50 protein-coding genes (1 of these 50 running past the window's edge) are annotated in these 57,671 nt (G+C 70.9%); 35 read left to right on the forward strand and 15 right to left on the reverse strand.

Annotated features, from left to right (window positions below):
* Positions 1-32: 32 nt before the first annotated feature.
* The 4 genes from ABZ471_RS14320 to ABZ471_RS14335 all read right to left on the reverse strand — a co-directional run bounded on the left by ABZ471_RS14320 (position 33) and on the right by ABZ471_RS14335 (position 5,718).
* Positions 33-2,423 (reverse strand): DUF3488 and transglutaminase-like domain-containing protein, encoded by a 2,391-nt coding sequence (locus ABZ471_RS14320; protein ID WP_359066098.1) that lies wholly within the window; start codon positions 2,421-2,423, stop codon positions 33-35.
* Positions 2,420-3,781, reverse strand: a complete 1,362-nt coding sequence (locus ABZ471_RS14325) for a DUF58 domain-containing protein (RefSeq protein ID WP_359066100.1) — start codon at positions 3,779-3,781, stop codon at positions 2,420-2,422. The genes ABZ471_RS14320 and ABZ471_RS14325 overlap by 4 nt, the downstream gene beginning before the upstream one ends.
* Entirely contained in the window at positions 3,781-4,821 is a 1,041-nt protein-coding gene (locus ABZ471_RS14330) for a MoxR family ATPase (RefSeq protein ID WP_359066102.1), read from the reverse strand. Before ABZ471_RS14330 ends, ABZ471_RS14325 begins: the two co-directional genes overlap by 1 nt.
* 285 nt (positions 4,822-5,106) lie before the next feature.
* On the reverse strand, positions 5,107-5,718 hold the full coding sequence (locus ABZ471_RS14335; protein ID WP_359066104.1) for a carbonic anhydrase: 612 nt from the start codon (positions 5,716-5,718) through the stop codon (positions 5,107-5,109).
* A gap of 355 nt (positions 5,719-6,073) precedes the next feature.
* Here ABZ471_RS14335 and rsmH point away from each other — a divergent pair, with 355 nt between their 5' ends.
* The 16 genes from rsmH to ABZ471_RS14415 all read left to right on the forward strand — a co-directional run bounded on the left by rsmH (position 6,074) and on the right by ABZ471_RS14415 (position 23,898).
* Positions 6,074-7,030 (forward strand): 16S rRNA (cytosine(1402)-N(4))-methyltransferase RsmH, encoded by a 957-nt coding sequence (gene rsmH / locus ABZ471_RS14340; protein ID WP_359066106.1) that lies wholly within the window; start codon positions 6,074-6,076, stop codon positions 7,028-7,030.
* A gap of 63 nt (positions 7,031-7,093) precedes the next feature.
* The gene (locus ABZ471_RS14345; RefSeq protein WP_359066109.1) at positions 7,094-7,693 is read left to right on the forward strand and encodes a septum formation initiator family protein; all 600 of its coding nucleotides are present in this window, start codon (positions 7,094-7,096) and stop codon (positions 7,691-7,693) included.
* Between the two features lie 5 nt (positions 7,694-7,698).
* On the forward strand, positions 7,699-9,663 hold the full coding sequence (locus tag ABZ471_RS14350) for a penicillin-binding protein 2 (protein WP_359066110.1): 1,965 nt from the start codon (positions 7,699-7,701) through the stop codon (positions 9,661-9,663).
* A gap of 179 nt (positions 9,664-9,842) precedes the next feature.
* Positions 9,843-11,363, forward strand: coding sequence for a UDP-N-acetylmuramoyl-L-alanyl-D-glutamate--2,6-diaminopimelate ligase (locus ABZ471_RS14355; protein WP_359066112.1), 1,521 nt, complete (start codon positions 9,843-9,845; stop codon positions 11,361-11,363).
* 4 nt (positions 11,364-11,367) lie between these two features.
* Positions 11,368-12,783 carry a UDP-N-acetylmuramoyl-tripeptide--D-alanyl-D-alanine ligase gene (gene murF, locus ABZ471_RS14360; RefSeq protein WP_359066114.1) on the forward strand — a complete coding sequence of 472 codons (1,416 nt, stop codon included), beginning with the start codon at positions 11,368-11,370 and terminating at the stop codon, positions 12,781-12,783.
* On the forward strand, positions 12,780-13,853 hold the full coding sequence (gene mraY, locus ABZ471_RS14365) for a phospho-N-acetylmuramoyl-pentapeptide-transferase (RefSeq protein ID WP_359066116.1): 1,074 nt from the start codon (positions 12,780-12,782) through the stop codon (positions 13,851-13,853). Before murF ends, mraY begins: the two co-directional genes overlap by 4 nt.
* Positions 13,835-15,277, forward strand: a complete 1,443-nt coding sequence (murD, locus tag ABZ471_RS14370) for a UDP-N-acetylmuramoyl-L-alanine--D-glutamate ligase (protein WP_359066118.1) — start codon at positions 13,835-13,837, stop codon at positions 15,275-15,277. The genes mraY and murD overlap by 19 nt, the downstream gene beginning before the upstream one ends.
* Positions 15,278-15,345: 68 nt before the next feature.
* On the forward strand, positions 15,346-16,707 hold the full coding sequence (gene ftsW, locus ABZ471_RS14375) for a putative lipid II flippase FtsW (protein WP_359066120.1): 1,362 nt from the start codon (positions 15,346-15,348) through the stop codon (positions 16,705-16,707).
* A 6-nt stretch (positions 16,708-16,713) separates the two neighbouring features.
* Positions 16,714-17,802 carry an undecaprenyldiphospho-muramoylpentapeptide beta-N-acetylglucosaminyltransferase gene (murG, locus tag ABZ471_RS14380; protein ID WP_359066122.1) on the forward strand — a complete coding sequence of 363 codons (1,089 nt, stop codon included), beginning with the start codon at positions 16,714-16,716 and terminating at the stop codon, positions 17,800-17,802.
* A gap of 26 nt (positions 17,803-17,828) precedes the next feature.
* Entirely contained in the window at positions 17,829-18,623 is a 795-nt protein-coding gene (locus ABZ471_RS14385; protein ID WP_359066124.1) for an FtsQ-type POTRA domain-containing protein, read from the forward strand.
* Between the two features lie 278 nt (positions 18,624-18,901).
* Positions 18,902-20,104, forward strand: coding sequence for a cell division protein FtsZ (gene ftsZ / locus ABZ471_RS14390; protein WP_359066126.1), 1,203 nt, complete (start codon positions 18,902-18,904; stop codon positions 20,102-20,104).
* Entirely contained in the window at positions 20,101-20,829 is a 729-nt protein-coding gene (gene pgeF / locus ABZ471_RS14395; RefSeq protein WP_359066128.1) for a peptidoglycan editing factor PgeF, read from the forward strand. Before ftsZ ends, pgeF begins: the two co-directional genes overlap by 4 nt.
* 6 nt (positions 20,830-20,835) lie before the next feature.
* A complete protein-coding gene (locus ABZ471_RS14400) occupies positions 20,836-21,555 on the forward strand; it encodes a YggS family pyridoxal phosphate-dependent enzyme (RefSeq protein WP_359066130.1) in 720 nt (239 codons plus the stop codon).
* A gap of 129 nt (positions 21,556-21,684) precedes the next feature.
* Positions 21,685-22,326, forward strand: a complete 642-nt coding sequence (gene sepF / locus ABZ471_RS14405) for a cell division protein SepF (RefSeq protein ID WP_359066132.1) — start codon at positions 21,685-21,687, stop codon at positions 22,324-22,326.
* A gap of 50 nt (positions 22,327-22,376) precedes the next feature.
* Complete coding sequence (locus ABZ471_RS14410; protein WP_359066134.1) at positions 22,377-22,664, forward strand: YggT family protein; 288 nt, start codon at positions 22,377-22,379, stop codon at positions 22,662-22,664.
* A gap of 55 nt (positions 22,665-22,719) precedes the next feature.
* Positions 22,720-23,898 carry a DivIVA domain-containing protein gene (locus ABZ471_RS14415; RefSeq protein ID WP_359066136.1) on the forward strand — a complete coding sequence of 393 codons (1,179 nt, stop codon included), beginning with the start codon at positions 22,720-22,722 and terminating at the stop codon, positions 23,896-23,898.
* A gap of 227 nt (positions 23,899-24,125) precedes the next feature.
* Here ABZ471_RS14415 and ileS read toward each other — a convergent pair whose 3' ends face one another.
* A complete protein-coding gene (gene ileS / locus ABZ471_RS14420; RefSeq protein ID WP_359066138.1) occupies positions 24,126-27,269 on the reverse strand; it encodes an isoleucine--tRNA ligase in 3,144 nt (1,047 codons plus the stop codon).
* Between the two features lie 603 nt (positions 27,270-27,872).
* Between ileS and ABZ471_RS14425 the strand changes: the two genes are divergently transcribed.
* The 6 genes from ABZ471_RS14425 to ABZ471_RS14450 all read left to right on the forward strand — a co-directional run bounded on the left by ABZ471_RS14425 (position 27,873) and on the right by ABZ471_RS14450 (position 33,816).
* Positions 27,873-29,132, forward strand: a complete 1,260-nt coding sequence (locus ABZ471_RS14425) for a TraR/DksA C4-type zinc finger protein (RefSeq protein WP_359066140.1) — start codon at positions 27,873-27,875, stop codon at positions 29,130-29,132.
* 67 nt (positions 29,133-29,199) lie between these two features.
* Entirely contained in the window at positions 29,200-29,799 is a 600-nt protein-coding gene (lspA, locus tag ABZ471_RS14430) for a signal peptidase II (protein WP_359066142.1), read from the forward strand.
* A gap of 73 nt (positions 29,800-29,872) precedes the next feature.
* Complete coding sequence (locus ABZ471_RS14435) at positions 29,873-30,817, forward strand: RluA family pseudouridine synthase (protein WP_359066144.1); 945 nt, start codon at positions 29,873-29,875, stop codon at positions 30,815-30,817.
* On the forward strand, positions 30,814-31,281 hold the full coding sequence (locus ABZ471_RS14440) for a GNAT family N-acetyltransferase (RefSeq protein ID WP_359066146.1): 468 nt from the start codon (positions 30,814-30,816) through the stop codon (positions 31,279-31,281). Before ABZ471_RS14435 ends, ABZ471_RS14440 begins: the two co-directional genes overlap by 4 nt.
* Before the next feature lie 86 nt (positions 31,282-31,367).
* Positions 31,368-32,954 (forward strand): Na+/H+ antiporter, encoded by a 1,587-nt coding sequence (locus ABZ471_RS14445; protein ID WP_359066148.1) that lies wholly within the window; start codon positions 31,368-31,370, stop codon positions 32,952-32,954.
* A 121-nt stretch (positions 32,955-33,075) separates the two neighbouring features.
* Positions 33,076-33,816: an SDR family oxidoreductase gene (locus tag ABZ471_RS14450; protein ID WP_359066150.1), complete on the forward strand. Its 741-nt coding sequence runs from the start codon at positions 33,076-33,078 to the stop codon at positions 33,814-33,816.
* Here the strand turns inward: ABZ471_RS14450 and ABZ471_RS14455 are convergent.
* Positions 33,788-34,870, reverse strand: a complete 1,083-nt coding sequence (locus ABZ471_RS14455) for a mechanosensitive ion channel domain-containing protein (protein WP_359066152.1) — start codon at positions 34,868-34,870, stop codon at positions 33,788-33,790. The genes ABZ471_RS14450 and ABZ471_RS14455 overlap by 29 nt on opposite strands.
* 104 nt (positions 34,871-34,974) lie before the next feature.
* On the opposite strand from ABZ471_RS14455, the gene ABZ471_RS14460 reads away from it, so the two are divergent.
* The gene (locus ABZ471_RS14460) at positions 34,975-35,544 is read left to right on the forward strand and encodes a dienelactone hydrolase family protein (RefSeq protein ID WP_359066154.1); all 570 of its coding nucleotides are present in this window, start codon (positions 34,975-34,977) and stop codon (positions 35,542-35,544) included.
* 6 nt (positions 35,545-35,550) lie between these two features.
* Here ABZ471_RS14460 and ABZ471_RS14465 read toward each other — a convergent pair whose 3' ends face one another.
* From ABZ471_RS14465 to ABZ471_RS14480, 4 genes are all read right to left on the reverse strand, one after another.
* The gene (locus ABZ471_RS14465) at positions 35,551-37,221 is read right to left on the reverse strand and encodes an alkaline phosphatase D family protein (RefSeq protein ID WP_359066156.1); all 1,671 of its coding nucleotides are present in this window, start codon (positions 37,219-37,221) and stop codon (positions 35,551-35,553) included.
* 105 nt (positions 37,222-37,326) lie between these two features.
* The gene (locus ABZ471_RS14470) at positions 37,327-38,169 is read right to left on the reverse strand and encodes a thioredoxin domain-containing protein (protein ID WP_359066158.1); all 843 of its coding nucleotides are present in this window, start codon (positions 38,167-38,169) and stop codon (positions 37,327-37,329) included.
* 127 nt (positions 38,170-38,296) lie between these two features.
* Positions 38,297-38,983, reverse strand: coding sequence for a hypothetical protein (locus ABZ471_RS14475; RefSeq protein WP_359066160.1), 687 nt, complete (start codon positions 38,981-38,983; stop codon positions 38,297-38,299).
* A gap of 67 nt (positions 38,984-39,050) precedes the next feature.
* Positions 39,051-40,376: a DUF2252 domain-containing protein gene (locus tag ABZ471_RS14480; RefSeq protein ID WP_359066162.1), complete on the reverse strand. Its 1,326-nt coding sequence runs from the start codon at positions 40,374-40,376 to the stop codon at positions 39,051-39,053.
* A 247-nt stretch (positions 40,377-40,623) separates the two neighbouring features.
* On the opposite strand from ABZ471_RS14480, the gene dnaE reads away from it, so the two are divergent.
* Positions 40,624-44,163 (forward strand): DNA polymerase III subunit alpha, encoded by a 3,540-nt coding sequence (dnaE, locus tag ABZ471_RS14485; RefSeq protein WP_359066164.1) that lies wholly within the window; start codon positions 40,624-40,626, stop codon positions 44,161-44,163.
* Between the two features lie 82 nt (positions 44,164-44,245).
* Here dnaE and ABZ471_RS14490 read toward each other — a convergent pair whose 3' ends face one another.
* Positions 44,246-44,419 carry a hypothetical protein gene (locus ABZ471_RS14490; RefSeq protein WP_359066166.1) on the reverse strand — a complete coding sequence of 58 codons (174 nt, stop codon included), beginning with the start codon at positions 44,417-44,419 and terminating at the stop codon, positions 44,246-44,248.
* Between the two features lie 224 nt (positions 44,420-44,643).
* Between ABZ471_RS14490 and ABZ471_RS14495 the strand changes: the two genes are divergently transcribed.
* The 4 genes from ABZ471_RS14495 to ABZ471_RS14510 all read left to right on the forward strand — a co-directional run bounded on the left by ABZ471_RS14495 (position 44,644) and on the right by ABZ471_RS14510 (position 48,563).
* Positions 44,644-45,864 (forward strand): NYN domain-containing protein, encoded by a 1,221-nt coding sequence (locus ABZ471_RS14495; protein WP_359066168.1) that lies wholly within the window; start codon positions 44,644-44,646, stop codon positions 45,862-45,864.
* Positions 45,865-45,957: 93 nt separating this feature from the next.
* Positions 45,958-46,971, forward strand: coding sequence for an ABC transporter ATP-binding protein (locus ABZ471_RS14500; RefSeq protein ID WP_359066170.1), 1,014 nt, complete (start codon positions 45,958-45,960; stop codon positions 46,969-46,971).
* Positions 46,972-47,080: 109 nt separating this feature from the next.
* Positions 47,081-47,902, forward strand: coding sequence for an ABC transporter permease (locus tag ABZ471_RS14505; protein WP_359066172.1), 822 nt, complete (start codon positions 47,081-47,083; stop codon positions 47,900-47,902).
* A 34-nt stretch (positions 47,903-47,936) separates the two neighbouring features.
* On the forward strand, positions 47,937-48,563 hold the full coding sequence (locus ABZ471_RS14510) for an AAA family ATPase (RefSeq protein WP_359066174.1): 627 nt from the start codon (positions 47,937-47,939) through the stop codon (positions 48,561-48,563).
* A 15-nt stretch (positions 48,564-48,578) separates the two neighbouring features.
* Here the strand turns inward: ABZ471_RS14510 and ybaK are convergent, their stop codons facing one another.
* The 4 genes from ybaK to ABZ471_RS14530 form a co-directional block, all read right to left on the reverse strand.
* Positions 48,579-49,085, reverse strand: a complete 507-nt coding sequence (gene ybaK, locus ABZ471_RS14515; RefSeq protein ID WP_359066176.1) for a Cys-tRNA(Pro) deacylase — start codon at positions 49,083-49,085, stop codon at positions 48,579-48,581.
* Positions 49,086-49,107: 22 nt separating this feature from the next.
* Complete coding sequence (locus ABZ471_RS14520; protein WP_359066178.1) at positions 49,108-49,848, reverse strand: LON peptidase substrate-binding domain-containing protein; 741 nt, start codon at positions 49,846-49,848, stop codon at positions 49,108-49,110.
* An 11-nt stretch (positions 49,849-49,859) separates the two neighbouring features.
* Positions 49,860-50,912, reverse strand: a complete 1,053-nt coding sequence (locus tag ABZ471_RS14525; RefSeq protein ID WP_359066180.1) for a hypothetical protein — start codon at positions 50,910-50,912, stop codon at positions 49,860-49,862.
* Positions 50,913-51,126: 214 nt separating this feature from the next.
* Positions 51,127-52,704 carry an oxidoreductase gene (locus tag ABZ471_RS14530; protein ID WP_359066182.1) on the reverse strand — a complete coding sequence of 526 codons (1,578 nt, stop codon included), beginning with the start codon at positions 52,702-52,704 and terminating at the stop codon, positions 51,127-51,129.
* A gap of 221 nt (positions 52,705-52,925) precedes the next feature.
* On the opposite strand from ABZ471_RS14530, the gene hisD reads away from it, so the two are divergent.
* The 7 genes in view from hisD to ABZ471_RS14565 are tightly spaced (at most 4 nt apart) and all read left to right on the forward strand, a layout consistent with a single transcriptional unit that may run on beyond the window.
* The gene (hisD, locus tag ABZ471_RS14535) at positions 52,926-54,251 is read left to right on the forward strand and encodes a histidinol dehydrogenase (RefSeq protein ID WP_359066184.1); all 1,326 of its coding nucleotides are present in this window, start codon (positions 52,926-52,928) and stop codon (positions 54,249-54,251) included.
* Positions 54,248-55,357: a histidinol-phosphate transaminase gene (locus ABZ471_RS14540; RefSeq protein ID WP_359066186.1), complete on the forward strand. Its 1,110-nt coding sequence runs from the start codon at positions 54,248-54,250 to the stop codon at positions 55,355-55,357. The genes hisD and ABZ471_RS14540 overlap by 4 nt, the downstream gene beginning before the upstream one ends.
* Positions 55,354-55,947, forward strand: a complete 594-nt coding sequence (gene hisB / locus ABZ471_RS14545) for an imidazoleglycerol-phosphate dehydratase HisB (protein WP_359066188.1) — start codon at positions 55,354-55,356, stop codon at positions 55,945-55,947. The genes ABZ471_RS14540 and hisB overlap by 4 nt, the downstream gene beginning before the upstream one ends.
* Before the next feature lie 4 nt (positions 55,948-55,951).
* Positions 55,952-56,116 (forward strand): hypothetical protein, encoded by a 165-nt coding sequence (locus tag ABZ471_RS14550; protein ID WP_359066190.1) that lies wholly within the window; start codon positions 55,952-55,954, stop codon positions 56,114-56,116.
* On the forward strand, positions 56,113-56,754 hold the full coding sequence (gene hisH, locus ABZ471_RS14555; RefSeq protein WP_359066192.1) for an imidazole glycerol phosphate synthase subunit HisH: 642 nt from the start codon (positions 56,113-56,115) through the stop codon (positions 56,752-56,754). Before ABZ471_RS14550 ends, hisH begins: the two co-directional genes overlap by 4 nt.
* Before the next feature lie 3 nt (positions 56,755-56,757).
* Positions 56,758-57,483: a bifunctional 1-(5-phosphoribosyl)-5-((5-phosphoribosylamino)methylideneamino)imidazole-4-carboxamide isomerase/phosphoribosylanthranilate isomerase PriA gene (priA, locus tag ABZ471_RS14560; RefSeq protein ID WP_359066194.1), complete on the forward strand. Its 726-nt coding sequence runs from the start codon at positions 56,758-56,760 to the stop codon at positions 57,481-57,483.
* On the forward strand, positions 57,480-57,671 hold the beginning of the coding sequence (locus tag ABZ471_RS14565) for a RidA family protein (RefSeq protein WP_359066196.1). 219 nt of this gene lie beyond the right edge of the window; only the first 192 of its 411 coding nucleotides appear in the window; its start codon is at positions 57,480-57,482; its stop codon lies beyond the right edge, outside the window. Before priA ends, ABZ471_RS14565 begins: the two co-directional genes overlap by 4 nt.

Genomic DNA, 57,671 nt, shown 5'->3' on the forward strand with positions numbered 1-57,671 from the left:
CCCACCGGGTGGCCGCCCCTCACTCATGTCCGTCAGCCCTGCTGCCCCGAAGGCCTGCGCAGCGTCGGCCGGGCCGCCACCGCGCGCGCCCTGAGCGCCGCCCATCGGGCCGACACCGCCCACAGCACCTGCACGGCCGACCGTGGCGCGAACAGCGCCCGCAGCCGCGTTCGCCTGCGCACCGTGCCGTTCAGCGCGGCGATCACCCGGCGCACATCCTCGGCCAGGCCCGCCACCGGGCGCGGCCGGGGCGCGTACAGCACCTGCTCCAGCGCGTCCGCCACCCGGTGCACCGCGGTCCCGGCGGCCGGGTCGAGATGCCCCAGCCGGACGATCCGGGCGGCCGCCTTGCGCGGAGTCTGCGACTCGTCCGGCAGGATGCCGACGTCCCAGGCACTGTCGGTCAGCTCCTGCCAGACCGCCAGCGTGTGCGCCGCCGCGCCCTCCTCGGTCCGCGGGTGCCCGCCGAGCCGCACGGACCGCAGGCGGGTCCGCCACAGCATCGGCGCCAGCGGGATCGCCAGGACGGCCAGGGCGCCGAGCCCGATCAGCGGGAACCACAGCAGGCGCCACAGGTCGCCCCCACCGCCGGGGGCCGCCACCGCGGCCGACGGGCTGTCGCACGCCTCGAGCTTGCGCAGCTGGGCCGTGCAGCTCTCGCTCGGCGAGGCCGTCGGCGAGGGCGCCGTGGACGACCCGCGGGACGGCAGGGCCTCGTCCGGCCGGGAGCTGCCGGGCGTGTCCGACTGGGTGTACGACGGCGTGGTGCCCCGGGTCGGGGTCGGCTCGAAGCGGGTCCAGCCCACGCCCTCGAAGTACAGCTCGGGCCAGGCGTGCGCGTCCTTCAGGCTCACCGAGACCGTGCCGTCCGCCTGCGGGGTGCCGGGGGCGAAGCCGACCGCCACCCGGGCCGGGATGCCCAGCGTGCGGGCCATCGCCGCCATCGCGAAGGAGAAGTGGACGCAGAAGCCCTGTTTCTTCTCCAGGAAGGTCGCGATCGCGCCCGGACCGCGGCCGACCTCCACCTGGGTGTCGTACTGGAAGCCGCCGGACACCGCGAAGTAGTCCTGGAGCTTGACCGCCTCCTCGTAGTGGCTCGACGAGCCCGCGGTGATCTCCTTGGCGGTCCGGGTCACCACCTTCGGCAGCTTGGCCGGCACCTTGGTGTACTCGCGCTTCAGGGCCGCCGGCGGCTGGGGAGCCGCCGCCAGCTGCTCGGCCGTCGGCTGCACGTCCAGGCTGTTCACCTGGTAGGTCGCGCCGCGCGTGTTCTGCCCGTGGTCGCCGACGAGCGTCATGCCGACGGGCTCGTACCGCCAGTTGCCGCTGACGCGCACTCCGCTCGGCGGGTACGGCATCGGCAGCCAGTCCTGGGCGTACCAGTCCGCCGCCGTGATCGTCGTCTTCACGGTGGTGCGCTTGATGTCCGTCCCCAGGCCGACAGGCGTCGGGAAGACGTCCGGAAGGCCGACGATGTGGCGCTGGGACGGCTTCCAGGTCGTGCCGTCGAAGTCGTCCAGGGAGACGATCCGCAGGTACATGTCGGAGAGGTTGCCGGCGCTGGTCTTCAGGGACAGCACCCGGCGGTCGTTCTCCACGTTCAGGCTGTCGCGCAGCGACACCAGGGGGTTGACCGCGGAGATCGTGCCGCCGTTCCCGTTGCCCACGCCGACGCCCGCGCCCGCTGTGTCCAGCAGCCCGCCCTGGATCGTGAACAAGGGGAGGGCCGGCACCAGCACGGCGACACCGAGCGCCACCACGCCGATCCGGCGTCCGGTGCGCACCGGGGCCACCGCGCCGCCCTCAGGGCCGCCCGGGTTGCGGGGCGCGCCGCCGAAGACCCGGCCCCACTGGGCCAGCCGGTCCCGGCTCTCGGCGAGCAGCAGCATCAGATAGCCGGCCGCCGCGAACAGGAACCACACCCAGTCGGTGCCGTCGTCGGACAGCCCCGCGGCCACCGAGTACAGCGCGAGCAGCGGGAGTCCGGCCGGGGCCGCGCTGCGGAAGGTCACCGCGAGGGTGTCCACCAGCAGGCCGATCACCAGCACACCGCCGATCAGCATCAGCTTGATGCCGTCGGTGAGCGGTGCCGGTATCGCGTACCGGCTGACGTCGTCCGAACCCTGCTGGAACAGCTCGGCGAAGTGCTGGAAGGTGTCCGGACCGGGGATGATCCCGACGATCGCCTGCTGCCGGGCGAAGACCAGGGTCAGCAGCATCAGGGTGACCAGGGCCTGCGCCGCGACGGTCAGCGGCCGCGCCAGCGGCACCCGCCGGGCCGCCGCGCCCACCCCGGTCTGCACGGCGACCAGCAGCACCGTCTGAAACAGCCACGTGGGCTGCTCGACCAGGGGCAACAGCGCACACGCGGCCATCAGCGTGGCCGCGGCGGCGCACAGGGCCAGTCGTGCCCGCCCGCTCATCCCAGTGCCTCCCCGCTCACGGTGGTCAGGCCCGAGCGTTCCCGGTCCGCCTGCCGCCACAGATCGTTCAGCGAGGCGCCGCGCGGCACGCTCAGCGCCGTCCAGCCTGCCTCGCGCAGCATGCGCAGCCGCTCCGCGTGCCGGTCGCCCGGGCCCGGCACGTCGGTCGCCTCGCGCACCCACGTGTCCGGGTCGAGCACGAAGGCGACCGCGGCGCCGCTGCGCTGGCGCATCCTGGCGACCACGGCCGCCTGCCCCTCGTCGAGATCGCCGAGGAAGGCGACCAGCAGCCCCTCGTTGCCGCCGCGCAGCACGTCGTACGCCCGGGACAGGCCCGTGCCGTCGGAGTGGTCGATCACCGCGAGGGTGTCCATCATCAGCCCGGCCGCGTCCGCGCCCTCCTGGCCGGTGCCCGCGAACCCGTCGGCGCCCTCGCCGGGCACGGAGCTGCCGCCGTCCGTCAGCAGGCGCACCGTGTAGCCCCGTTCGAGCATGTGGACCAGGACCGATGCGGTGCCGGAGACGGCCCACTCGAAGGCCGAGTCGGGGCCCGCGCCCTCGTAGCCGATGGCCCGGGTGTCCAGCAGGACCGTGCAGCGCGAGCGCCGCGGCTGCTCCTCCCGGCGCACCATCAGCTCGCCGTAGCGCGCGGTGGAGCGCCAGTGCACGCGGCGCAGGTCGTCGCCGTAGCGGTATCCGCGCGGGATCACGTCGTCCTCGCCGGCCAGGGCCAGCGAGCGCTGCTGTCCGTCGCCGTACCCCTTGGCCTCGCCGCTGAGCCGGCCCGGCGCCAACGGCTCCACGCGCGGGATGACGGTCAGGGTGTCGAACGTCGAGAAGGACCGGGTCAGTTCGCACATCCCGAACGGGTCGGTCAGGCGCAGCTGGAGCGGGCCGAGCGGATAGCGGCCGCGCAGGTCGGAGCGGACCCGGTAGGACACCTCGCGGCGGCCGCCCGGCTCCACCCGGTCCAGGACGAAGCGCGGCCGGGGACCGAGGACGTAGGGCACCCGGTCCTGGAGCATCAGCAGGCCGGTGGGCAGCCGGGAGACGTTGTCCATCCGCAGATGCACCCGGGCCTCGCTGCCGGCGGGCACGCGCGCGGGGGAGAGCCGGCGGTTGGCGGCCACCCGGTAGCGCGTGCGATAGAGCACGGCCGTGCAGAGCAGCGGCAGCACGGCCAGCAGCAGGCCGACCCGCAGCAGGTCGCTCTGGCCCAGCACATACGCGCAGATCGCGGCCGCGATCCCGGCTGCCAGGAAGGACCGTCCGCGGGTGGTGAGTCCCGCGAGGGCTGTGCGGACCCCGCCCGCCTCCCCGCGGTCGGCCTCCGCCTGCCCCGTCCCCCCGGCGCTCATCACAGACCCCGCGGGGGCTGCGGGGGATAGGCCGGCATGCCCCGGCCCAGACCGCCGAAGCCGCTCTGCTGCTGGGGCGCCGCGGGCACGGGAGTGTGCTGCAGGATCTCCAGCACCACCTGTTCGGCCGTACGACGGTTGAGCTGCGCCTGGGCGTTGGGCAGCAGCCGGTGGGCGAGGACGGCGACGGCGAGCGCCTGGACGTCGTCCGGCAGCGCGTACTCCCGGCCGCTGAGGGCGGCGGACGCCTTGGCCGCGCGCAGCAGGTGCAGCGTCGCGCGCGGGGAGGCGCCGAGTCTGAGGTCGGGGTGGGTGCGCGTGGCCGAGACCAGCTCGACCGCGTACCGCCGCACCGCTTCGGAGACGTGCACCCCGCGCACCGCCTCGATGAGCTTCACGATCTCGTGCGCGTGCGCCACCGGCTGGAGGTCCTCCAGCGGGGAGACCCCGCCGTGCACGTCCAGCATCTGCAGCTCGGCCTCGACGCTCGGGTAGCCGACGGAGACCCGGGCCATGAAGCGGTCACGCTGCGCCTCGGGCAGCGGATAGGTGCCCTCCATCTCGACCGGGTTCTGCGTGGCCACCACCATGAAGGGGCTGGGCAGTTCGTAGGTCTGCCCGTCGATGGTGACCTGCCGCTCCTCCATGGACTCCAGCAGCGCCGACTGGGTCTTGGGCGAGGCACGGTTGATCTCGTCGCCGATCACGATCTGCGCGAAGATGGCGCCCGGCTTGAACTCGAAGTCCCGGCGCTGCTGGTCCCAGATGGACACGCCGGTGATGTCCGACGGCAGCAGGTCGGGCGTGAATTGGATGCGCCGCACGGAGCAGTCGATCGACCGCGCCAGCGTCTTGGCGAGCATGGTCTTGCCCACCCCGGGGACATCCTCGATCAACAGGTGTCCCTCGGCGAGCAGTACGGTCAATGAAAGCCGTACGACCTCGGGCTTGCCCTCGATCACACTCTCCACCGAACTGCGGACACGCTCCACAGTGGCGGTCAGATCAGTGAGGCTCGCTCGATCGTCATAGGTCGTCACCCGGCCCTCCTCGGCCCGTTCTTACTCGGGCCGACGCTCTGCGATGCGAAACCGGCCCACCCCGAAAACACGGACACCGCGTGGAAAAGGTTCCACGCGACGCCCACACCCCGCATTCTTGCTGCCGTTACCGATTCGTGTCACTCGCCTGTGGACAACTGCCCGCACGATGTCGGTCTTGCGGCCTTTTCGACCACCTTTTCGATGCCGTGCGGCGGAATGGTTGCGCAGGGCGGGGTGTTCGTGGCGGGCCGGTGACCCGGTCGAGCCGAGGCCGGGCTCCGTTCAGGCCGGGTCGATCTCGCGCAGCAGGCCCGTGCGCACGTCGAAGACGAAGCCCCGCACCTCGTCGGTGTGCAGCAGGAACGGCGAGGTGCGCACCCGCTGCATGGACTGGCGTACGTCCTGGTCGACGTCCCGGAAGGACTCCACCGCCCATGCCGGGCGCTGGCCGACCTCCATCTCCAGCTCGGTGCGGAAGTCCTCGGTGAGGGCTTCCAGACCGCAGCCGGTGTGGTGGATCAGGACGATGCTGCGGGTGCCGAGCTTGCGCTGGCTGATGGTGAGGGAGCGGATGACGTCGTCGGTGACCACACCGCCCGCGTTGCGGATGGTGTGGCAGTCGCCGAGCTCCAGGCCGAGCGCGGCGTGCAGGTCGAGACGGGCGTCCATGCAGGCCACCACGGCCACGTGCAGGACGGGACGCGCGTCCATGCCGGGATCGGTGAAGGCGGTGGCGTACCGCTCGTTGGCCTCCACCAAGCGGTCTGTCACGGTGCCGCCGCTGGTTATGGCGCCTTCGGATCCAGTGGGAACTGCTGCGGAAGTCGTCATAGCCAAGACGTTACTGGTCACCTCTGATCCCGGCCTGCTGTGAGAGGGGACAAAGAACGTCATCGTGGCTTGTTGTGAGCTAACCCACACGGAGGGCAAACAGGGTCTGGGCGGGTGAATCCGCTCGAATTGCGGCTCCGGCCGGGAAGCGGTACGCGACGCGCAGGCCGGTTGATTGACCGCGAGACACGGTGGACTAAAGTGACGCGAAGCGGGAGGCGCGGCTCTCCCTGCTGGTGAAACTCCCGGAGACCCCGGCACACACCCGGACCGTCTCCCCACGTGCGCGGCGCGTACGTACGGCTCGGCCTCCTCCCGCTCCCGGTCGGCTGACGCTTTCGGCGCCGGCAGGCCTCCCCTTCACCGAGCGGGCGGGGACCCGGCGGTGCGTGCGGCCCGCCGGAACTGAGAGGCCCCCTTGAGCCAGAGTCGACACGTCCCGGTGATGCTCCAGCGGTGCCTGGACCTGCTGGCACCCGCCCTGGAGCGGCCGGGAGCGGTGGTCGTCGACTGCACCCTCGGCCTCGGCGGCCACAGCGAGGCGCTGCTGACGCGGTTCCCCGAGGTCCGGCTCGTCGCCCTCGACCGGGACAAGGAGGCGCTGCGCCTGTCCGGTGAGCGGCTCGCGCCCTTCGGCGAGCGGGCCACCCTGGTGCACGCCGTCTACGACGAGCTGCCCGACGTACTGAAGCGGCTCGGCCTCCCGCGCGTCGAAGGCGTCCTGTTCGACCTCGGCGTCTCCTCCATGCAGCTCGACGAGGCGGACCGCGGCTTCGCCTACGCCCAGGACGCCCCCCTCGACATGCGTATGGACCAGACGACCGGCATCAGCGCCGCCGAGGTCCTCAACACCTATCCGGCGGGCGAGCTGGTGCGGATCCTGCGCGCGTACGGCGAGGAGAAGCAGGCCAAGCGGATCGTCTCGGCGATCGTGCGCGAGCGCGAGAAGGAGCCGTTCAGCAACAGTGCACGGCTCGTCGAGCTGATCCGGGACTCGCTGCCGCAGGCCGCCAAGCGCACCGGGGGCAATCCGGCCAAGCGCACCTTCCAGGCGCTGCGCATCGAGGTCAACGGCGAGCTGTCCGTCCTGGAGCGGGCGATTCCGGCCGCGGTGAAGGCCCTCGGCGTCGGCGGACGCATCGCCGTGCTGTCGTACCACTCGCTCGAGGACCGGCTGGTGAAGCAGGTGTTCGCGGCCGGGGCCGCGAACACGGCGCCGCCCGGGCTGCCGGTCGTGCCCGAGCGCTACCAGCCGCGGCTCAAGCTGCTCACGCGCGGTGCCGAACTTCCCACCGAGGAAGAGGTCGCCGAGAACCGCAGGGCCGCCCCGGCCCGGCTGCGGGGTGCCGAGCGCATCAGGGAGGACGCCGAGTGAGCGAATCGGGTCGGTTGGGTTTCTGGACTCACGGGTCGGTGTGCCGGAGCCACCGGAGGCCCAGTGAGTAGGAATCCCGAACTGAAGGGGCGGGCCGCCCGGCTCGCCCGGCTCTTCCCGGCCGGCCGCGCCCGCGCGGCCCGCACCCCGTTCGTCCTGCTCGTCGTCCTGCTGCTCGGGGGCGGCCTCATCGGGCTGCTGGTGCTGAACTCCGCGCTCAGCGAAGGCTCGTTCAAACTCGACGCCCTGCAGAAGCGGACGAAGACCCTCACCGACGAGGAGCAGTCGCTCCAGCGGGACATCGACGCCTACTCGTCGCCCGACGCCCTCCAGCGCCGCGCCCGGGAACTCGGCATGGTCCCCGGCGGCGACCCGGCCTTCCTCGGGCCCGACGGCACCATCAAGGGCGTACCGAGCCCCGCCGGCCCCCAGCCCGCGTCCCTTTCCGGGCCGGTCGCCCCCGAGGCCATCGTTCCGGCCCCCGGCCCCTCCGTGCCCCTCGCGCCGTCCCTTTCGCCCGCCCCCTCGTCCCCGTCGGGCGCGCCGACGCAGCCCCCCGCCGCCTCCATCCCCTCGGCTCCGGCCCCGGTGACCGCTCCGGATGCGGCGGTGGCGCCGCTCTCCACCCTCCAGCCCGCCCCCACCCCGACCCCCGGCAGGTGACGGAAGTGTCCGACAGGGAACCGCCGCGCCGCCGTGTGCCCGGCCCCGCGAAGCCTCCCCGGCCGAGGGGAGCCGTCCGGCGGCAGCCCGGGCCCGGTGCCCGTCCGGCCCGCCGGCCGAGCGGTGTCCGGCCCATGCCTCCGCCGCCCCTGCGGCTCGGCAGTCCTCGCCCCCGGCTGCGCATGGTCGGCCTCGCGCTCACCCTGGTGCTGCTCGCCTTCGTCGTGCGGCTCCTCCAGGTCCAGGCCGTCGAGGCCAGTGCGTACGCCGCCAAGGCCGAGCAGAACCGGTACGTCGTGCACACCCTGGCCGCCGAGCGCGGCGGGATCACCGACCGCAACGGCGTGGCCCTCGCCATCAGCGAGGACGCGTACGACATCACGGCCGACCCGACGATGTTCACCGCCAAGCAGCTGAAGGCCGACGACGGACCGGAGCAGGCCGCTGCGCTGCTCGCGCCGATCCTCGGCCAGGACCAGGCCACGATCGTCCGGAAGCTCGAGCCCGAGAACAAGCTGTCGCGCTACACCCGGCTCGCCACCCGCCAGACCCCGCAGGTCTGGAAGCAGATCAAGGACCTGAAGGCCGCGCTCTCCAAGAAGGCCGAGACCGACAAGAAGACGGTCAACGTGCTCGCCGGCGTCTTCGCCGACCCGAGCAGCCAGCGCGTGTACCCCAACGGCGACCTCGCCGCCGGGATGCTGGGCTGGGTCAACGCCGACGGCCGGGGCGGCGGCGGCATCGAGCAGGAGCTGGACAAGCAACTGGCCGGCAAGGACGGCAAACTCCGCTACGCCCAGTCCGGCGGCCGCGAGGTGCCGACGGCGGGGTCGACGGAGACGCCTGCGGTGCCCGGCAGCGACGTCGAACTCACCATCGACCGCGACATCCAGTGGGCCGCCCAGAACGCCATCACCGAGCAGGTGAGGAAGTCCAAGGCGGACCGCGGCTACGTCATCGTCCAGGACACCCGCACCGGCGAGATCCTGGCCATGGCCAACTCGCCCGGCTTCGACCCGAACGACCTGTCGAAGGCCGACGGGTCGGCCATGGGCAACGCGGCCGTCCAGGACGCCTACGAGCCCGGCTCCACCGCCAAGGTGATGTCGATGGCGGCGGTGCTGGAGGCGAACGCGGCCACCCCGCTCACCCACGTCGTCGTACCGAACCGGCTGCACCGCGGCGACCGGCTCTTCCAGGACGATGTCGACCACTCCACCTGGTACCTCACCCTCAACGGTGTGCTCGCCAAGTCCAGCAACATCGGCACCATCCTCGCCACCGGCCAGCTCGGCAGGACCCAGGCGGCGGCCAACAAGGTCCTCTACTCGTACCTGCACAAGTTCGGCATCGGCAGCTCCACCGGGCTCGGCTTCCCCGGGGAGACCCGGGGCATCCTCGCGCCCGCCGGCAAATGGTCGACGTCGCAGCAGTACACGATTCCTTTCGGCCAGGGCTTCTCCCTCAGCGCCATGCAGGCCGCCTCCGTGTACTCGACCATCGCCAACGGCGGTGTCCGCGTCGAGCCGACCCTGGTGCGCGGCACCCAGGGCGCCGACGGCCGCTTCACCCCTGCCCGGCAGCCCGAGAAGACCCGCGTGGTCAGTGCGAAGACGGCCAGGACCGTGGCCCAGATGCTGGAGTCCGTCGTGGACGACGAGCAGGGCACCGGCATCAAGGCCCGCATCCCCGGCTACCGGGTCGCGGGCAAGACCGGCACGGCCAACCGCGTGGATCCGGCCACCGGCCGCTACCACGGCTACACCTCGTCGTTCGCCGGGTTCGCGCCCGCGGACAACCCGCGGATCACCGTCTACTGCGCGATCCAGAACGCCACGTCCGGCAGCTACTACGGCGGCCAGATCTGCGGACCCATCTACAAGCAGGTGATGGAGTTCGCCCTGAAGACCCTCCAGGTCCCGCCGACCGGGGCGAAGCCCGCGAACCTGCCCGTCGACTACAAGCCCTGATCAGCCCTGCCCCGCACCACCGGAAGACCACCAGGAACGAGCCCGTGAGAACGATCACCCCCGATTCCGGGAACCAAGGCGCCGCAGAGCCCTCACTTCGCTCCGGAGCGGGTGCGCCCGGTACGCTCACCGCCGTGCCACACGCTGATCAGTCCCAAACCACCCAGAAGGGCGCTTCCGTGACATATCCGGGACCGCCGCGACCGGTTCAGGTCTCCGCCACACCCCTCGCGGAACTGGCCGATCAGCTGGGTGCCGCCGCTCCGGCCGACGCCGCCGAGGTCACGGGGATCACCCACGACTCGCGCGCCGTCCGCCCCGGTGACCTGTACGCCGCCCTCCCGGGTGCCCGGCTGCACGGCGCCGACTTCGTCACCCAGGCCGCCGGCCTCGGCGCGGTCGCCGTGCTGACCGACCCGACGGGCGCCGAGCGCGCCGCCGCGACCGGACTGCCGGTCCTGGTCGTGGCCGACCCGCGCGCGCGGATGGGCGAACTGGCGGCGACGATCTACGGCCGCCCCGGCCGCGATCTGCTCCAGATCGGCATCACCGGCACCTCCGGCAAGACCACCACCGCCTACCTGGTCGAGGGCGGCCTGAAAACCACCCGCAACACCGGACTCATCGGCACCGTCGAGATGCGCATCGGCGAGGAGCGCATCAAGTCCGAGCGCACCACCCCCGAAGCCACGGACCTGCAGGCCCTGTTCGCCGTCATGCGCGAGCGCGGCGTCGAGGCGGTCGCCATGGAGGTCTCCAGCCACGCGCTGGTCCTCGGCCGGGTCGACGGCTGTGTCTTCGACATCGCCGTGTTCACCAACCTCAGCCCGGAACACATGGAGTTCCACTCCGACATGGAGGACTACTACCGGGCCAAGGCAGAGCTGTTCACCCCCGAACGCAGCAGACTCGGCGTGATCAACGTCGACGACGAGTACGGCCGCCGGCTCGCCCGGGAGGCGACCGTCCCGGTCGTCACCTTCTCCGCCGAGGGCCACCCGGACGCCGACTGGCGCGCCGAGGACGTGCAGGTCGGCCCCATGGACTCCACGTTCACCGTCATCGGCCCCGAGGGCGAGCGCATCCACGCCAGGTCGCCGCTGGCGGGCCCCTTCAACGTGGCCAATTCCCTCGCGGCCGTCGTCGCCCTCGCCGCGGCCGGCCTCGACCCGCAGACCGCCGCCGACGGCATCGCCGCCGTACCGGGCGTCCCCGGCCGCCTGGAGCGTGTGGACGCGGGGCAGCCCTACCTCGCGGTCGTCGACTACGCGCACAAGACCGACGCCGTCGAGTCGGTGCTCAAGGCGCTGCGCAAGGTCACCAAGGGCCGCCTGCACGTCGTCCTCGGCTGCGGCGGCGACCGCGACCGGACCAAGCGCGTCCCGATGGGCGCCGCCGCGGCCCGGCTCGCCGACACGGCCGTACTGACATCGGACAACCCCCGCTCCGAGGACCCCCTCGCGATCCTCGCGACCATGCTCCAGGGCGCGGCCTCCGTGCCCGCGCACGAGCGCGGCGAGGTGCTCCTCTTCGAGGACCGGGCCGCCGCGATCGCCGCGGCCGTGGGCCGCGCCGCGCCCGGCGACACCGTGCTGGTCGCGGGCAAGGGCCACGAGCAGGGCCAGGACATCGCCGGCGTGGTCCGTCCCTTCGACGACCGCCAGGTGCTTCGCGAAGCTATCCAGAAGACCCAGGGATGAACTTGTGATCGCCCTCTCCCTCGCCGAGATCGCAGCAGTCGTCGGCGGGCAGACGCACGACATACCGGATCCGTCCGTCCAGGTCACCGGGCCGGTCGTCCGGGACTCCCGAGAGGTGGTGCCGGGCAGCCTCTTCGCCGCCTTCGTCGGCGAACGCGTCGACGGCCACGACTACGCCCGGGCCGTCGTGGCAGCGGGTGCCGTCGCCGTGCTGGCGTCCCGGCCCGTCGGCGTGCCCGCGATCGTCGTGGAGGACGTGCAGACCGCCCTCGGCGCCCTCGCCCGCCATGTCGTAAGACGGCTCGGCGCGACCCTCGTCGCCCTGACCGGCTCCGCCGGCAAGACCAGCACCAAGGACCTCATCGCCCAGGTGCTCCAGCGCAAGGCGCCGACCGTGTTCACGCCCGGCTCGCTCAACAACGAGATCGGACTGCCGCTGACCGCCCTGTCCGCCACCGAGGAGACGAAGTTCCTCGTGCTGGAGATGGGCGCCCGCGGCATCGGCCACATCCGCTACCTCGCCGACCTCACCCCGCCGAGGATCGGCCTGGTGCTCAACGTCGGCACCGCCCACATCGGCGAGTTCGGAGGCCGTGAGCAGATCGCGCAGGCCAAGGGCGAACTGGTGGAGGCGCTGCCCGCGGCGGAGGACGGCGGGGCCGCCGTCCTCAACGCCGACGACCCGTTGGTCCGTGCCATGGCCTCCCGTACCAAGGCGAAGGTGGTCCTTTTCGGAGAGTCGGCCGAAGCGGACGTACGCGCCGAGAACGTGCGACTCACGGACAGCGGACAGCCCGCCTTCAGACTTCACACACCCTCCGGTGCATGCGATGTGACCATGCGCCTGTACGGTGAGCACCACGTGTCGAACGCGCTCGCCGCGGCCGCCGTCGCCCATGAGCTGGGCATGTCCGCGGAAGAGATCGCGCTCGCGCTCTCCGAGGCGGGCTCCCTCTCCCGCTGGCGGATGGAGGTCACCGAGCGCCCGGACGGCGTGACCATCGTCAACGACGCCTACAACGCCAACCCCGAGTCCATGCGGGCCGCCCTCAGGGCGCTCGCGGCCATGGGCAAGGGGCGCCGCACGTGGGCGGTGCTCGGCAAGATGGCCGAGCTGGGGGACGAGGCGCTCGCCGAGCACGACGCCGTCGGACGGCTCGCCGTCCGGCTCAACGTCAGCAAGCTCGTCGCGGTCGGGGGGATTGAGGCTTCCTGGCTGCAACTGGGCGCATATAACGAGGGTTCGTGGGGTGAGGAGTCGGTGCACGTGTCCGACGCACAGGCGGCGGTCGACCTGTTGCGCAGCGAGTTGCGCCCAGGGGACGTCGTGCTCGTGAAGGCGTCCCGTTCGGTGGGGCTCGAAAGCGTCGCCCAGGCGCTCGTCGAGACCGGCGCCGAGGGTGAGGTTGCCGCCCGATGATGAAGCAGATCCTGTTCTCAGGAGTCATTGGCCTCTTCCTGACGCTGATCGGCACTCCGCTGCTGATCAAGCTCCTCGCCCGCAAGGGCTACGGCCAGTACATCCGTGACGACGGTCCGCGCGAGCACGCCAGCAAGCGCGGTACGCCGACCATGGGCGGTATCGCCTTCATCCTGGCGACGATCGCCGCGTACTTCCTGAGCAAGCTCATCACCGGCTACCCCCCGACCTACTCCGGAGTGCTGGTCCTCGGCCTGATGTTCGGCATGGGTCTGGTCGGCTTCCTCGACGACTACATCAAGATCGTCAAGCGGCGTTCGCTGGGCCTGCGGGCCAAGGCGAAGATGGCCGGCCAGCTGATCGTCGGCATCTCCTTCGCGGTGCTGTCGCTGATGTTCGCCGACGCGCGCGGCAACACCCCGGCCTCCACCAAGCTGTCGTTCATCACCGACTTCGGCTGGACGATCGGCCCGGTGCTGTTCGTCGTCTGGGCGCTGTTCATGATCCTCGCGATGTCGAACGGCGTGAACCTGACCGACGGTCTGGACGGTCTGGCCACCGGTGCCTCCGTGCTCGTCTTCGGCGCCTACACGTTCATCGGCGTCTGGCAGTTCCAGGAGTCCTGCGCCAACGCGCAGACGCTGACCAACCCGGCCGCCTGTTACGAGGTGCGCGACCCGCTCGACCTCGCGGTGATCGCCTCCGCGCTGATGGGTGCCTGCCTGGGCTTCCTGTGGTGGAACACCTCGCCGGCGAAGATCTTCATGGGTGACACCGGCTCGCTCGCCCTCGGTGGTGTCCTCACCGGCCTGGCCATCCTCTCCCGCACGGAGCTGCTGGTGGCCATCATGGGCGGCCTCTTCGTCCTCATCACCATGTCGGTCGTCATCCAGGTCGGCTCCTTCCGGCTCACCGGCAGGCGCGTCTTCCGGATGGCGCCACTCCAGCACCACTTCGAACTCAAGGGCTGGTCCGAAGTCCTGGTGGTGGTCCGCTTCTGGATCATCCAGGGAATCTGTGTGATCGTCGGACTGGGCCTCTTCTATGCGGGATGGGCAGCGGACAAGTGACCTCCTCGGTGCCTTCTGGGTTCTCCGACTTCCAGGGCAAGCACGTCACCGTCGCCGGGCTCGGCGTCTCCGGCGTCCCGGCGGCGAAGGTGCTGCACGCGCGCGGGGCGATCGTCACGGTCGTCAACGACGGCGACGACGCACGCGCGCGTGAGCAGGCCGCGGAGCTGGAGGCGCTCGGCATCACCGTGCGCCTGGGCGACGGAGCGACCCTGCCCGAGGGCACCGAGCTGATCGTCACCGCGCCCGGCTGGAAGCCGGACAAGCCGCTGTTCCTGGCGGCAGAACAGGCGGGCGTGCCCGTCTGGGGCGACGTGGAGCTGGCCTGGCGCCTACGGGACCCCGACGCGGCCCCCTGGCTGGCCGTGACCGGCACCAACGGCAAGACCACCACCGTCCAGATGCTGGCGTCGATCCTGAAGGCCGCCGGCCTGCGCACGGCCGCCGTCGGCAACATCGGCGTCTCCCTGCTGGACGCGGTCCTCGGCGAGGAGTCCTACGACGTCCTCGCCGTGGAGCTGTCCAGCTACCAGCTGCACTGGGCGCCCTCCCTGCGCGCCCACTCCGCGGTCGTGCTGAACCTCGCCCCGGACCACCTCGACTGGCACGGCTCGATGGAGGCCTACGCCGCCGACAAGGGCCGTATCTACGAGGGCAATCGGGTCGCCTGCGTCTACAACGTGGCCGACAAGCTCACCGAGGACCTGGTGCGCGAGGCGGACGTGGAGGAGGGCTGCCGGGCCATCGGCTTCACCCTCGGCACCCCGGGGCCCTCGCAACTCGGCATCGTGGACGGCATCCTGGTCGACCGCGCCTTCGTGGAGAACCGGCACAAGAACGCCCAGGAACTCGCCGAGGTCTCGGACGTCAACCCGCCGGCCCCGCACAACATCGCCAACGCCCTTGCCGCAGCGGCCCTCGCGCGCGCCTTCGGGGTGCCCGCCACGGCCGTACGTGACGGCCTCAGGGCCTTCACGCCGGACGCCCACCGCATCGCGCACGTCGCCGACATCGACGGCGTCGCGTACGTGGACGACTCCAAGGCGACCAATACCCATGCGACGGAAGCCTCGTTGGCGGCATATGAGTCGATCGTATGGATTGCGGGTGGTCTGGCGAAGGGTGCCACCTTCGACGAACTGGTCGCCAAGTCGGCAAAGCGACTTCGCGGCGCCGTCCTGATCGGCACCGATCGTGCCCTGATCCGCGAGGCCCTCGCGCGACACGCCCCGGAAGTACCCGTCGTCGACCTCGAACGGACCGACACTGGGGCGATGCTCCAGGCGGTGACGGAGGCGAAGCGGCTCGCGCAGCCCGGCGACACGGTGCTGCTGGCTCCGGCCTGTGCCTCCATGGACATGTTCACCAACTACAACCAGCGCGGTGACGCGTTCGCGGAGGCGGTCCGCGAACTCGGCGCCTGACCCCGGCCGCCTGCCGGGCGGATCTTGGGAGGGACGCGTGGGACGGTCGACGTTCAGTGGAGGCGTTGATGCCCGGTAGCCGTACCGGCCGGCCGCCCGTGCAGCGGGCGTCCCGGCGTCCGGCCGCCCCCCGGCCGTCGCGCGAGAAGGCCGTACTGCGGTTCTACCTGCGCGCGCAGAAGGCGTGGGACCGCCCGCTGACCGCCTACTACCTGATCCTCGGCGGCAGCCTGCTGATCACCGTGCTGGGCCTGGTGATGGTCTACTCGGCCTCCCAGATCACCGCGCTGCAGCTGTCGCTGCCGGGGTCGTACTTCTTCCGCAAGCAGTTTCTCGCCGCGGTCATCGGCAGTGCACTGCTGTTCGTCGCCTCCCGGATGCCGGTGAAGCTGCACCGGGCGCTGGCCTACCCGATCCTCGCCGGAGCCGTCTTCCTGATGGCCCTGGTGCAGGTGCCCGGGATAGGGGTGTCGATCAACGGCAACCAGAACTGGATCTCCCTCGGCGGCTCCTTCCAGATCCAGCCCAGCGAGTTCGGCAAGCTCGCCCTGGTGCTGTGGGGCGCGGACCTGATGGCCCGCAAGCAGGAGAAGAAGCTGCTGACCCAGTGGAAGCACATGCTGGTGCCGCTGGTGCCGGTCTGCTTCCTGCTGCTGGGCCTGATCATGCTCGGCGGCGACATGGGCACCGCGATCATCCTCACGGCGATCCTGTTCGGCGTGCTGTGGCTCGCGGGGGCACCGACCCGGCTGTTCGCCGGGGTGCTGTCGATCGCCGGTCTGATCGGTGGGGTCCTCATCAAGACCAGCCCGAACCGGATGGCCCGGCTCGCCTGCATCGGCGCCACCGAGCCCAAGGCGGGCGTGGCCGACTGCTGGCAGGCAGTGCACGGCATCTACGCTCTCGCCTCCGGCGGAATCTTCGGATCCGGCCTCGGTGCGAGTGTGGAAAAATGGGGCCAACTACCGGAGGCGCACACCGACTTCATCTTCGCCGTCACCGGTGAGGAACTGGGTCTGGCGGGGACGCTGTCGGTGCTCGCCCTGTTCGCGGCTCTAGGCTATGCGGGTATCCGCGTGGCCGGACGCACGGAGGACCCCTTCGTGAGGTACGCCGCGGGAGGTGTGACCACCTGGATCACCGCCCAGGCGGTGATCAACATCGGTGCGGTGCTCGGCCTGCTGCCGATCGCCGGCGTCCCCCTCCCGCTGTTCTCCTACGGAGGGTCCGCCCTGCTGCCGACCATGTTCGCCATCGGGTTGCTGATCGCCTTCGCGCGCGACGAGCCCGCTGCGCGGGCGGCGCTTGCGATGCGGCAACCTCGGTTTGGTAGAAAGCGGGCTGGAGGTCCCGGTGCCGAGCGGGGGCCTCGGAGATGGAACACGATGCGACGGCGCGCCTCGGCGGCGCGCTCGTCCGGAGAGCGGTGAATTTCGGTGCATGTCGTACTCGCTGGTGGGGGGACCGCCGGCCACATCGAGCCCGCGCTCGCCCTCGCGGACGCCCTGCGGAGGCAGGACCCGACCGTGGGGATCACGGCCCTGGGCACGGAGCGAGGCCTTGAGACCCGGCTCGTTCCCGAGCGCGGCTACGAGCTGGCGCTGATCCCCGCGGTGCCGCTGCCCCGCAAACCCACGCCCGAGCTGATCACCGTCCCGGGCCGGCTGCGCGGCACGATCAAGGCCGCGGAGCAGATCCTGGAGCGCACCAAGGCGGACGCCGTGGTCGGTTTCGGCGGCTACGTCGCCCTGCCCGGCTACCTCGCCGCCAAGCGCCTCGGCGTGCCGATCGTGATCCACGAGGCCAACGCGCGGCCCGGCCTGGCCAACAAGATCGGCTCGCGGTACGCGGCCCGGGTCGCGGTCTCCACCCCGGACAGCAAGCTGCGCGACGCCCGCTACATCGGCATCCCGCTGCGCCGCTCCATCGCCACCCTGGACCGCGCCGCCGTCCGGCCCGAGGCCCGCGCCCGCTTCGGCCTCGACCCGAACCTGCCCACGCTGCTCGTCTCCGGCGGCTCCCAGGGTGCCCGCCGCCTCAACGAGGTGGTCCAGCAGGTCGCCCCGTGGCTCCAGCAGGCCGGGATCCAGATCCTGCACGCGGTCGGCCCGAAGAACGAACTGCCGCAGGTGCACCAGATGCCGGGAATGCCCCCCTACATCCCGGTAGGTTACCTGGACCGGATGGACCTCGCGTACGCCGCGGCCGACATGATGCTCTGCCGCGCGGGCGCGATGACCGTCGCCGAACTCTCCGCCGTCGGGCTCCCGGCCGCCTACGTCCCGCTGCCCATCGGCAACGGCGAACAGCGGCTGAACGCCCAGCCGGTGGTCAAGGCCGGCGGCGGGCTCCTCGTCGACGACGCGGAACTCACGCCCGAGTGGGTGCAGCAGAACGTCCTGCCCGTGCTCGCCGACCCGCACCGGCTGTACGAGATGTCCCGCGCCGCCGGCGAGTTCGGCCGCCGGGACGCCGACGAGCTGCTCGTCGGCATGGTGTACGAGGCGATCGCCTCGCGCCGTTAGGACCGTATGACGAAAGGGCAGTGAGCGTGGCCGGACCGACGACCGCCGAGCGCGGTGAACGCCAGCAGGAGTCGTCCGGCCCGCCGCCCGCGCGGCGGTTGAGGAAACCCCGCCTTCGTACGATCGTCATTCTGGGTGTCGTCCTGGTACTCCTCGGAGCCGGTTCCGTTTGGGTGTTGTACGGCTCCGCCTGGACGCGCGTGGAGCGCGTCTCGGTCTCCGGCACCTTGGTACTGACCCCCGCCGACGTACGCGAGGCCGCCTCCGTTCCGGTCGGCGCACCGCTGGTTTCCGTCGACACGGAGGGCATCGAAGCCCGACTCCGTCGGAAATTGCCCCGAATTGACACTGTTGATGTCGTGCGTTCCTGGCCCCATGGAATCGGCCTGAAAGTGACCGAGCGCACGCCGGTGCTGCTCGTCCGGAAAGCCGGGAACTTCATCGAAGTCGACGACGAAGGCGTCCGTTTCGCTACGGTTTCGCAGGCGCCGAAAGGCGTTCCGGCACTGGAATTGACCGCTTCTCGGTCGGGTTCCGGTGCCGCGAGCTTCCGGCGCTTCGGCACCGACCGGCTGGTGCGGGAGGCGGTCCGGGTCGCCGGCGATCTGCCGGCCGCGGTCGCCCGGGACACCCGGACCGTCCAAGTCCGCTCCTTCGACGCCATCTCCCTGGAGTTGGCCGACGGCCGCGTGGTGGGGTGGGGCAGCAGCGAGAACGGCCGCGCCAAGGCACGAGCCCTCACAGCACTCATGAAAGCAGCTCCCGGCGCCCGGCACTTCGACGTCAGCGTCCCCACCGCCCCTGCGTCATCGGGGAGTTGACGCACATCAGCGCAGGCCAGCACCCTGGTTGGGCACTGCTACGGCTGATCACATAGGGTGAAAAGAAAAACGGGAGGTTCGGCGTGTTCGTTGAACGGGCGCCACTTGTCGACTTAGTGTCCTGTTCAGAAGACTCCAGGGAACAGACACACTGGTAACCCTAAACTTCAGGGTTAGGGTTCGGGTCGGCGTTCGGACCGTCCCATTCGGCATCCGTCGTCCCGGTGCGGGGAACCGCTCGGAGGCGACAACGTAATTCGAGGCGAGAGGCCTTCGACGTGGCAGCACCGCAGAACTACCTCGCAGTCATCAAGGTCATCGGTGTCGGCGGCGGTGGTGTCAATGCCATCAACCGGATGATCGAGGTCGGACTCAAGGGCGTCGAGTTCATTGCCATCAACACCGACGCACAGGCGCTGTTGATGAGCGACGCCGACGTCAAGCTCGACGTCGGCCGCGAACTCACCCGTGGACTCGGCGCCGGAGCCAACCCGGCCGTCGGCCGCAAGGCCGCCGAGGACCACCGCGAGGAGATCGAGGAGGTCCTCAAGGGGGCCGACATGGTCTTCGTGACGGCCGGTGAAGGCGGCGGCACCGGCACCGGCGGCGCACCCGTCGTGGCCAACATCGCACGCTCCCTGGGCGCCCTCACCATCGGCGTGGTGACGCGCCCGTTCACCTTCGAGGGACGACGCCGCGCGAACCAGGCCGAGGACGGCATCGCGGAGCTGCGTGAAGAGGTCGACACCCTCATCGTCATCCCGAACGACCGGCTGCTGTCCATCTCGGACCGCCAGGTCTCGGTCCTCGACGCCTTCAAGTCGGCCGACCAGGTCCTGCTCTCCGGTGTCCAGGGCATCACCGACCTCATCACCACGCCCGGCCTGATCAACCTCGACTTCGCCGACGTGAAGTCGGTCATGTCCGAGGCCGGTTCGGCCCTCATGGGCATCGGCTCGGCCCGCGGTGACGACCGTGCGGTGGCCGCGGCCGAGATGGCGATCTCCTCGCCGCTGCTGGAGGCGTCCATCGACGGCGCCCGGGGCGTCCTGCTCTCCATCTCCGGCGGTTCCGACCTCGGTCTGTTCGAGATCAACGAGGCGGCCCAGCTGGTCAGCGAGGCCGCACACCCCGAAGCCAACATCATCTTCGGCGCCGTCATCGACGACGCCCTCGGCGACGAGGTCCGGGTCACCGTGATCGCGGCCGGCTTCGACGGCGGCCAGCCCCCGGCCCGCCGGGACAACGTCCTCGGCTCGGCCTCCGCCTCGTCCGCGCCCCGCCGTGAGGAGCCCGCTCCGGTGCGGCAGCCGGAGAGCCGCCCGTCCTTCGGCTCGCTCGGCAGCGTGACCCCGAAGGAGGAGCCGGAGCCGGCGCCCGAGCCGGTGGCCGACGTCCCGGCCGCCCCGCCGGTCCCGTCGTCGCGGACCTACGCGGACAGCGCGGCCGAGGAACTGGATGTCCCGGACTTCCTGAAGTGATAGGACAGCGCGAGAGCGTGAGCGGCGCGCACTTCGCCTTCACCGACCGGTGGGGCGGGGTGAGCGCCGCTCCGTATGAGGAGCTCAACCTCGGCGGTGCGGTCGGCGACGATCCCGGATCGGTACGGGCCAACCGGGAGCTGGCGGCGAAGTCGCTCGGGCTGGACGCGGACCGGGTCGTCTGGATGAACCAGGTGCACGGCGCCGACGTGGTCGTCGTGGACGAACCGTGGGACGACCGGCCCGTACCGGAGGTCGACGCGATCGTCACCGCCCGCCGGGGACTCGCCCTCGCCGTCCTCACCGCCGACTGCGTACCGGTTCTGCTGGCCGACCCCGCCGCCGGGATCGTCGCCGCGGCGCACGCGGGGCGGCCGGGGATGGTCAAGGGGGTCGTCGCCGCCGCCGTACGGGCCATGACCGAACTCGGCGCCGAGGCGGGCCGGATCGTCGCCCGCACCGGACCGGCCGTCTGCGGCCGGTGCTACGAAGTGCCGGAGCAGATGCGCGCCGACGTGGCCGCCGTCGAGCCGGCCGCGCACGCCGAAACGAGCTGGGGTACGCCCGCGGTCGACGTGAGCGCCGGAGTGCATGCGCAGCTCGGCCGGCTCGGGGTGTGCGACCGGGCGCACTCGCCGGTGTGCACGCTGGAGTCGGGCGACCACTTCTCGTACCGCCGCGACCGCACCACCGGGCGGCTCGCGAGCTATGTCTGGCTGGACTGATGGGGCATGACGGACCGTAAGACCGAACTCGCCGCAAACCTGGCGAATGTGGAACGGCGCATCGCCGCCGCGTGTGCGGCGGCGGGGCGCAAGCGGGAGGAGGTGACCCTGATCGTGGTCACCAAGACCTACCCGGCGAGCGATGTGCGGATTTTGTCGGAACTCGGTGTGCGCCATGTCGCCGAGAACCGAGACCAGGACGCGGCCCCGAAGGCCGCCGCTTGCGCGGATCTGCCCCTCAAATGGCATTTTGTCGGTCAATTGCAGACCAACAAAGTGCGTTCCGTGGTCGGTTACGCGGATGTGGTGCAGTCCGTGGACCGTGCGCGACTCGTCACGGCGCTGTCCAACGAGGCCGTCCGGGCGGAGCGCGAGGTCGGGTGTCTCATCCAGGTCGCGCTCGACGCCGGTGAAAGCGAGCGGGGCGAGCGCGGTGGCGTAGCGCCCGGCGGAATCGAAGAGTTGGCCGGGATCGTGGCGCAGGCTCCGGGACTGCGGCTCGACGGACTGATGACCGTCGCCCCGCTCGCCGGGGAGTACGCGGGGCACGAACAGGCGGCATTCGAGCGGCTCATGGATTTGTCGACTGACCTGCGCCGGGCCCATCCGGCTGCAACCATGGTGTCGGCAGGGATGAGTGCGGACCTCGAACAGGCCGTGGCCGCCGGGGCGACACATGTGCGCGTCGGCACCGCGGTACTCGGAGTCCGCCCCAGGCTCGGGTAACGTCGCCAGGAAGTCGGACCACAGCAGAAAATATGGTCAGTGCCTGTACAAGGCGGGCGCAACGACCTCGTGGATCGCGGGCACTTGGCAGTCGTCAGTCGATCCACCACAGAGCGGAGGACTCAGAGCATGGCCGGCGCGATGCGCAAGATGGCGGTCTACCTCGGCCTCGTGGAGGACGATGGGTACGACGGCCGCGGATTCGACCCCGACGACGACTTCGAGCCCGAGCTGGACCCGGAGCCCGAGCGGGACCACCGACGGCACGAATCGTCACACCAGTCACACGCCGCACATCAGTCCCAAAGGGACGAAGAGGTGCGAATCGTGCAACCGCCCGCGCCGCGCGAACCCGTGGCCCGTTCGACTTCGCTCGCCGCGGAATCCGGGCGTCCGGCGCGCATCGCGCCCGTGGCATCCATCACACAAGAACGTCAGTCCCTGGAGAAGAACGCACCGGTGATCATGCCCAAGGTCGTGTCTGAACGAGAGCCGTACCGGATCACCACGCTTCACCCCCGGACCTACAACGAGGCCCGTACCATCGGGGAACACTTCCGCGAGGGCACTCCGGTGATCATGAATCTGACTGAGATGGACGACACAGATGCGAAGCGACTTGTCGACTTTGCGGCTGGTTTGGTGTTTGGTCTTCACGGCAGTATCGAGCGGGTGACGCAGAAGGTGTTCCTGTTGTCTCCTGCTAACGTCGATGTCACGGCGGAGGACAAGGCCCGCATCGCAGAGGGCGGGTTCTTCAACCAGAGCTGAGACGTACCACCGGAAAGAAGCATGGGACAGGGGAGAGGGAAAGCCAGGCCATGAGCGTGTTCGCGCAGGTGATCTACATCGCGCTGATGGTGTTCCTCGTCGTGCTGATTTTCCGGCTGGTCATGGACTACGTCTTCCAGTTCGCCCGCTCGTGGCAACCCGGCAAGGCGATGGTGGTCGTCCTGGAGGCCACCTACACTGTCACCGATCCACCGCTGAAGCTTCTGCGGCGGTTCATTCCGCCGCTGCGTCTCGGGGGCGTGGCGCTCGACCTGTCCTTCTTCGTACTGATGATCATCGTCTATATCCTCATCGCCGTTGCGCGGAGCTTCCTGTGATGAGGGCGGACGATACGGTCTTGCCGACTGCCGATGACTACGTTGAGGTGAAGAGATGCCGTTGACCCCCGAGGACGTGCGGAACAAGCAGTTCACGACCGTCCGCCTCCGAGAAGGCTATGACGAGGACGAGGTCGATGCCTTCCTCGACGAGGTCGAAGCCGAACTGACCCGTCTGCTCCGGGAGAACGAGGACCTGCGCGCCAAGCTGGCCGCGGCCACGCGTGCGGCTGCCCAGAATCAGCAGAACATGCGCAAGCCTCCGGAGCAGGACCAGCAGGGCATGCCTCAGCAGGGCATGCCGCCGCAGGGAATGCCTCAGCAGGGGATGCGAGGTCCCGGCGCTCCGGTGCCCGCCGGCATATCGGGCCCGCCGCAGCAGCAGATGGGTGGCCCCATGGGTGGCCCGCCCCAGCTGCCGAGCGGCGCCCCGCAGCTGCCCGCCGGGCCCGGCGGGCAGGGCGGCCCGCAGGGTCCCGGTCCGATGGGCCAGGGTCCGATGGGCCAGGGTCCGATGGGTCAGGGTCCGATGGGTCAGGGCCCCATGGGCGGTCAGCCGCCCATGCCGCAGCAGATGGGTGGCCCGATGGGCGGCCCCATGGGCGGTCCGATGGGCGGCCCCGGTCAGGGCCCTGGTGGCGACAGCGCCGCCCGAGTCCTCTCGCTGGCTCAGCAGACCGCCGACCAGGCGATCGCCGAGGCCCGCTCCGAGGCCAACAAGATCGTCGGCGAGGCCCGCAGCCGCGCCGAGGGTCTGGAGCGTGACGCACGTGCCAAGGCCGACGCTCTCGAGCGGGACGCGCAGGAGAAGCACCGCGTCGCCATGGGCTCCCTGGAGTCCGCGCGCGCCACGCTGGAGCGCAAGGTCGAGGACCTGCGCGGCTTCGAGCGCGAGTACCGCACGCGTCTGAAGTCGTACCTGGAGTCGCAGCTGCGCCAGCTGGAGACACAGGCCGACGACTCCCTGGCTCCGCCGCGGACCCCGGCCGCCGCGTCCCTCCCGCCGTCCCCGGCGCCCTCCATGGCTCCGGCCGGCGCGGGTGCCCCGTCCTACGGTGGCAACCAGACGATGGGCGGCGGCCCTGCGCCGTCCGCCCCGTCCTACGGTGGCCAGCAGCAGATGACCCCCGCGATGACCCAGCCCATGGCTCCGGTCCGTCCGCAGGGTCCGTCCCCGATGGGCCAGGCGCCCTCGCCGATGCGCGGGTTCCTGATCGACGAGGACGACAACTGACGGGCCGCGGACACTAGTACGACAACGGCGTCGGCAGCGTTCAGGGCGGGGCCCCGGATTTCGATCCGGGGCCCCGCCCTTTTTACGCGTGTTGAGGGGGCAGTGTCGGGTGCGGTGAGTACTTCAGGCGCGCGCAGAGCCGCGGACGTCGACTGCACCCACCCGCACATGCGAGAAGGGCCCGACCTCCACAGCGGACGGCCGGGCCCTTCTCGAACGGTCGGTGCTTACGCCTTGCGCAGGCGGAACACCAGCGACAGGCCCTCGTCGGTGAAGGCATCGCCGTACGTGCCGTCGGCCTCGCCCTGGGCGAAGTCGGTCGACAGGACTTCGTCGGCGATCAGTTCGGCATGCTCCGTGAGCGCCGCGACGACCGCGGCGTCCGTGGAGGTCCAGCGCAGCGCGATGCGGTCGGCGACGTCCAAGCCGCTGTTCTTGCGGGCTTCCTGGATCAGCCGGATCGCGTCACGGGCCAGACCCGCCTGCCGCAGCTCCTCCGTGATCTCCAGGTCCAGCGCCACCGTGGCACCCGAGTCGGAGGCCACCGACCAGCCCTCACGCGGGGTCTCGGTGATGATCACCTCGTCCGGGGCGAGGGCGACCGTCTCCCCGTCGACCTCCACCGACGCCGTGCCCTCGCGCAGGCCCAGCGACAGCGCGGCGGCGTCGGCCGCGGCGATCGCCTTGGCCACGTCCTGCACCCGCTTGCCGAACCGCTTGCCCAGGGCTCGGAAGTTGGCCTTGGCGGTCGTGTCCACCAGGGAGCCGCCGACCTCGGCCAGGGACGCCAGCGAGGTGACGTTCAGCTCCTCGGTGATCTGGACGTGCAGCTCCGGGTCCAGGGCCTCGAAGCCGGTGGCGGCGATGAGGGCACGGGACAGCGGCTGGCGCGTCTTGACGCCCGACTCCGCGCGCGTGGCACGGCCCAGCTCCACCAGCCGGCGGACCAGGACCATCTGCTTCGACAGGTCAGGATTGATGGCGCCGAGGTCCGCCTCCGGCCAGGAGGCCAGGTGGACCGAGTCCGGGGCACCCGGGGTCACCGGCACGACCAGGTCCTGCCACACCCGCTCGGTGATGAACGGGGTGATCGGGGCCAGCAGCTTCGTGACCGTCTCCAGCACCTCGTGCAGCGTACGCAGCGCGGCCTTGTCGCCCTGCCAGAAGCGGCGGCGCGAGCGCCGGACGTACCAGTTGGACAGGTCGTCGACGAACGCGGAGAGCAGCTTGCCGGCGCGCTGGGTGTCGTACGCCTCCAGCGCCTGGGTCACCTGGTCGGTGAGCGCGTGCAGCTCGGACAGCAGCCAGCGGTCCAGGAGCGGGCGGTCGGCCGGGGCCGGGTCGGCCGCGGACGGCGCCCAGTTCGACGTACGGGCGTACAGAGCCTGGAAGGCCACCGTGTTCCAGTATGTGAGGAGCGTCTTGCGGACGACCTCCTGGATGGTGCCGTGGCCGACCCGGCGGGCCGCCCACGGGGAACCGCCGGCCGCCATGAACCAGCGCACCGCGTCCGCGCCGTGCCGGTCCATGAGCGGGATCGGGTCCAGGGTGTTGCCCAGGTGCTTGGACATCTTGCGGCCGTCCTCGGCGAGGATGTGGCCGAGGCAGACGACGTTCTCGTACGACGACTTGTCGAAGACGAGAGTGCCGACCGCCATGAGGGTGTAGAACCACCCGCGCGTCTGGTCGATCGCCTCGGAGATGAACTGCGCCGGGTACCGGCTCTCGAACAGCTCCTTGTTCTTGTACGGGTATCCCCACTGCGCGAACGGCATCGAGCCCGAGTCGTACCAGGCGTCGATCACCTCGGGCACGCGCGTGGCGGTCTTGCCGCAGCCGTCGTGACGGCACGCGAACGTGACGTCGTCGATGTACGGGCGGTGCGGGTCCAGGCCGGTCTGGTCGGTGCCGGTCAGCACGGTCAGCTCCGCGCGGGAGCCGACGCAGGTGAGGTGGTCGTCCTCGCAGCGCCAGATCGGCAGCGGGGTGCCCCAGTAGCGGTTGCGGGACAGTGCCCAGTCGATGTTGTTGTTCAGCCAGTCGCCGAACCGGCCGTGCTTGACCGTCTCCGGGAACCAGTTGGTCTGCTCGTTCTCCTGGATCAGGCGGTCCTTGATCGCCGTGGTGCGGATGTACCAGGAGGGCTGTGCGTAGTAGAGCAGCGCGGTGTGGCAGCGCCAGCAGTGCGGGTAGCTGTGCTCGTACGGGATGTGCTTGAAGAGCAGACCGCGCTGCTGGAGGTCCTCGGTGAGCTTCTCGTCCGCCTTCTTGAAGAAGACGCCGCCGACCAGCGGGACGTCCTCCTCGAACGTGCCGTCGGGGCGGACCGGGTTGACCACGGGCAGGCCGTAGGACCGGCAGACCCTGAGGTCGTCCTCACCGAAGGCGGGCGACTGGTGGACCAGACCCGTGCCGTCCTCGGTGGTCACGTAGTCGGCGTTCACCACGTAGTGCGCCGGCTCCGGGAACTCCACCAGCTCGAACGGACGCTGGTAGGTCCAGCGCTCCATCTCGGCGCCCGTGAAGCTCTCGCCGGTGGTCTCCCAGCCCTCGCCGAGCGCCTTGGCGACGAGCGGCTCGGCGACGACGAGCTTCTCCTCGCCGTTCGTCGCGACGACGTAGGTGACCTCCGGGTGCGCGGCGACCGCCGTGTTGGACACCAGCGTCCAGGGGGTCGTCGTCCACACCACGAGCGCGGCCTGGCCGGCCAGCGGACCGGAGGTGAGCGGGAAGCGCACGTACACGGACGGGTCCACGACCGTCTCGTAGCCCTGTGCCAGCTCGTGGTCGGACAGACCGGTGCCGCAGCGCGGGCACCAGGGGGCGACGCGGTGGTCCTGGACCAGCAGGCCCTTGTCGAAGATCTCCTTCAGTGACCACCAGACCGACTCCACGTACTCGGGGTCCATGGTCCGGTAGGCGTCGTCCAGGTCGACCCAGTAGCCCATGCGGGTCGTCAGCTCGGAGAAGGCGTCGGTGTGCCGGGTCACCGACTCACGGCACTTGGCGTTGAACGCGGCGATGCCGTACGCCTCGATGTCCTGCTTGCCGGAGAAGCCCAGCTCCTTCTCGACCGCCAGCTCCACCGGGAGGCCGTGGCAGTCCCAGCCGGCCTTGCGGGCCACGTGATAGCCCCGCATGGTGCGGAAACGGGGGAAGACGTCCTTGAAGACGCGCGCCTCGATGTGGTGGGCGCCGGGCATGCCGTTCGCGGTGGGCGGGCCCTCGTAGAACACCCACTCGGGGCGGCCCTCGGACTGCTCCAGGCTCTTGGCGAAGATCTTCTGGTCGCGCCAGAAGTCGAGCACGGCGTGCTCAAGCGCGGGCAGGTCGACCTGTGCGGGCACCTGGCGGTACGTCGGCGCTGTCATCTGCGAGCATCCTCCAACGGACTTGCTGCCTTCCGTCGGAGGGACGAGAGCCTTCATTCCTGCTACGCCGTGTGCGGCGCGCTCCCGCGGTACCACCCTCCTTGACCCTCCGCCGCGCCGTACGCGCCGGTGAGCCCCCTCATTGGGGTCGCGAAGCCGGCTCTACTCGCCGCGAGGGGGTCTCCACGGCTTTCTTCCGGCGGCTCCGGGGTGATCTTCACGTCGCGCTCGCCCCCGGGCTCACACCGTCCCCGGGTCGCTCTGGGCTGCGTACGCCGCTACTCGTCCCCATCCACGCTTTTCGCTCCGCCCAGTGTACGGCGCCGCGCGGACAGCGGCCGACCGGTTTTCGTGCCGGTGCGGGTGCTCGGCCGCGCCTGGAGGCGATGACCCGAATGGCCAGGGGAGGGGCGCCCGTGTCCGGGCCCGTGCGGCTCGGCGGATTACCCGGCGGGGAGCTGGGCACAACGGATGCAGGTCCGCTGCGTGGGGGGTGCGGGCGGGCGAATCGGGCGGTGTGCCCCGTTGCCGCGGGACTCAAGTCGATTTATCGTCCCAGCACGGTTCGCGAGCAAGATCACAATATATGAAGGGGCCGCGGCCATGGTGGCGAAGAAGACCGCCGTACAGCAGCCGGCGACCGGCCGCTCCAGGGGCGCGGCCGGCCGTACGGCTGCCTCCGGCGGCGAGGCCAAGGGAGCCGGCGGCAAGAAGACCACGCATACGGCCGAGGAGGCCGAGCAGAGGACGGCGGCCAGGGCCAAGGGAGCCACGAAGAAGACAGCGGCCCTGGAGGGCGGCGCGAAGCGTGCCATCGAGAAGGCGCCGGTTTCGAAGTCGAAGGCCACGAAGGCGGTGGCCGAGGAGGCCGTGGTGGAGAAGGCTGCGGCGACGAAGGTGACGGCCAGGAAGGCGGCAGCCGCGAAGGACGCGGCGACCAAGGACGCGGTTGCGAGGGACGTGGCCACCCAGGACGCGGTTGCGAAGGTGACCGCCAAGAAGGTGACCGCCAAGAAGGCGGCGGGCAAGAAGGCGGCGGCCAAGAAGGCCGTGGCCAAAGCGGGGGTCGCCGAGGAGGCGGTCGGCACGAAGAAGGTGGCCCGCACGAAGACGGCCTCTGTGAGGACAGACGCCGAGAAGGCCGCCGTGGCCGAGACGGCCGCCGAGAAGCCGGCGGCGAGGAAGGCGGCCTCCGAGGGGGCGGCTGCGAAGAAGTCGGCTGGGAAACGGGGAGCCTCCGAAGGGGCGGCTGCCACGAAGGCGGGCAGGAAGAAGGCAGCCGAGGGGAAGGCGGCCGCAGAGCACGTCTCCACGGGGGCGGCCGAGAAGAGCACGGCCAAGAAAGCGGGCGCGGCGCGGGCCGCGAAGCAGACGGGAGCCACCACAGTGGTTGCGAAGAAGACTCCTGGCACGGCCACGGCGCAGCAGACCGGCGTCCCGAAGGCACGGGTCGCTGCGGTGGAGCCCGGCGAGCTGGCGGTGCGCCCCGGTGAGGACCCCTGGACGCCGGAGGAGGTCGCGGAGGCCCGCGCCGAGCTGCTGTCCGAGGCGGAGCGGCTGCGGACCGAGATCAGCAGCTCCGAGACCTCCCTCGCGGGCCTGATGCGGGACTCCGGCGACGGCGCGGGCGACGACCAGGCCGACACCGGCACCAAGAACATCACGCGCGAGCACGAGCTGGCGCTGGCCGCCAACGCGCGCGAGATGCTGATCCAGACCGAGCGCGCCCTGGAACGGCTCGACGCGGGCACCTACGGCCTGTGCGAGAACTGCGGCAACCCCATCGGCAAGGCCCGCATGCAGGCGTTCCCGAGGGCCACCCTGTGCGTGGAGTGCAAGCAGAAGCAGGAACGCCGCTCCTGAGTACGAGAGCCCGCCGGAGCGTGTCGTACTCTCGTCCTCAGTCAGGCACCTAGGTTGAGGGACTCACGTGGCAGAGGCGGAACGCATCATCGGTACGCCGGACACCCCGGACGACAGCGACGAGCGGACGGTGGCGGCCGGAGCGGGTGAGCAGCAGGCGGCGGCGGGGCAGCGGACCGGGCGCGGGCGCCGGATCGCCGTGCTGTTCGCGGTGGCCGGGTTCGCGTACGCCCTCGACCTGATCAGCAAGATGCTGGTGGTCGCGAAGCTGGAGCACCATGCTCCGATCGAGGTGATCGGGGACCTGCTGGAGCTGCACGCCATCCGCAACCCGGGCGCGGCCTTCGGCTTCGGCGCGGCCTTCACGATCATCTTCACGCTGATCGCGGCCGCCGTGATCGTGGTGATCATTCGCCTGGCGCGCAAGCTCTACAGCTTCCCCTGGGCGATCGCGCTCGGGCTGCTGCTCGGCGGCGCGCTCGGTAACCTCACCGACCGGATCTTCCGGGCGCCCGGGATCTTCCAGGGCGAGGTCGTGGACTTCATCGCGCCCAAGGGCTTCGCGGTGTTCAACCTCGCCGACTCGGCGATCGTGTGCGGCGGCATCCTGATCGTGCTGCTGTCCTTCCGCGGTCTGGACCCGGACGGCACCGTCCACAAGGACTGAGACCGGCCCCTTGGCGGGGCCGTTGTCCACAGGCTTGTTCGGGGCCGTCGGACCTGTCCGGCATACTCGACGGGTGAGCACGATTCCCGAGATCCGTACCCTGCCCGTGCCCGACGGCCTGGAGGGTGAGCGCGTCGACGCCGCCATCTCCCGCATGTTCGGCTTCTCCCGTACGAAGGCGGCCGAGCTGGCCGCGGCAGGCAAGGTGCAGGTCGACGGCACTGTGGTCGGCAAGTCGGAGCGGGTGAGCGGAGGTGCCTGGCTCGAGGTCGAGATGCCCCAGGCGCCCGCGCCCGTGCAGGTGGTCGCCGAGCCGGTCGAGGGCATGGAGATCGTGCACGACGACGATGACGTGGTCGTGATCGTCAAGCCGGTCGGCGTGGCCGCGCACCCCTCGCCGGGCTGGAGCGGCCCGACCGTCATCGGCGGCCTCGCCGCCGCCGGGTACCGGATCTCCACCTCCGGCGCCGCCGAGCGCCAGGGCATCGTGCACCGCCTGGACGTCGGTACCTCCGGTCTGATGGTGGTCGCGAAGTCCGAGTACGCGTACACGTCGCTCAAGCGCCAGTTCAAGGAGCGCACGGTCGACAAGCGCTACCACACCCTGGTCCAGGGCCACCCGGACCCGACGAGCGGCACGATCGACGCCCCGGTCGGCCGGCACCCGAACCACGACTACAAGTGGGCGGTCACGGCCGAAGGCAAGCCCTCCGTGACCCACTACGACCTCATCGAGGCCTTCCGCGCCGCCTCCCTGCTCGACGTGAAGCTGGAGACCGGCCGCACCCACCAGATCCGCGTCCACATGTCCGCTCACCGCCACCCCTGCGTCGGCGACCTCACCTACGGTGCCGACCCGACCCTCGCCAAGCGGCTGCACCTGACCCGCCAGTGGCTGCACGCCGTACGGCTCGGCTTCGAGCACCCCGGCGACGGTCAGTGGGTGGAGTTCGCGTGCGACTACCCGGAGGACCTGCAGAACGCCCTCGACCAGGTCCGCGAGGAGACGTACGGGTGAGCGCGCCGTACACCGTCCGGATCGCCGAGGACCCCGCCGACCGCGAGGCCTGCTTCGCGGTGCGCAAGGAGGTCTTCGTCGTCGAGCAGGGCGTTCCGCAGGAGATCGAGTACGACGCGTACGACGCCGCGGCCGTGCATGTGCTGGCCGCCCGCGAGGACGGCGTGCCGCTCGGCACCGGGCGCCTGCTGCACGGCGAGGCGGCCGCGGGGAAGACCGGCGGGGACGCCTCGGTGGGCTCCCTGGGACGGCTCGCCGTCGCCCGCGCGGCGCGTGGGCTGGGCGTCGGTGTGGCCCTGGTGCGGGCCATCGAGGACGCGGCACGCGCGCGTGGCCTGGCAGCGGTGGACCTGCACGCGCAGACCCAGGCACTGGGCTTCTACGAGCGGCTCGGGTACGAGGCGTACGGCCCGGAGTTCCCGGACGCCGGCATCCCGCACCGGGCGATGCGGCGCGTCCTGTAGCCGAGGGCGCCGTACCGGCCGGCGGGCAGGGGGCCGTGGCAGGCTGGACGCCCGCTGTGTGATCGTCGACTCCCGGAGCGCCGGCCGTGGATCAGTTGGCTCTGTTGTTCGTGGTGCTGCTCGGGGCCCTGGTGAGTGTCCCGGTCGGCGACCGGTTCGGGCTGCCGGCACCGGTGCTGATGACGGTGCTCGGCGGGTTCCTCGCAGTGGCCGACTTCGTGCCCGACGTCGAGATCCCGCCGGAGCTGATCCTGCCCGGACTGCTGCCGCCGCTCCTCTACGCCGCCGTACGACGGACCTCGTGGCGGCAGTTCGCCGCGAACAAGCGGCCGATCTTCCTGCTGGCCGTCGCCCTGGTGTTCGTGACGACGATCTGTGTGGCCGCCGTCGCCCACGAGATCGTCCCCGGCCTGCCGGTCGCCGCCGCCGTCGCGCTGGGCGCTTTGATCGCCCCGCCCGACCCGGTCGCGGCCACCGCCGTCGCCGGGCAGCTCGGGCTGCCGCGCCGCCTGGTGTCGATCCTGGAGGGCGAGGGGCTCTTCAACGACGTCACGGCCATCGTGCTCTACCACGTGGCGATCGCCGCCGCCGTGAGCGGGGAGTTCTCGGCCTGGCACGCCGGTCTCGACTTGGTTCTGTCGGCCGTGGTCGCGGTAGTGGTGGGGCTGGTGCTCGGCTGGGGCGCCAACAAGCTGATGGACCTGCTCGGCGACCCCACCCTGCAGATCGGGATGACCCTACTGGTGCCGTACGCCTCCTATGTGCTCGCGGAGGAGCTGCAGGGGTCCGGGGTGCTCGCCGTGCTCACCACGGCCCTCTTCCTCGCCGAGTACGCCACCGACGCCGACGACGTGATGACCCGGCTGGCCGGGTACACCTTCTGGGACATCGTCGACACGCTCGTCACCGGCGTCGCCTTCGGGCTGATCGGCCTCGAACTGCACAACGCGATCAGGACGGCGACCGGGCGCTGGGGCGAGTTGCTCGGCTGGGCCGCCATCATCGTCGGCGTGGTCGTCCTCGTACGGCTGCTGTGGCTGATGCCCGCGACCTGGCTGACCAAGCGGCTGCACGCCCGGCGGGACTACGACGAGGACATCCCGGTGAGCTGGCGGGAGACCGTGGTGATGTGGTGGTCCGGGATGCGCGGTGTGGCCTCGGTGGCGCTGGCGCTGGCGATCCCGCTCAGGACGGACGACGGATCTCCCTTTCCCGAGCGCGACGAGATCATCTTCATCGCCTTCGGGGTGATCATCGCCACGCTCGTGCTGCAGGGGCTGACGCTGCCCTGGCTGGTGAAGCGGCTCGGGGTGCGCGCCGACTCCGAGCGGGAGACGGAGTTCGAGGAGGAGCTGGCGCGACGGGCCACAAAGGCCGCCAGGCGCAGGCTGCGGGAGATCGAGCAGGTGGAGGAGTTGCCGGAGGAGCTGGCGGAGCAGATGTTGCGGCGGGCCTTCGACATCGGGATCCGGATCAGCCCGGACATGGGGGAGGCGGAGCGGCGGGAGGCGCATCAGCAGCGGGAGCGCCGGGTGAAGCGGGTGAGGCGGATTCAGGGGGAGATGTTGAGTGCGGCTCGGCATGAGGTGTTGGCCGCGCGGAGTGAGCCGGGGGCTGATCCGGAGATTGTGGATCGGGTGCTGCGGCATCTCGATGTGCGGAGCCTGCGCTGAGATCTCTCCCCACCACCCGTGCGGCACCTGTTTCCTGACTCCAGGGTTACTTCTCATACAAGCCGACCGGAGTTGTGGATGACCGCAGGCCTTCACACGCGGTCGTCCGTACTCTCGGATCATGACTCGCAACATCGTGATCAGTGGTGGCGGTACGGGCATCGGGCTTGCTACGGCGCGGGCCTTTGCGGCGGACGGGGATCAGGTGCTGCTGCTGGGGCGGCGCGCGGAGGTGCTGGAGAAGGCCGGCGTGCCCGGGGCGCTCACCTGCGCGGCGGATCTCACCGAACCCGGTGACGTGCGCGGCGTCGCCCGGTTCGTCGCCGAGGAACTCGGCACCGTCGACGTGCTCGTGCACAGCGCGGGCGGCGCAGGGCACCTGGAGCCACCGGCCGGCGGCGACGACCCCCTCGACCGGGTGCACCACAACTGGACCGTCAACTTCCGGCTGAACCTCCTCACCGCGGCTCTCCTCACCGAAGCCCTGAAGAGCCGGCTCGCCGAACCCGGCGGCCGGGTGCTCTTCCTCAGTTCCATCGCCGCCTACCGGGGCTCGGGCAGCGGCGCGTACGCGGCGGCCAAGGCGGGACTGCATCCGTACGCCCACGACCTGGCCCGTGAGCTGGGGCCGCGCGGCATCACCGTGAACGTGGTGGCGCCCGGGTACATCGAGGACACCGAGTTCTTCGGAGACACCATGGACGAGGCACGGCGGGAGCGGCTCATCGCCGATACCGTGACCGGCCGGGCCGGCACACCCGGGGACGTGGCCGCAACCCTGCACTGGCTGGCCTCGACCGGCGCCGGGCACATCACCTCGCAGGTCATCCAGGTCAACGGCGGTACGGAACGGGGCCGTTGACGGGGGACGTGGCGTGGCGCGGGGCGGACGCCGCGTCCGAGGTGTTGACCCGGGGGAGCGCGTAGGGGTGGTCAGCGGACAGCCAGGTGATCATCTGTTCGCGGACCGTGACCCGCACCGTCCAGATGTCGTCCGCGTCCTTCGCGGTCACCAGGGCGCGGACCTGGATGGTGTTCGGGGTGGTGTCCGTGACCTGCAGGCCGTAGGCGCGGCCGTCCCAGGCCGGGCACTCGCGCAGGATGTCGCGGAGCTTCCCGCGCATCGCCTCGATCGGCGCGCCGTGGTCGACGTGCCAGGTGACGGTGCCCGTCATCTGCGGGGTGCCCCGTGACCAGTTCTCGAACGGTTTGGAGGTGAAGTACGACACCGGCATGGTGATCCGGCGCTCGTCCCAGGTCCGTACGGTCAGGAAGGTCAGGGTGATCTCCTCGACGGTGCCCCACTCGCCGTCCAGCACGACCGTGTCACCGATGCGCACGATGTCACCGAAGGCGATCTGCAGCCCCGCGAACAGGTTCGACAAGGTGGACTGGGCGGCGACACCGGCGACGATGCCGAGGATGCCGGCGGAAGCCAGCAGCGAGGCACCGGCCGCGCGCATCGCCGGGAACGTCAGCAGCATGGAGGCGATCGCGACCACGATGACGACCGCGGAGACCACCCGCATGATCAGCTCCACCTGGGTGCGCACCCGGCGCACCCGGGCCGCGTCCCGGTGGGCGCGCGCGTAGCGGCTGTAGGAGGTCTCGACGATCGCCGCGGCGATCCGGATCACCAGCCAGGCGGCGGACCCGATCAGCACCAGCGTCAGGATGCGGCCCACCCCGACCTGATGCCGCTCCAGCAGGTTCGCCTGGTCGTAGGAGCCTCTGAGCAGGGCGGCGCACAGGAGGAGCTGATAGGGGATGCGGCCGCGCCGCAGCAGGTCCCACAGGGGCGTTCCGGGACTTCGTTCGTCGGCCTTGTGCAGCAGGCGGTCGGTGGCCCAGCCGAGGGCCAGGGTAAGCAGCACCGCACCGCCGACCACGGTCAAGGGGCGGAGTATGTTCTCCATGCCTCCGCGTCTAACCGGGCTCGGGGGTCGTGAACCCCTCGTTCTCGGCCCACCGGGGTACGGCGCGGTACGGCGTTCGTGCGCCCGGCTGGCACCATGGGCTCATGAACATCATGCTCTTTCACTCGACCTACGGGCTCAGGCCCGCGGTGCGCGAGGCTGCGAATCGGCTGCGTGCGGCGGGACACGAGGTGTGGACCCCGGACCTCTTCGAGGGGCGCACCTTCGACACGGTCGAGCAGGGCATGGAGTTCAAGGAGAACGTCGGCAAGGAGGAGCTGCTGAAGCGGGCCGTGCTGGCGGCGGCGCCGTACTCGGAGCGGGGGCTCGTGTACGCGGGATTCTCGCTCGGCGCCTCCATCGCGCAGACCCTGGCTCTCGGTGACGAGAAGGCGCGCGGCCTGCTGCTCCTGCACGGCACCTCGGACATCGCGCCGAACGCGCAGGCGGACGAACTGCCGGTGCAGCTGCACGTGGCCGAGCCGGACCCGTTCGAGACGGACGACTGGCTGAGCGCCTGGTACCTGCAGATGGGCAGGGCGGGGGCGGACGTGGAGGTCTACCGGTACGCCGGGGCGGGGCACCTCTACACCGACCCCGAGCTGCCGGACTACGACGAGGAGGCCGCCGAGGCCACCTGGCGGGTGGCGCTCGGCTTCCTCGACAGTCTGTAGCGGGGGTTACACCGGGTCGTAGGTGCGCTCGACCTTCTGTGTGCCGCTGGAGGTGCGGTACGAACGCACCCAGCTGGAGGTCGCGTTCGCGTTCGTGCGGTCGGACAGGACGTAGTAGTCCATCTGCGCACGGTCGGCGGTGATGTCCAGGACGCCGTAGCCGTGGCGGTCGGTGTCCACCCAGTGGACGTGCCGGTTGGCGGCCCTGATGACCGGCGAGGCTATCGCGGAGACGGTGCCCTCGGGGACCTTCACGATGTCGTCGAGGTTGTCGGAGGTCACCGAGGTCACCACGAACTCGGTGGCCGCCGACGCCGACAGCGGGTAGGTGCCCGCATCCACGGGCACGTCGTTGGCCCATGCCATGTGGATGTCACCGGTCAGGAAGACGGTGTTGCCGATGGCGTTGGAGCGCAGGTGGTCCAGCAGCTCGCGGCGGTCGTCCGTGTAGCCGTCCCACTGGTCGGTGTTGGCGGCGATCCCCTCCTGCGGCAGCCCGAGCAGCTTGGCGAGCGGCTTGAACAGGTCCGCGGAGAGGGAGCCGAAGGAGAACGGCGAGATCATCACCGAGTTGCCGACCAGCCGCCACTTGGTGTCGGAGGCCTTCAGCCCGGCCTTCAGCCAGTCGAGCTGGGCGCGGCCGGTGATCGTACGGTTCGGGTCGTCCACCGAGCCGCTGGCCGTGGCGGCCTGCTGGGAGCGGAAGGAGCGCAGGTCCAGCAGGGAGAGGTCGGCGAGCTTGCCGAAGCGCAGCCGGCGGTAGGTGGTGCCGGCGACCGCGGTGCGGACCGGCATCCACTCGAAGTAGGCCTGCTTGGCGGCGGCCTGACGGGCCGTCCAGGTGCCCTCGGCGCCCTCGGTGTGGTTGACCGCGCCACCCGACCAGGCGTTGTCGGCGAACTCGTGGTCGTCCCAGATCGCGATGACCGGAGCCTTCAGGTGCAGCGCCTGCAGGTCGGGGTCGGTCTTGTACTTCGCGTGCCGGATCCGGTAGTCGGCGAGGGTGATGATCTCGTTCGCCGGTGCGTGCGGGCGGACGACCTTGCCCCGGGTTCCGTACTCGCCGGACTTGTACTCGTAGATGTAGTCGCCGAGGTGCAGCCAGGCGTCGAGGTCGCTGCGGGCCGCGAGGTGGCGGTAGGCGGAGAAGTAACCCGCCTCCCAGTTGGCGCAGGAGACCACGCCGAAGCGCAGGCCGGAGACGGCGGCGTCCGCCGCCGGCGCGGTGCGGGTGCGCGCCACCGGGGAGTCGGTGCCGCCGGCCGAGAAGCGGAACCAGTAGTCGGTGGCCGGCTCCAGACCGCGGATGTCCGCCTTGACGGTGTGGTCGGAGGCGGCGGTCGCCCTGGTCGAGCCCTTGGCGACGACGTTCGTCAGCGCCTTGTCCTTGGCGACGGTCCAGCTGACCTCGGTGTCCGGACCGAGCCCGGAGCCGGGTATCGCGTCGGAGGTGGGAGTCACCCGGGTCCACAGCAGGACGCCGTCGGGCAGCGGGTCACCGGAGGCGACGCCGTGCAGGAAGGCGGGGGTGTCCGTGGCGGCGCGTGCCGGGAGAGCGGCGGCGAGCGGGCCTGCCAGGACAGCAGTCGCCGCCGCGGCCTTGACGACCGTACGGCGGCGAGGGGTAAGCGAGTTGAGGCGCTTGGCTGCCTCGGATGGCTGGTATCGACTGGTCACGGCCGATCAGGTTACTGACCAGTTTTACTGATTGGTATGCATAAGAGCGGGCGAACTTCGAAAGTTCGCCCGCTCTTCACGCGGTGATCAGGTCCTGACGGGAGGTCAGCCCTTGAGGGCCGCGTCCATCACCCTGTTGAAGTCGGCCACGCTCATGGGCGGGTTGCCCTGGCTGTCGGCGGTGAGCTTCTTGCCGTCCACGACGAAGCTCGGGGTGCCGGTCACGCCCTCCTTGTTGGTGTCGAAGGTCTTCGACATGGCCAGCGCCCAGGCGTCGTAGGTGCCGTTCTTCACCGCGTTCTGGAACTTGGCGTTGTTCTTCAGCGCGGGGACGGTGTCGGCGACCTCGATGAGGTAGGAGTCGCTCTTGAACTTGTCGTTCGTCTCCGCCGGGTGGTACTTCGCGGAGTAGAGCGCGGTCTTGTACTCCAGGAAGGCCTCCGGGCTGACGTTCAGCGCGGCGCCCATGGCGCTCATCGCGTTCTTGGAGCCCTCGCCGTTGCTGCCGATCTTGTCCTTGCCGAGCTGGTCGCCGTCGATGAACGTGCCGCCGATGTACTCGATCTTGAACTTGCCGTCGTCGATGTCCTTCTTCACCGTGGAGCCGACGGTCTGCTCGAACGAGGCGCAGACCGGGCAGCGCGGGTCCTCGTAGACCTTGAGGGTCTTCTTGGCGGTGTCCTTGCCTATGACGACCGTGGTGCCCTTGGCGCCCGTGGTGTTGGCAGGGGTGACGACCTTGGCATCCTTCAGACCGTCCCAGTAGGAGGGCTTGTTGGCCTGGACGACGGCATAGCCGATGCCGCCGGCCGCGGCCAGCACGCCCACGACCGAGGCGGCCACGATGACCTGCCGCCTGACCTTGTCGCGCTTGGCCTGCCGCTCGCGCTCCTGGCGCAGCCGCTCCCGGGCCGCCGTCTTCGCCGTCTGGCTGTTCCGCTTGCTCATGTCGGTGATCTCCATCTGGGACGCGCACACGTCGTACGCGGGATACGTGTGGGGGACTGGTCGTGCTCAGATGCCGCCGCCGAGGCGGGGCCCGGCTGCCGTCGCACCGGGCGAGAGCGGTCGTCGCTCAGGCGAGGGCGGCGGCGAGGGAGCACGGCGGTCCACGCCGTCCCAGGGAGTGCACGAGAAGCCGGTCGCGGGCGACGGCCGGCCGAGGCGCCGGACGCGGCAGCCGGCGCGCCGGGGAAAGCCGTGCGGTGCCGGCGACCGCGAGCAGCAGCGGCCGGAAGGTGACCGCGGCAACCGCGCGCAGCAGCTGGGTCAGGGCCCGCTCGCCGCGGCGCAGCCAGGCGGCGGCCAGCAGCCCCACGCAGATGTGCGCGGCGAGCAGCAGCCAGGCGGCTGCCGGGCTGGCGTGCGCGAGCAGGGCCCCGGCGCCGCGGCCCGAGCCGCCGGTCACCTGGGCCAGCGGGGTGCCCACGGCGCCCTGGCACAGCACGTCCAGGCCGACGGCGCGCAGCGGACCTGCGACCGGGCCGCCCACCCTGCCGTAACAGGCGTGCTGGCCAGTGGTGAAGACCGTGTCCGCGGCCAGCTCCAGCGGGACCAGCAGGGCAGCGATCCGGCCGAAGCCGCGCTCGCGGCCCGCCAGTGCGTACGCGGTGAGGAACACTCCGGCGGCGACCGCGGCCACGGTCGAGACCGGCAGCGGGGCCCGGGACAGCAGGACGTGCGACGCGGTGCTGAGCGTCACGACCACGGCCGTGAACAGCGCCGCGCGCACGGCTCTGAGCTGGGTCCCGGATATGTCCATAGCGAAAGGAGAGTGTGTCACGTACGCGGTTAAGGGACCCCTAAAGGGTGCCTGTGAGTGTGCGACGTTACAGCCCCGGAATCCGGCCGTTGCGGAACAGGTCGACGAAGACCTGGTGGTCGGCACGCGCGCGTGCGCCGTAGCCGTGCGCGAAGTCCACCAGGAGCGGCGCGAAGCCCTCCTCGTCGGCGGCGAGCGCCGCGTCGATGGCCCGCTCGGTGGAGAACGGCACCAGGGACTCGCCGGAGGTGTCGTCCGCCGCCGCGTGCATCGTGGCCGTGGCCCGGCCCAGGTCGGCGACGACGGCCGCGATCTCCTCCGGGTCGTCGATGTCGCCCCAGTCCAGGTCGACGGCGTACGGCGAGACCTCGGCGACCAGCTGGCCCGCGCCGTCCAGCTCGGTCCAGCCCAGCCACGGGTCGGCGTGCGCCTGCAGGGCACGCTGGGAGATCACCGTGCGGTGGCCCTCGTGCTGGAAGTACTCCGCGATCGCCGGGTCCGTGATGTGCCGAGAGACGGCCGGGGTCTGGGCCTGCTTGATGTAGATCACGACGTCGTTCTCCAGGGCGTCGCTGTGACCCTCCAGGAGGATGTTGTACGACGGCAGGCCGGCCGAGCCGATGCCGATGCCGCGACGGCCCACGACGTCCTTCACCCGGTACGAGTCCGGGCGGGCCAGGGAGGAGTCCGGCAGGGTCTCCAGGTAGCCGTCGAAGGCGGCCAGCACCTTGTAGCGGGTGGCCGCGTCCAGCTCGATGGAGCCGCCGCCCGGGGCGAAGCGGCGCTCGAAGTCGCGGATCTCGGTCATCGACTCCAGCAACCCGAAGCGGGTCAGCGAGCGGGCGTCACGCAGCGCGTCCAGCAGCGGACCCTGCGCGGTGTCCAGCGTGAACGGCGGCACCTCGTCGCTCTTGGCGCCCGTGGCCAGGGCGTGGATGCGCTCGCGGTAGGCGGCCGCGTAGATCGTCACCAGCTCGGTGATCTGCTCGTCGCTGAGCGCCTTCGCGTACCCGATGAGCGCGACGGAGGCGGCGAAGCGCTTCAGGTCCCAGGTGAACGGGCCGACGTAGGCCTCGTCGAAGTCGTTGACGTTGAAGACCAGGCGGCCGTTGGAGTCCATGTAGGTGCCGAAGTTCTCGGCGTGCAGGTCGCCGTGGATCCACACGCGCGAGGTGCGGTCGTCCAGGTACGGGCCGCCGCGCTTCTCCGCGTCGAGGTCGTGGTAGAAGAGGGCCGCCGTGCCCCGGTAGAACGCGAACGCCGAGGCCGCCATCTTCCGGAACTTCACGCGGAACGCGGCCGGGTCGGCGGCCAGGAGCCGGCCGAAGGCGGTGTCGAAGACGGTGAGGATCTCCTCGCCGCGCTGCTCGTCGCTGAGCTGGGGGACCGACATCGCGGGTGCCTCCTGGTACGGGACTGGTGGTGCGGGAACGTGCAGGAACCGGGTATGACAGCGCTTCCGCCGTCTCCAACGGGCGACGCCACGCGGGAGTGCCCGGTTCCCGCACGAAGGTACGCGGGGAACGGCCGTGTGTGTCAGTGCCGAGGCATAGACTTCGACGCTGTCCCCAGACTGTCCGCAGTCGTTCCGCGGCCGGTCGGAAGATCGTCGACGCCTGATTCCCTTGGAGGCCGAAACCGTGTCCAAGCCGCCGTTCACGCACCTGCACGTCCACACCCAGTACTCGCTGCTGGACGGTGCCGCGCGGCTCAAGGACATGTTCAACGCCTGCAACGAGATGGGCATGACGCACATCGCCATGTCCGACCACGGCAACCTGCACGGGGCGTACGACTTCTTCCACACCGCGAAGAAGGCCGGAATCACCCCGATCATCGGGATCGAGGCGTATGTCGCCCCCGAGTCGCGGCGCAACAAGCGCAAGATCCAGTGGGGCCAGCCGCACCAGAAGCGGGACGACGTCTCCGGTTCCGGTGGCTACACCCACAAGACGATGTGGGCCGTCGACAGGACCGGCCTGCACAACCTCTTCCGCCTCTCCTCCGACGCGTACGCCGAGGGCTGGCTGCAGAAGTGGCCCCGGATGGACAAGGAGACCATCGCGCAGTGGTCCGAGGGGATCGTGGCCTCCACCGGCTGCCCCTCCGGCGAGGTGCAGACCCGGCTGCGCCTGGGCCAGGAGGAGGAGGCCCTCAAGGCGGCGGCGGACTACCAGGACATCTTCGGCAAGGACCGCTACTTCCTGGAGCTGATGGACCACGGCATCGACATCGAGCACCGGGTCCGCGAGGGACTGCTGGAGATCGGCAGGAAGCTCGGCATCCCGCCGCTGGTGACGAACGACTCGCACTACACGTACGCGCACGAGGCGGGCGCCCACGACGCGCTGCTGTGCATCCAGACCGGCAAGAACCTCTCCGACCCGGACCGCTTCAAGTTCGACGGCACCGGCTACTACCTGAAGTCCACGGACGAGATGTACGCCATCGACTCCTCGGACGCCTGGCAGGAGGGCTGCGCCAACACGCTCCTCGTCGCCGAGATGGTCGACACCACCGGCATGTTCGAAGCGAAGAACCTCATGCCGAAGTTCGACATCCCCGAGGGCTACACCGAGGTCACCTGGTTCAAGGAGGAGGTCCGCCGCGGCATGGAGCGCCGCTTCCCGGGCGGCGTCCCCGAGGACCGCCAGAAGCAGGCCGACTACGAGATGGACGTCATCATCTCGATGGGCTTCCCGGGCTACTTCCTCGTGGTCGCCGACTTCATCATGTGGGCCAAGAACAACGGCATCGCGGTGGGCCCCGGGCGAGGCTCCGCGGCCGGTTCGATCGTCGCCTACGCCATGGGTATCACCGACCTCGACCCGATCCCGCACGGTCTGATCTTCGAGCGGTTCCTGAACCCCGAGCGCATCTCGATGCCCGATGTCGACATCGACTTCGACGAGCGTCGGCGCGTCGAGGTGATCCGGTACGTGACGGAGAAGTACGGCGCCGACAAGGTCGCCATGATCGGCACGTACGGCAAGATCAAGGCCAAGAACGCGATCAAGGACTCCGCGCGCGTGCTGGGCTACCCGTACGCGATGGGCGACCGGCTCACCAAGGCGATGCCCGCCGACGTCCTCGGCAAGGGCATCGACCTCGACGGCATCACCAACCCCTCGCACCCGCGCTACAACGAGGCTGGCGAGATCCGCGGGATGTACGAGAACGAGCCGGACGTCAAGAAGGTCATCGACACCGCGAAGGGCGTCGAGGGCCTGGTGCGGCAGATGGGTGTGCACGCTGCCGGCGTGATCATGTCCAGCGAGCCCATCGTCGACCACGCCCCGATCTGGGTGCGCCACACGGACGGCGTGACCATCACGCAGTGGGACTATCCGCAGTGCGAGTCGCTCGGCCTGCTGAAGATGGACTTCCTGGGCCTGCGCAACCTGACGATCATGGACGACGCCGTCAAGATGGTGAAGTCCAACAAGGGCATCGACCTCGACCTGCTGGCCCTGCCGCTCGACGATCCGAAGACCTTCGAACTCCTCCAGCGCGGCGACACCCTGGGCGTCTTCCAGTTCGACGGCGGCCCCATGCGCTCGCTGCTGCGCCTGATGAAGCCCGACAACTTCGAAGACATCTCCGCCGTCTCCGCGCTCTACCGTCCGGGCCCGATGGGCATGGACTCGCACACGAACTACGCGCTGCGCAAGAACAAGCTCCAGGAGATCACGCCGATCCACAAGGAGCTGGAGGAGCCCCTCGAGGAGGTCCTGGCGGTCACCTACGGCCTGATCGTCTACCAGGAGCAGGTGCAGAAGGCCGCCCAGATCATCGCCGGGTACTCGCTCGGCGAGGCCGACATCCTGCGCCGCGTGATGGGCAAGAAGAAGCCCGACGAACTGGCGAAGAACTTCGTCCTCTTCCAGAAGGGCGCCCGGGACAAGGGCTACAGCGACGAGGCGATCCAGGCCCTGTGGGACGTGCTGGTCCCCTTCGCCGGATACGCCTTCAACAAGGCGCACTCCGCCGCGTACGGCCTGGTCTCGTACTGGACCGCCTACCTGAAGGCGAACCACCCCGCCGAGTACATGGCCGGGCTGCTCACGTCGGTCAAGGACGACAAGGACAAGTCGGCCGTCTACCTGAACGAGTGCCGTCGCATGGGCATCAAGGTGCTCCCGCCGAACGTCAACGAGTCGGTGCACAACTTCGCCGCGCAGGGCGACGACGTGATCCTCTTCGGCCTCGAAGCCGTGCGCAACGTCGGTACGAACGTGGTGGAGTCGATCATCAGGAGCCGCAAGGCCAAGGGCAAGTACGGCTCCTTCCCCGACTACCTCGACAAGGTCGAGGCGGTCGCGTGCAACAAGCGCACCACGGAGTCGCTGATCAAGGCGGGCGCGTTCGACACCCTGGGGCACACCCGTAAGGGGCTCACCGCGCAGTACGAGCCGATGATCGACAACGTGGTCGCGGTCAAGCGCAAGGAGGCCGAGGGGCAGTTCGACCTCTTCGGCGGCATGGGCGAGGAGGAGAGCAGCGAGCCCGGCTTCGGACTCGACGTCGAGTTCACCACGGAGGAGTGGGACAAGACCTATCTCCTCGCCCAGGAGCGGGAGATGCTCGGTCTGTACGTCTCCGACCATCCGCTCTTCGGCCTGGAGCACGTGCTGTCCGACAAGGCCGACGCGGGTATCTCCCAGCTCACCGGCGGTGAGCACGCGGACGGCGCGGTGGTCACCATCGGCGGCATCATCTCGGGCCTCCAGCGCAAGATGACCAAGCAGGGCAACGCCTGGGCGATCGCCACGGTCGAGGACCTCGCCGGCTCCATCGAGTGCATGTTCTTCCCGGCCAGCTACCAGCTGGTCTCGACCCAACTCGTCGAGGACGCGGTCGTGTTCGTCAAGGGACGCCTCGACAAACGCGAGGATGTGCCGCGGCTGGTCGCGATGGAGCTGGCGGTCCCGGACCTCTCCAACGCGGGCACCAACGCGCCGGTGATCCTCACCATCCCGGCCACCCGGGTCACCCCGCCCATGGTCAGCCGCCTCGGCGAGATCCTCAGCCATCACAAGGGCGACAGCGAGGTCCGCATCAAGCTCCAGGGCCCGCGCAGGACCACCGTGCTGCGCCTCGACCGGCACCGGGTCAAGCCGGACCCGGCGCTCTTCGGCGACCTGAAGGTGCTGCTCGGGCCGTCCTGCCTGGCCGGCTGAGTCGTACGAGCACTCGAGGGGCGCATCCGCAAGGGATGCGCCCCTCCGTGTGCCTGGGCTTCAACGGCCCGTTACGAGGATCTCAGTTGTGACCGAAGGACTTCTGCCGGCCCTTGCGCGCGACGTCGGCGGGCGACATCGCCGAGAGGTGCTGCTCCTCCCGCGACTCCGAGGGGGACCGCTGCGCCTGCTGGGCGCTGTGCTCGGACTGCGGGGCCTGCTTCTTGCTTCGGTCCTGCTTCTTGTTCTTGGCCATGGTGGTCTGCCTCCTGAGGGGGATCTAGGGGCCAGGGCCGGGACCAGATTCACATAAGCTGACATCAGGCGCATGTCGGATAATTACGGTGCGTGACAGGGCAGGTGGGCGCGCGGGAACCGCAAACGCCACGCCGAAGATCGAGTTCCGGCCGTTAACCCCCGCGCGGTCGGGCAGACTCGAAGGAAGTCGAAGCAAAGCCTCCCGGGAAGAGGGTGAGTCGCGTGGACCGCTGCATCGTCCTGGTGGACGCCGGGTATCTGCTGGGAGCCGCCGCCAGCCTCCTCGCCGGTGAGCCCTCGCGGTCCCGGATCACCGTCGACCACGCCGCGCTGATCCAGGCCCTGCGTGAACGCGCGGAGTCGGACACCGAGCGCCCGCTGCTGCGCATCTACTGGTTCGACGGGGCCCCCGACCGGGTTCCTCAGCCGGAGCACCGGCGACTGCGCGTGATGCCCCGGGTCACCGTCCGGCTCGGCGCCCTCACCCGCAGCGACGGACGCTGGGCGCAGAAGGGCGTGGACGCCGCCATGCACGCCGAGCTGACCGAGCTGGCCCGCAACCGTGCCTGCTCCGACATCGTCCTGGTCACCGGCGACGGCGACCTGCTGCCCGGCATGATGGCCGCCAAGGAGCACGGCGTCGCCGTCCACCTGTGGGCCGTACAGGCCGCCGACGGGGACTACAACCAGTCCGAGGACCTGGTCGCCGAGGCCGACGAGCGGCGCGTACTGGACCGTGCCTGGATCACCCAGGCGGTCCGCGCCAGGGAGCTGACCGGCGTCTGCGCGCCGCAGCCCGCGCCTCGTCCCGAGATCGCCGCGATCCTCTCCGCGCCGCTGCCCGAGTCCACGCTCGCCACGGCAGCCGAGGGCCCCGTGGAGGAGGGCACCCACGCGTCGGCCGCCGCCGTGTCGGAGAACGGAGCCCAGGAGCGGGTGCCCGCGCCGAAGGGCGTCCCCACCCCCAAGGACCTCGCCGCGCTGCGCACGCCCGGCGTCCAGGCCGTGCAGCATCCGACCACCGCGACCCTCAGGTGGTCCTCCGACAAGGGGTGGGTGGACCGGCCGGGTGCGGTCTCCGAGCCGCCCGAGGTCGCCTCCATGCCGACGCTCGCCCAGCTGACCACCGCCGAGCAGCGGTGGGCGGACCGGGAGGAGGACATCACCACGGTCGGCGGCGACCCGTACGAGGTGGGGCAGGTCTTCGCCCGCCGGTGGATGTCCCGGCTCGGCGACCAGAGCCATCTGCAGCGGTTGTCCACGATGTACCCGCGCATCCCGCACCGCATCGACGGCGAGCTGCTGCGGTACGCCGCCCGCTTCGGGCTGCTCGCCCACAAGGACGACCAGATCGACGAGCACGACCGCTACGCCATCCGGGCGGGGTTCTGGCGGGAGGTCGACGTGCCGGCGGCGGCCGAGCACGCGCCTGCCGCCGAGTGAGCGGGGAGTTTCCCGGCGGCGGGACGAGAAGCCGGGAGTGAGAAGAGGACCCAAAGACGAGTAAAGGGGCCGGACCCCGTAGTCTCGTCCCTTGTGAGTACGCGCGTGGGACAGGCCCTTCGGCATGACGAGGTCGTACGCGCGCGCGGGCTCAGCAAGACCTACCCGCCCGTGAAGGGGCGGCGCGGAGCGCCGGGTACGCCCGAGGTGCGGGCCACCGACGGCGTCGAGCTGGACGTGCGGCGCGGCGAGATCTTCGGGCTGCTCGGGCCGAACGGTGCCGGCAAGTCCACCCTCGTGCGGCAGCTCACCGGGCTGCTGCGGCCGGACACCGGAAGCGTCGAGATCCTCGGCCACGACATCGTCAGGCACCCCGAGCGGGCCGCGCGGATCCTCGCCTACCTGGGGCAGGAGTCCTCCGCCCTGGACGAGCTGACCGTCGCCCTCGCCACCGAGACCACCGCACGCCTGCGCGGCCTGGACGCACGGCAGGCGCGGGCCGAGCGGGACGCGGTACTCGACGAACTGGGGCTCACGCCGATCGCCGGGCGGGCGCTGAAGAAGCTGTCCGGCGGGCAGCGGCGGCTCGCCTGCTTCGCCGCCGCCCTCGTCGGGGAACGGCGGCTGCTGGTCCTGGACGAGCCGACCACCGGTATGGATCCGGTGGCCCGGCGCGCGGTGTGGGCGGCCGTGGACCGGCGGCGGGCCGAGCGCGGTACGACCGTAGTGCTGGTCACCCACAACGTCATCGAGGCCGAGACCGTGCTCGACCGGGTCGCCGTCCTGGACCGGGGCCGGGTCATCGCCTGCGACACCCCGGCCGGCCTGAAGGAACAGGTCTCTGGCGAGGTGCGGGTGGAGCTGGTGTGGCGGGAGCGGGCGCCGCTGGAGGTGCCCGAGGTCGCCGTGCTGCGCGAACGGGCCGTGGAGTCCGGCCGACGCTGGACGCTCCGGCTCGCGCCCGAGGAGGCCCGGGCCGCCGTCGCCACGGTGACCGGCGGCGCCGCCTTCGCCGCCCTGGACGACTTCACGCTCGCCACGCCCAGCCTGGAGGACGTGTACCTGGCGCTGGGCGGGGCGGCACGGCAGGGGCTGGTGAAGGCGTGAGCGGGCGGGGCGCCGGATGCGTATGGTCCCTGTGGGGGTCCCCCGGGTCCCCTGGGTTTTCCCTGGAGGACGGCGGGGCGCACGCCGTCGGGAAGAGGAGCAGCTCGTCGTGAGTGTCGTACCCGCGGAGGTGCTGCAGGACGGTGCCCGGGCCGTGCCGGAGAACGCCCCGCGCGCGGCCGAGCTGGGGCCGCCCGTGCGGCTGTGGCCGTCGCTGGTGGCCGTCTACCGGGCGCAGCTGTCCCGGGCCCGGGTGGCGCGCATCCCGCTGCTGTTCGTGGCGACCTTCCAGTCCATCGGCATCGCCGTGATGATGCGCGGAGTCGTCGACAGCGGCGGTGAGGCCCAGTCCGTGGTGGCGGGCTCTTCGGTGCTCGTGGTCGCGTACGTCGCGCTCAATCTGCTGTCGCAGTACTTCGGGCAGCTGCGGGCCAGCGGCGGACTCGACCACTACGCCACGCTGCCGGTGCCGCCGGCCGCGGTGGTGCTGGGCGCGGCGGGGGCGTACGCCTCCTTCACCGTCCCGGGGACGCTGGTGACCGCCGTCTTCGGGTGCGTGCTGTTCGGGCTGCCTCTGTCCAACCTGTGGATCCTGTTGGCCGTGATCCCGCTCGCAGGGGCCGCGCTCGCCGGGCTCGGCGCCGCCTGCGGACTGCTCGCGCCGCGGCCCGAGCTGGCCACGCTGCTCGGGCAGCTGGGCATGTCGGCGGCGCTGCTGCTCGGTGTGCTGCCGGCCGACCGGATGCCGGAGATCGTACGGCTGGCTCGGGATCTGCTGCCGTCGACCTACGGTGTGGAGGCGTACGCCCGGACCTTCGGGCCGCACCCCGACTGGGCCGCCGTCCTCGCTGACCTGGGGGTGTGCGCGGGCGTCGGAGTGGTCTCGCTGGCCGTGGCGACCTGGGCGTACCGCCGGGCCGCCGTCCGGTGACGCGGCGCACGGCGCGGCCTGGCACGATGTCAGGGTGACCGCACCGCTGACTCCGCCTCCGCCGCCGCACGACGACTCCCCGCACCACGTCTGGCAGGCGCCGCCGCCTGCCGAGGCACTGGTCGCGGGCCGGCACGAACAGGACGGCCCCGGGATGAAGACCGAATTGCGGGACGCCGCCGTGATCATGCTGGCGGTGGCGCTGGCCGGGGTGCTGTTCGGGCTGCTGTGGTGGTGGCTGGCGCCGCAGGTGCCCTTGGTGGGCGACCAGATCGACAAGAGCTGGGTCGTCTACATCAAGGACACCGAGGGGGAGCAGGCGGCCGGGGTGGACGGAACGTTCACGCTGATAGGCCTGGGGTTCGGGCTGGTCAGCGCGGTCGTCGTGTTCCTGCTGCGACGGCGTGGGGGCGTGCCGCTGGTCGTCGCACTCGGCCTCGGCGGACTGCTCGGGTCGCTGCTGGCGTGGCGGCTGGGGATGTGGTGGGGCCCCGAGTCCGATGTGGTCGCTCACGCGAAGGCGGTGGGGAAGGGGGTCACCTTCTCGGCGCCGTTGAAGTTGGGGGCGAAGGGCGTGCTGTTGGCGTGGCCGATCGCCGCGTTGCTGGTGCACCTCGGGCTCACCGCGCTGTTCGGGCCGAGGGATCCCGAGGTGCCGTAACCGGGGCCCGAGCGGTCAGCCCCGGCCGATCGGGGCCAGTACCGCATCCGTCAGCTTTGCCAGGTCCTCCGGAGCCAGTTCGACCTCCAGGCCCCTGCGGCCCGCGGAGATGCAGATCGTGGGGCGGTCCTGGGCCGAGTCGTCGAGAACGGTGGGCAGTTTCCTGCGCTGGCCGAGGGGGGAGATGCCGCCGCGGACGTAGCCGGTGGTGCGTTCCGCGAGGGTCGGGTCGGCCATGGTCGCCCGCTTGCCGCCCACCGCTGCGGCCAGGGCCTTCAGGTCCAGCGTGCCGGAGACCGGGACCACCGCCACCGTCAGGGTGCCGTCCACGTCGGCCACCAGGGTCTTGAAGACCCGGTCGGGGGAGACGCCCATCGCCTCCGCCGCCTCCTCGCCGTAGGAGGGGTGGGAGGGGTCGTGGTCGTACGAGTGGACGGTGAAGTCCACGCCCGCCGCCGTGAGGGCCACCGTCGCGGGCGTGCCGCCGGACTGCTGCTGTTGCTTCTTCGACTTCTTCGCCATCGGGGTGTCGGCCTCGGTTCGTTCAGTTCAGGCTGGTCGGCGTCCGCGTCAGCTCGAACGCGGGCAGCGACGGCAGGTTACGGATGATGGCCGTCTCCGCGCGAAGCAGTTTCAGCTCGTCCCGGAGCCGGGAGGCGGTGTCCGGTGCCTGGAGCAGCCGTTGCTTGGTCGGGGTGTCCAGGACCATCGCCGCGGCCACCAGGTAGGAGACCACCGAGGGTTCGTCCGGGAGGTCCGCGCCGGTCGAGAGCGAGCGTTCGCGGGCGCCCGCCAGACGCTTCTGGTACTGCCGGAAGGCGCGCAGGACGCCCTCGGCGAGCGCGCCCGCCTCGTCGCCGGGGTCCTCCGGCAGCTCCTCCAGCTCCGCTGTCAGGAACGGGCCCGACGCGTCCACGGACAGCAGCCGTACCCGGGTCGTCCCGGTCGCGAGCACCTCGAACGTGCCGTCGGCGCGCTCCCGGATGGTCGCCGCGTCCGCCACGCAGCCCACGCCGTGGAAGGACTCGAGGGGGGCCGGGCCGAAGCCGGCGGCCGGGCCCCGTTCGGGCTGTGCGGTCGGATCCGGCATGCCCGGCGCGCTCGGTGCCACCTCGTGGCCGTCGCGGATCGCCACGACGGCGAACCGGCGCGGCTCGTCCTCGGGGGTCTTCAGCAGCTCGCGCATCATGGCGCGATAACGCTCCTCGAAGATGTTCAGGGGCAGCACGAGCCCGGGGAACAGCGCCGAGTTCAGCGGAAAGAGGGGGAGGCGGGCGGTGGTCACGGCGCCCCAGCCTAATGGTCGACGGCGGGAACTTGTCCGCGGTGCTCGTTCCGTGGTCGCGGGGGTGCCGCCGTCAGCTCGGCCACGGCGGCGCGCGGAGCGACCGTCAGAAGTGCCTCACGCACCCGCAGGAAGTGGCCCAGGGGGTCGTCGGAGAACCGCTCCCAGGGGAAGGAGGTGGCGTACGGGCCGATCAGGCGCAGCTGGGTGCGGGCGTCCTCCCAGCGTTCCAGCCGGGCCAGGACGTAGACCAGCTTGTTGCGGACCTCGGCGGGCCAGGGTGCGACCGCCGGGAACCGGCCGGAGAGCGCGACCGCACGGTCGGCCGCCGCGTCCAGCCGTCCGCGCGGCACCTCGGGTCCGCAGCCGTCGGTCAGATAGGCGAGGGCCGCCCGGGCCGGCAGTGCCTGGACGAGCGAGTCGGCCGGGGCGTCCTGCGCGGCCAGGTCGGCGAAGTCGAAGCACTCGCGGTGCGAGCCGTGCCAGGCGGTGCCGAGATAGCGCAGGGCGGCCACATGGCAGCCGTAGTGGTGCGGGGCCCGGCGGACCGCGGCCTCCCACAGCTCCCCGAAGTAGCGGTGCCCGGCGAGGGAGCCGCGCGCGTGGTCGAGCGCGATCCGCCAGGGCACCGGGTCCCGGTCGTCGGCCCGGGCGGCGGCGGTGATCAGCGGGCTCACCTCGCGCAGCAGCTCGGCGCGGGCCGGCGAGGGCCAGGCGTGGTCCACGGCCAGCTGGGCCCCGACGAGAATCACGTCGGGGTCGTCCGGGGCGGCCGTGCGCCATTCCTCGAACCACTCGGGGCGTGAGCGGGCGAAGGCAGCGAGCCGCTTGGTGTACCGGTCGCGCTCCTCCCACTCGGTCGCCGCGCGGGTGGTGGCGAGCAGGGCGGCGGCGGAGTCGTACTCGCCCCGGCCGGCCGCGACCAGCACGGGGGAGAGGCGTTCGTCGGGCGCGTCGAGGACGGCCTCGTCGCCGGCCGGCAGTGGGTCGGCGGGGCGCGAGGCACGTCGTGTCATCCGTGTGGGGCGGAGAAACGCCGGCAGCAGAGCCATGGTGTCGACCATTGAAAGACCGCAGGTCGGGGGTGCGCCAGAGGATGCGGGCAAGTCATGGAAGGTTGTACGCCCGGAAGTCAAGGACAGGTAAAAGGTCATTGTTCAAGCGTTGTGGCGTACCTGTCAGCAAGCTGAGGCCTGTCGGTGACCTGAGTGGCCATGGGTACTCCTGAGTGGCCGTAGGGGCGGTGGTGAACCCGAGCGCCGGTGGCCGGACCGAGTCTCAGCCCCGACGGAGCAGCCGCGTCGCCCCCGCCGCCACCGTCGTCGCGAGGATCCAGCCCAGGATGACCATCGACGCCGCCAGCCACTGCCAGCCGCCGCGCAGCTGCCACTGGCCGGCCTGGCCCAGGTCGATCACCGGCAGCAGGAGGTCCAGGGTGAACAGCGCGGAACTCCAGGACGGGTGGCCGCCGGAGTTCATCGGCGGATGGTCGGCGTGCGAGAAGGCCAGCGTGCCCGCCGCCCACAGCACCGCCATCCAGACCGCGGCCCGGCCCGGCCGGTAGCCGTAGGCCACGGCCCAGTCCTGGACGTAGCCCCAGAACTTGCCGGCCAGCGGCAGCGTCTCGCGGCGCCGGCGCTGCTTGGCGAGCAGCACCTCGCGGGCGTCCTCGTCCTCCCCGGCCGCGCGCAGCACGGCGGCCAGCCGCTCGTACGGCTCCGGGTTGTACTCGGCGGTGGCCGCCGCCACCCAGTCCAGGCGCCGGGTCAGCGGGAACGGGCCCTGCGGTACGAGGCTCTCGTAGGCGAAGCCGCCCATGTGCAGGTTGCCCGGGCCCGGCCAGCTGCCCGCGCGGTCCACCAGGTTGACGATGCGCGCACCGGACAGCACCACCTTGCCGCGCTGCGGCGTGTCCCCGAGGAAGCGTAGTTCGGGCGTCTGCACCCGGCGCAGCGACAGCTCCTGGTCGTCGGTGAAGGAGAACCGGGCCCGCTCCAGGTCCACGGCGTCCCCGAACCGCCCGTCGTCCAGCCGCAGCCCGCCCAGGCACTCGAACCGCTGGATGCGCGTCCCGCGCGCGGGCGTCGTCCCGCTGAGCAGCGGGTTGCCCACGCCGGCCGGGGTCAGATACAGGGTGCGCCCCACCGTCAGCTGGGGGGCGTTCAGCGCGAGGCGCGCGTAAGGGTTGGCCAGTTTCGCTCCCCGCAGGCTGAGCGAGACCCCGACCTTGGCGCTGCGCAGGCTGAGTTCACCGTGCGATTCCAGCAGCTCGGCCTGGAGGTCCTGGCCCACGGTCATGCCGTCCGCGGCGATCGAGCGGCCGCTGCGGTCGCGGTAGACGATCGCCTGGTTGAGCAGCAGATCCGTGCCGATGTGCGCGTCGGTCAGCCGGACCCCGTTTTGGAAGCGGCAGCGCGGCAGATGCAGATCGCCCTCGGTGTGCACCCGGGCCGCCTCCAGGCGCGGCACCGCGCAGTCCACCAGACGCAGGGTCGTGAACCGGGCCTCGGGGAGGAGGATCTCGTTGTCGAAGCGGCAGCCGCGCATCTCCATGTACGGCGTGACCGTGCCGCCCGCCAGGTCCAGCGTGCCCGTGACCCGCACTCCGGCCAGCTTCAGCGAGGACACCCGGCCCGCGAGCGCGGGCGGCCCGTCCAGCAGCAGCCAGCAGATGATGCGCGCCCGCACGCTCCGCTCGGGCCCCCAGGGGTGCCCGCCGTGCGGATCGTCCACGACGGTGTCCCCGCTGCTCAGGTCGTACACGCTGCCGTTGCGGAAGGCCTGCCACATGCCGGCCTCGGTCGCGGTCAGATCGTCCGGCAGGTCCCCGGCGTTGATGGCGGCACCCTCGGTCACCGCTCTTCCTTCTTCCTCGACTGCTCAGAGCTTCTTCGGCTGCTCATGAGTCACGTATTTCGTACGTCCGTTCATGCCCGCTGAGTGACGCCCGGTACACAAGACGTGAAGGCGATCTTCCGGGTTCCGGCCAGGCTATGTACCGCCCGCTGTCCCGCGTTCTGTATCAGCCATTGATACGCGCGGACGGCCCCCGATCCCCGTCTGAGAGAATTGAGCCTGTGATCTCCCGAATCGATCTGCGCGGCGACGCCCTTCCCGAGGGCCCCGCCCTGCGCGACCTGCTGCCCCGAGCCGACTTCGACGTTCAGACCGCCCTGGAGAAGGTGCGTCCGATCTGCGAGGCCGTGCATCATCGAGGCGACGCGGCGCTGATCGACTTCGCCGAGAAGTTCGACGGAGTACGACTGGAATCCGTCCGTGTCCCGGCCCGGGCGCTCACCGAGGCGCTCGACGCCCTCGACCCGGCCGTGCGCGCGGCCCTGGAGGAGTCCATCCGCCGCGCCCGTCTGGTCCACCGCGAGCAGCGCCGTACGACGCACACCACCCAGGTCGTGCCCGGCGGATCCGTGACCGAGAAGTGGGTTCCGGTCGAGCGCGTGGGGCTCTACGCGCCCGGCGGCCGCTCGGTCTACCCGTCCTCCGTGATCATGAACGTGGTGCCCGCGCAGGAGGCCGGCGTCGAGTCGATCGCGCTCGCCTCCCCGGCCCAGGCCGAGTTCGGAGGCCTGCCGCACCCGACGATCCTCGCCGCGTGCGCCCTGCTCGGCGTGGACGAGGTCTACGCGGCCGGCGGCGCCACCGCCGTCGCGATGTTCGCGTACGGCACCGAGTCCTGCCCGCCCGCCAACATGGTCACCGGCCCCGGCAACATCTGGGTCGCCGCCGCCAAGCGCTACTTCACCGGGAAGATCGGCATCGACGCCGAGGCCGGCCCCACCGAGATCGCCGTCCTCGCGGACGACACCGCCGACCCGGTGCACGTGGCCTCCGATCTGATCAGCCAGGCCGAGCACGACCCGCTCGCGGCGGCCGTCCTGGTCACCGACTCCGTCGAGCTGGCCGACGCGGTGGAGAAGGAGCTGGAGCCGCAGGTCGCGGCCACCAAGCACATCGAGGACCGCATCCGTCCGGCCCTCGCGGGCAAGCAGTCCGCGATCGTGCTGGTCGACGGCGTCGAGGAGGGCCTCAGGGTGGTCGACGCGTACGGCGCCGAGCACCTGGAGATCCAGACCGCAGACGCCGCCGCGGTCGCCGACCGGGTCAGGAACGCCGGCGCGATCTTCATCGGTCCCTGGGCCCCCGTGTCGCTCGGCGACTACGCGGCCGGGTCCAACCACGTCCTGCCCACCGGCGGCTGCGCCTGCCACTCCTCGGGCCTGTCCGTCCAGTCCTTCCTGCGCGGCGTCCACATCGTGGACTACACGAAGGACGCGCTGGCCGACGTCGCCCACCATGTGGTGACCCTGGCGGAGGCGGAGGACCTGCCCGCGCACGGCGCGGCGATCAAGGCAAGGTTCGGTTGGAAGGTGCCTGAGAGCAAGTGAGCTTCGGAATCGACGATCTCCCCGTACGGGACGAGCTGCGCGGCAAGTCCCCCTACGGCGCGCCCCAACTGGACGTCCCCGTACGGCTGAACACGAACGAGAACCCGTACCCGCTGCCCGAGCCGCTGGTCGAGCGGATCGCGGAGCGGGTGCGCGAGGCCGCCCGCGACCTGAACCGCTACCCCGACCGGGACGCGGTCCAGCTGCGCACCGAGCTGGCCAAGTACCTGACGAGGACGGGCAAGTACCCGCTCGGCATCGAGAACGTCTGGGCGGCCAACGGCTCCAACGAGGTCATCCAGCAGCTGCTGCAGACCTTCGGCGGACCGGGCCGCACGGCCATCGGCTTCGAGCCGTCGTACTCGATGCACGCACTCATCGCGCGCGGTACGGGGACGGGCTGGATCTCGGGCCCCCGCACCGAGGACTTCGACATCGACCTCGCCGTGGCCGAGCAGGCCATCGCCGAGCACAAGCCCGACGTCGTCTTCATCACCACCCCCAACAACCCCACCGGCAACGCGGTTCCGCCCGAGACGGTCCTTGCGCTGTACGACGCGGCCCAGGCGGCCAAGCCGTCGATGGTGGTCGTGGACGAGGCCTACATCGAGTTCAGCCACGGCGACTCGCTGCTGCCGCTGTTGGAGGGCCGGCCGAACCTGGTCGTCTCCCGCACCATGTCGAAGGCGTTCGGCGCCGCCGGACTGCGCCTCGGCTACCTCGCCGCGCACCCCGCGGTCGTGGACGCCGTCCAGCTCGTGCGGCTGCCGTACCACCTGTCGGCGATCACCCAGGCGACCGCCCTGGCCGCCCTGGAGCACACCGACACGCTGCTGAAGTACGTCGAGCAGCTGAAGTCGCAGCGGGACCGGCTGGTCGCCGAACTGCGCGCGATCGGCTACGCCGTCATCGAGTCCGACGCCAACTTCGTGCAGTTCGGCCGGTTCGAGAGCGCCCACGAGGTCTGGCAGAAGATCCTCGACCGGGGCGTCCTGGTCCGGGACAACGGCGTACCGGGGTGGCTGCGGGTGTCCGCGGGGACCCCCGAGGAGAACGACGCGTTCCTCGACGCGGTACGGGAACTGAAGAAGGAGCTTGAGGCATGAACCGCGTTGGACGCGTGGAGCGGACCACCAAGGAGACGTCCGTCCTGGTCGAGATCGATCTCGACGGCACCGGCAAGACCGACATCGCCACCGGCGTCGGCTTCTACGACCACATGCTCGACCAGCTCGGCCGGCACGGCCTGTTCGACCTCACCGTGAAGACCGACGGCGACCTGCACATCGACTCCCACCACACCATCGAGGACACCGCCCTCGCGCTCGGCGCCGCCTTCAAGCAGGCCCTCGGCGACAAGGTGGGGATCTACCGCTTCGGGAACTGCACGGTCCCGCTGGACGAGTCCCTCGCCCAGGTGACCGTCGACCTCTCCGGCCGCCCGTACCTCGTGCACACCGAGCCCGAGAACATGGCGCCGATGATCGGCGAGTACGACACGACGATGACCCGGCACATCCTGGAGTCCTTCGTCGCCCAGGCGCAGGTCGCGCTGCACGTGCACGTCCCCTACGGGCGCAACGCGCACCACATCGTGGAGTGCCAGTTCAAGGCGCTCGCGCGGGCCCTGCGCTACGCCAGCGAGCGTGACCCGCGCGCGGCCGGCATCCTCCCGTCGACGAAGGGCGCGCTGTAAACCCATGACCGGTCTCTCGACCCTCCTGATCGTCGTCGGCCTCTTCCTGGTCGGCGGGATCGTCTCCTTCGTGAAGCAGAAGATGCCCGCGAGCCTGATCGTGCTGCTGTCCATCGGTGCGGCCCTGTGTCTGGTCGCGGGCGTCATGCGGCTGGAGGTGTGGAATTGAGCGCTCCCAAGCGAGTAGTCGTCTTTGATTACGGCTTCGGCAACGTCCGCTCCGCCGAACGTGCCCTCGCGCGCGTGGGGGCCGACGTCGAGATCACGCGCGACTTCGACAAGGCGATGAACGCCGACGGCCTGCTGGTGCCGGGCGTCGGCGCCTTCGCCGCCTGCATGCAGGGGCTGCTCGCGGCCCGCGGTGACTGGATCATCGACCGCCGGCTGTCCGGCGGGCGGCCGGTGATGGGCATCTGCGTCGGCATGCAGATCCTGTTCGCGCGCGGTATCGAGCACGGCGTGGAGACCGAGGGCCTCGACGAGTGGCCCGGCTCGGTCGAGCCGCTCCAGGCCGAGATCGTGCCCCACATGGGCTGGAACACCGTCGACGCCCCGGCCGACTCGGAGCTGTTCGCCGGCCTGGACGCGGACGCCCGGTTCTACTTCGTGCACTCCTACGCCGTCCGCGACTGGACCCTGGAGGTGCGCAACCCGGTCATGCACCCGCCCAGGGTGACGCGGTCGACGCACGGCAAGCCCTTCGTGGCGGCCGTGGAGAACGGCGCCCTGTGGGCCACCCAGTTCCACCCCGAGAAGTCCGGCGACGCCGGTGCCCAGCTCCTCACCAACTGGATCGGAACCCTGTAGACCATGGCCAAGCTCGAACTCCTCCCCGCCGTCGACGTCCGCGACGGCCAGGCCGTCCGCCTCGTGCACGGCGAGTCCGGGACCGAGACCTCCTACGGCTCGCCGCTGGAGGCCGCCCTCGCCTGGCAGCGCTCCGGCGCCGAGTGGCTGCACCTGGTCGACCTGGACGCCGCCTTCGGCACGGGTGACAACCGGCAGCTGATCGCCGAGGTCGCGGGGGCGATGGACATCAAGGTGGAGCTGTCCGGCGGCATCCGGGACGACGCCACCCTCGCCGCCGCCCTGGCCACCGGCTGCACCCGGGTGAACCTCGGCACCGCCGCCCTGGAGACCCCCGAGTGGGTCGCCAAGGTCATCGCCGAGCACGGCGACAGGATCGCGGTCGGCCTGGACGTGCGCGGCACGACCCTGCGCGGCCGCGGCTGGACCCGCGACGGCGGCGACCTCTACGAGACGCTGGAGCGCCTCGACCAGGAGGGCTGTGCCCGCTACGTCGTGACCGACATCGCCAAGGACGGCACCCTCCAGGGCCCGAACCTGGAGCTGCTGAGGAACGTCTGCGCCGCGACGGACCGGCCGGTCGTGGCCTCCGGCGGCGTGTCGTCGCTGGACGACCTCCGTGCGATCGCCGAGCTGGTACCCCTCGGTGTCGAGGGATCCATCGTCGGGAAGGCGCTGTACGCGAAGGCGTTCACCCTGGAAGAAGCCTTGGAGGCGGTAGCCCAGTGAGCGACGTACGACGCGTGACCACCGGTGCGCCCTGGGAGGAGCAGTTCGGCTACTCCCGCGCGGTGCAGCTGCCGGGCGGCCTGGTCATGGTCTCGGGCTGCACGTCCATCGTGGACGGTCAGATCGCCGGTGGCGGCCCGTACGAGCAGGCGGTCAACGCCTTCAACGTCGCGCTGGCCGCGCTGGAC

The organism is Streptomyces sp. NPDC005728 (genome assembly GCF_040630895.1).
Taxonomy (GTDB): domain Bacteria; phylum Actinomycetota; class Actinomycetes; order Streptomycetales; family Streptomycetaceae; genus Streptomyces.

What these genes read in the sequence shown, in the direction of transcription:
- ABZ471_RS14460 (WP_359066154.1), top strand. Translation starts at nt 34,975, where the DNA reads ATGAACATCATGCTCTTTCACTCGACCTACGGGCTCAGGCCCGCGGTG.
- ileS (WP_359066138.1), bottom strand. Translation starts at nt 27,269, where the DNA reads ATGACAGCGCCGACGTACCGCCAGGTGCCCGCACAGGTCGACCTGCCC.
- ABZ471_RS14525 (WP_359066180.1), bottom strand. Translation starts at nt 50,912, where the DNA reads ATGGTCGACACCATGGCTCTGCTGCCGGCGTTTCTCCGCCCCACACGG.
- sepF (WP_359066132.1), top strand. Translation starts at nt 21,685, where the DNA reads ATGGCCGGCGCGATGCGCAAGATGGCGGTCTACCTCGGCCTCGTGGAG.
- priA (WP_359066194.1), top strand. Translation starts at nt 56,758, where the DNA reads ATGGCCAAGCTCGAACTCCTCCCCGCCGTCGACGTCCGCGACGGCCAG.
- ABZ471_RS14415 (WP_359066136.1), top strand. Translation starts at nt 22,720, where the DNA reads ATGCCGTTGACCCCCGAGGACGTGCGGAACAAGCAGTTCACGACCGTC.
- ABZ471_RS14470 (WP_359066158.1), bottom strand. Translation starts at nt 38,169, where the DNA reads ATGAGCAAGCGGAACAGCCAGACGGCGAAGACGGCGGCCCGGGAGCGG.
- mraY (WP_359066116.1), top strand. Translation starts at nt 12,780, where the DNA reads ATGATGAAGCAGATCCTGTTCTCAGGAGTCATTGGCCTCTTCCTGACG.
- ABZ471_RS14475 (WP_359066160.1), bottom strand. Translation starts at nt 38,983, where the DNA reads ATGGACATATCCGGGACCCAGCTCAGAGCCGTGCGCGCGGCGCTGTTC.
- murD (WP_359066118.1), top strand. Translation starts at nt 13,835, where the DNA reads ATGGGCAGCGGACAAGTGACCTCCTCGGTGCCTTCTGGGTTCTCCGAC.
- ABZ471_RS14450 (WP_359066150.1), top strand. Translation starts at nt 33,076, where the DNA reads ATGACTCGCAACATCGTGATCAGTGGTGGCGGTACGGGCATCGGGCTT.
- ABZ471_RS14320 (WP_359066098.1), bottom strand. Translation starts at nt 2,423, where the DNA reads ATGAGCGGGCGGGCACGACTGGCCCTGTGCGCCGCCGCGGCCACGCTG.
- ftsW (WP_359066120.1), top strand. Translation starts at nt 15,346, where the DNA reads ATGCCCGGTAGCCGTACCGGCCGGCCGCCCGTGCAGCGGGCGTCCCGG.
- ABZ471_RS14410 (WP_359066134.1), top strand. Translation starts at nt 22,377, where the DNA reads ATGAGCGTGTTCGCGCAGGTGATCTACATCGCGCTGATGGTGTTCCTC.
- ABZ471_RS14425 (WP_359066140.1), top strand. Translation starts at nt 27,873, where the DNA reads ATGGTGGCGAAGAAGACCGCCGTACAGCAGCCGGCGACCGGCCGCTCC.
- ABZ471_RS14490 (WP_359066166.1), bottom strand. Translation starts at nt 44,419, where the DNA reads ATGGCCAAGAACAAGAAGCAGGACCGAAGCAAGAAGCAGGCCCCGCAG.
- hisB (WP_359066188.1), top strand. Translation starts at nt 55,354, where the DNA reads ATGAACCGCGTTGGACGCGTGGAGCGGACCACCAAGGAGACGTCCGTC.
- ybaK (WP_359066176.1), bottom strand. Translation starts at nt 49,085, where the DNA reads ATGGCGAAGAAGTCGAAGAAGCAACAGCAGCAGTCCGGCGGCACGCCC.
- ABZ471_RS14400 (WP_359066130.1), top strand. Translation starts at nt 20,836, where the DNA reads ATGACGGACCGTAAGACCGAACTCGCCGCAAACCTGGCGAATGTGGAA.
- ABZ471_RS14335 (WP_359066104.1), bottom strand. Translation starts at nt 5,718, where the DNA reads ATGACGTTCTTTGTCCCCTCTCACAGCAGGCCGGGATCAGAGGTGACC.
- ABZ471_RS14550 (WP_359066190.1), top strand. Translation starts at nt 55,952, where the DNA reads ATGACCGGTCTCTCGACCCTCCTGATCGTCGTCGGCCTCTTCCTGGTC.
- ABZ471_RS14480 (WP_359066162.1), bottom strand. Translation starts at nt 40,376, where the DNA reads ATGTCGGTCCCCCAGCTCAGCGACGAGCAGCGCGGCGAGGAGATCCTC.
- ABZ471_RS14455 (WP_359066152.1), bottom strand. Translation starts at nt 34,870, where the DNA reads ATGGAGAACATACTCCGCCCCTTGACCGTGGTCGGCGGTGCGGTGCTG.
- ABZ471_RS14325 (WP_359066100.1), bottom strand. Translation starts at nt 3,781, where the DNA reads ATGAGCGCCGGGGGGACGGGGCAGGCGGAGGCCGACCGCGGGGAGGCG.